This window comes from Bacillus cereus group sp. MYBK30-2, assembly GCF_051915945.1.
GTDB classification, from domain to species: domain Bacteria; phylum Bacillota; class Bacilli; order Bacillales; family Bacillaceae_G; genus Bacillus_A; species Bacillus_A paramycoides.
Genome location: NZ_JBQAFR010000012.1, coordinates 1 through 50,599 on the forward strand (window position 1 = coordinate 1; position 50,599 = coordinate 50,599).

Genomic DNA, 50,599 nt, shown 5'->3' on the forward strand with positions numbered 1-50,599 from the left:
TCTTGTGGCACACATCACGATAGAGATCGAAATGCAGCGCTCAATCTTAGAAACGAAGCAATTCGTCTCTTAACCGTAGGAACTACGGGGATAGCCTACTGAATTAGAAACCGTTAGGTTTCTGTACTTAGGAATCTCCCACTTCAAACAGTCCGTAAGGATGTTAAGTGGTGAGTAGTTCAAGAGATCAATTGTACAACAAGGAATTATTGTTAGTGCTTTACATAATCACTGGTTGTACATGAACCCATTAATTATGTATATTCATATCCAATCGGTGGAGCCCCCGTTACATTTTGCAAAAAAATTGGCAAATTCTTTTTTGTTCTTAAGTAGCTATCCTGTTGCTAATAACGAGGCTCAATAATCAGTGATTTGGATGTATTTATTTTTTGTTAATAGTTTGGAGAAAAGTTTTCTTTGCACATTTACCTTTTAGCAGTCATATTGTGAGTATTTTTAGAGGTACACCCATGCTACTTACTTCGTTTATACTTGAGAAAATCATAAACTTTAACAACTTGAAATCCTTTTTCCTGATTCTTAGGAAGAATGATTTTTAGAGCAGCTACAGTTTGTCTTCTGTTCCCTCCACCATCATGAAGAAGAACAATATCTCCGTTACGAGCATCTTTAATACGTGATTAGCAATGGCAGTTACTCCAGGATTCGACCAATCACGTGAATCTTGATGCCAAGACCAAAGTACAATTTGTTTCCCTTGTTGCTTGACTGTTGTAAATACAGTGTAATTTATATAACCACCAGGTGGTCTGAAAAGTAAGAGATCTTTATTTCATTTTTCTATATATTTCTGCCCTTCTATAATATCTTTTTGGATTATTTTTAATGGTGTATTTTGAGCGAAAACATGATTCATTGTATGATTGCCAATTTCATGCCCCTTATTTAAAACCGTTTTTACTAATTGAGGAGCCTGTTGTATACGAAAGCCAATTATCTTTTTGTTGGTAGGTACGTCCCGAGTGACTATCCCCGTTGGCTCTAGATCTTCTCTCATTAACATGCGAACAGCTACTTTATTTGAAGTCAATGTACCAATAGTACATAAGATACCGACTATAATTATAAACTTTAATTTATGAACCATTATTACCCACCTTTTATGACTATTAAGTGAAGTGGAATTTAGTTTCTTACAAATGGCGTAAGCATTTCATAGTATTGGTAGCAAATACATACATGTATTAGTGTGTTTATTTGGAAATTTTGGAGACATTAAATATGCATAACTTGGTAGTTTACATATGTTTTTTTGTATTTTGGGAACAAGTGTTAGGAGGGTATTTATGATGAAAAGCTGTACAGCACTTCTTATTATTGATGTACAAGTAGGTTCATTTGAAGAGAGAAAAGTTCTATATAATGAAATGGAATTATTAAGAGTTATTCGATTATTGATTTCTAAAGCCCGTTCTGCTTCAGCCCCTATTTTTTATATGAAATTTAATGGGAAGTCTGGTTCCACACTTAAACAAGGGACAGTAGGGTGGGAAATTCATAAATCTATTGCTCCAGCAACAGGAGATGTCGTTCTTGAGAAGAATCACCCGGATTCTTTTCATAAAACGGGTCTTCAACAAGCTCTGGAAATGAGGAATATAAAACGAATTGTTATAGCAGGAATTCAATCTGAAATTTGTGTAGATGCAACATGCAGGCGTGCGTACAGCTTAGGATATGACGTTACTCTTGTAGGGAATGGACATAGTACATATAATTCTACAGTATTATCAGCGTCTCAAATCATTAAGCATCATAACGAGATAATTGGTCAATGGTTTGCTTGTGTAAAAAATGCGGAAAATATAGAATTTTAATTACTTCCTTACAACTGATTTTGTTCTATAATAACATATGCTTCCCGACTATGCTTTTTAGTGATTAGTATATCGATTTATAATTGCTAAATAAATACTGGAATATCACCATCAAGCTAATATTTTAGAATATCTCCAGAACGGAAAAGTATCTCTTCATAAAAAATTCTTTTGGATGCAAGAGGATTTTTTTATTGGGAATAGTAAGGGGGAGGGGAGGTGCATTACATATGGGAAAAGGTAGAAGTAATAATGCTGGTAAAAAGCAACCGAATTTCGATGATTCATCTAATTTCGCTAAACAAAGCCAACCGACAGAAAAGAAGAAGAAATAAGAAAAGGAGCTCTCTTGATAAAGGGAGCTCCTTTTTAAGATATATTGATGTTTCAGAACAACATATCGATGGCTCAACCAAATAGTCATAATTGCAAGGCTTAATTTCCTGCGAATGGCAGCCGATTTAATATATAACCTTGATAAATTAATTGAAAATAAAAGACTATATACTATACACGAAAGAGCATAAAACAGGGGAATTATGTATAAGGAGTTGATGGGTTCTGGTGCGGAAATGTCAAAACACCAGAATCCATTGTTATTCAAAATGAAGCCTATTAATAAACTGTTGTGAACTACTCGCCACTTAGCGAAACTTGAAGTGGGAGCTTCTCAGTTCCACGACGAAAGTAACCTTTCGTCTCCCTGAGCGTTACTTCGGAGTGTTCCAACCCTAGATGTCCAACGCCTGGACGCTCTTTTGGTACGGTTGATATTTTACGCAGGAACCGAATGGCTTGGTTTTCGCACTCTATTTTCTTCCTGCAACCTCATATATCAAGTTATCAAGGAACTTCATATAGCTAGTTTATCAAAAGAGTTTGGCTATGCCAAACCGAAATTCATCTCCCACCTACCGTTGGGCTAGCGCCCTTCACACGCTCGAGGAAGGAGAATTCTTTCGGTAAATTCGTTAAAATTTGTGATGGATGCTTGTCCTTACTAAGTACCCATCCATACGAAAATGGGGGACTACAAGTTCAATAGAGATAATTTCTTTTTGGGCATCTACTCGGTTATTTACAAAAGAGTAATCTAGGCCAATCGCAATGGCTAACTCTTGATGTACCGCATTTTGTATAGCCTGTGTATTTATTTTAAGAAAGTTGATCGAAAATATAGTAAATAATACTTCCTTTGACCCTGTACTATGGTACAGGGTTTATACTTTATATGAGGTGAGATAGATGCAATATCGTATTGGAGAACTGGCTGAAAAGTGTGGCGTTAACAAGGAGACCATTCGATACTATGAACGATTAGGCTTAATTCCAGAGCCTAATCGTACCGAAAAAGCATACCGAATGTATTCCCTACAAATGGTCGATCGTTTGAATTTCATAAAACGGACGCAGGAATTGGGGTTTACCTTAAATGAAATTGACAAATTGCTAGGAGTTGTCGATCGCAATGAAGCAAAGTGCTGTGACATATATGATTTCACTGTTCTTAAATTAGAGGACATCCAACGTAAAATTCAAGACCTTAAAAAAATTAAACAAATGTTGATAGACCTTAAAGAAAGATGTCCCGAAAACAAAGATATTTACGAATGTCCTATTATCGAAACTTTAATGGACTCAGAAAAGAAAGCAGAAGAATATTTATAATAATAATAAATTGTAAAGGTGGAAGAATAATGGAAGATTGTTGTAGTAACCTTAAAGGAATAAAAATTGAAAATAATGGTCATTGTCCAACATGTAAAAATAAAGCTAAGAATGTAAAGTTGATTACACTAAAATCATTGCTTAAACCATCTGCATTAGAAACATTAAATGCTATAGAAAATCACTATTTTTGTTCAAACGAAGATTGTGATGTAGTCTATTTTGATACGAATAATAAAAAATACTTTGTATCTGACATAAAGGTAGCTGTACATCAAAAAGATGACTCAGCAACTACACCAATTTGTTATTGTTTTGATTGGACAAAAGAAAAAATTAAACAATATGTGGAAAATGGACTTACTCCTAATCCAGTAGAGCATATTCGCGAAAACATAAAAGAAAACCGATGTGGTTGTGAAGTAAACAATCCACAAGGTAGTTGTTGTTTAGGCAATATTACAACTTATATTAGAAAAATGTCATAAGGAACCTAAATGTTGCTTTTTTTCGCCAAAATAAATCAATATTCCTCCACAAAAGGGCGCTATTCTTTTATAGAGAAAGCGTCTTTTTCTTGTATTTCAAGTGTTCTCATGGTTAAGTAATTTTTTTGTTTTCTACGATTGTTGAATGACTAGCGTATAAAAGAGACTCTCCTTGAACATAATACTAGATTAATTGATTTATAGAATGGGAGCGTGAAGAATAATGTTATTATCTGAGTCCTGGGAACAGTATCAATTAGATAAAAAATTGAGGGATATTCACCTCTGACTTTAAAAACATATTACTTTCAATATAAATTTTTATTACGTTATTTCGGTGACATTAACATGAGTGAATTTACTACAGAAAAACTAAAGGTATACTTAATTGAAGCAGGAGAACACTTAAAGCCATCTAGTTTAGGACACCGAGTTCGTTGCATCAAATCACTTTTTAGATGGACACATGATGAAGGTTTTATTCTTAAAAACCCTGCTACTAAATTAAAAGAGCGAAAGTTAGGCAAAACATCGGCTCTTTTAATTTAGCAGAGCCGAAAACAAAAATAGCCACTTTCTGTTAAAGAGTGGCTTTGTATGAGTACGATTACTACATGTTACAGGGCTAGTATGTAAGTAATTACTTAAATGCATATAGCCTTATTTACCGGAAGGAGAACCCCTGTTCTATTATTTTCTAATCAGTCTCGTTAAAGCCATCCCAAGAAATCCAACACCCATTCCTATCAGCCATCCAATTTGGGAACTTCCTAACAAAGATCCCACTCCTCCACCAAGAAACATGCAGCCAACGAATACTAATGCTCCAATGCCCCATTTCGGCCGATCCATAACTCAATCACATCCTTTCAATAAAACATATGCTATTAGCTAACTAAACTTTCTTGAATATGATATGTTAATTATTTTGCTAGAGGTGGTATATTTGTTTGGCTTAGGTATAGCAATGGTCAGGGAATTTAAAAGACGGAGATTGACGGCTTTAAAGGGATTGTAGGAGGGAAATTTAATGTTTAAGTATCATCACTTAAGGGTTGTGGAACAAATTCTTTTTCAACTTACTAGCTAATAGAAGCTTGATGATTTTCCACAATCGGGCGCTTTCATAGAATAAAAGGAGAGCATATATTAGTCATGTATAATATGTGCTTTTCTTTATTTTTAGGGGTTTTTATCATTTAGGTCTTGATAAGAAGTACTGCAGGGACTTTTAAAGGTCTTTCGATATTTTGGTTTTATGTTAGCAAAAAGTGCTTTCATGTAAAGAAAACATTTTATCAGTCTACAACTATTTTTTAACAGTCTAATACTTTTTTCTATAGTCTAAAACATTTTTTTATGAAACACTTGATGGTAATAGGAAAAAGTATTTGCTTTTTGATGTAGGCAGAATATAAGATGATACAATTAGAGAAAAATGTGGAGGGGCTCATAGTGGAGATAAGAAAATATAATTCTGATGACATCAAACAATTAACAGATTTAATGCCAGATTTAGGTTATCCTAGTTCATTAGATGAAATGAAAGTAAGAATGGAACGTATCGAATCCAATCCAAATTACTACACCTTTGTTGCAATAAATGATAATAAGTTAGTAGGGATGATAGGAATAACAATTCATACAACGTACACAAACAACGATGAAAAGATTCAAATAACATCGCTAGTTACAAAGAAAGAATATCGCGGTCAAGGTATTGCGAAAGCATTGATTAAATATGTGGAAGAATGGTCTTTGAAAAGAGGATCTGATTTTATTTATCTTCTAAGTGGAAAAAGTGAAAAGAGGGTAAAGGCACACGAACTATATAAATTCCTTGGTTACGAAATAACTGGTTATAGGTTTGTAAAACGTTTGCGAAAAATGGATGTGCTTTAACAATTGGATGCAATTGTTGAATAATTAAATCCCAATTTCTCATTTATATCACTGAGAGATTGGAATTTTTAATAATGGAATAAGCTATGCTACACATATGATTAACAACGGTGCGCCACTTGAAGTAATACAAAGCTTATTTGGTCATGAGAAGAGTGAAACCACGAGATAACTCTTAGATTTAAACGACTTTATTGTTATATTTTTAAGTATAGTGAAGTTATCTACATCAAAAGTTAAACAATTTTATTTTAACCCCATCCTAAAATCAGCATGGGGTTATGCTTGTTTGAGGTTTTAAAATTAAATAACTTTATAGTCACTTTACACCTGTCCTTTAGTTTAAGTGCAATCCTTCACAAATCCCATAATGATTTTAACACAAATATTAAATTTTACTTGGGATTCTTATTTCATTAAATGACCCAATACAAAAGAAAGAGCACAATTCTTATTAGAGAATTGCGCCCAATTGTTGAAGATTAATTAATTCATTTTTTTAAAACTTTCCCCCAATTAAATTTCAATAAGTATAGGAACAATCATTGGCTTTTTCTTAGTATGTGTATATACATATTGTCGTATTGATTTTTTTATTTGTTTTTTCATTACAGTCCATTGGTTTCTATTTGCTTCTTGTAGCTCGTTAACAGTTTTTATAGTAAGTCGATTAACTTCACTTCGGAGTTCCGAGAAATCTCTATCCACAAATCCACGAGAAAGGGTATCGGGTTCAGAAATCAGTTTTCCTTCCGCTTTGCTCATAGTTAAAACAATCATGAGCATCCCATCCTCTGAAAGTTGTTTACGGTCTCGTAACACAAATTCCCCAATATTATCGATATCCCCCCCGTCTACGTAGGTATTCCCAACCGGTATTTTCCGGGTCTGGCGGGCAATGGTATGTTCAATATCGACGACATCGCCATTATTGATGATAAACGTGTTTCCTTGCTCTACTCCAACGGATTCACCTAACAAACGGTGATGGTGTAGCATTCTAAATTCACCGTGAATGGGAATAAAATATTTTGGTTTCATTAATGTAAGCATTAATTTTAAATCTTCTTGATAACCATGGCCAGAAACATGCATTCCGGATGTACTTCCTGATCCATAAATCACGTTGGCTCCAAGTGCGAATAAGTTGTCTACAATACTCGTGATATTTCGTTCATTCCCGGGTATTGGACCTGCTGCAAATATAACCGTATCTTCAGGTAAAATGTCGACATCGCGAAAGTTTCCAGTGGACAGGCGAGCAAGAGCAGCCATTGGTTCTCCTTGACTCCCCGTGCATAAAATGGCCACCCTTTCAGGAGGCATTTCATTTATTTCATGTGGGTCAATTAACATTCCATCTGGAACTGTTAAATAACCACGTTCCATAGCAACCGCTACGACATTAACCATACTTCGTCCAAGCAACGCAATTTTTCGATTTGTTTTTTGTGCTGCATTCACGACTTGCTGAACGCGACTAATATTTGAAGCAAAGGTAGAAACAATAACTTTGCGTTCGGCTTTCATGAAAGTTGTTTCCACATGTTCGCCTACCATTTGTTCCGATGGGGTCAAACCAGGACGTTCTGCATTGGTACTCTCAGACAATAGAAGTAAGACCCCTTCTTTGCCGATTGCAGCCATTTTATGAATATCCGAATTCTCATTATTCGCAGGGGTTAAATCGAACTTGAAGTCCCCCGTATGTACAATATTACCCTCTGGTGTGTGAAAGACTATTCCCAAGCAATCAGGAATACTATGGGTCACTTTGAAAAAGCTTACACTCATTTCTCCGATTGTCAAGTTTGAGTTTGAGTTGATTTCAATAAGTTCACTTTCTCTTAAAAGTTTATGTTCTTTTAATTTGATTTCAATTAATCCTAGTGTGAAGCGTGTGGCATAAACGGGTACATTCAATTTTTTTAAGAAGAACGGGATCCCCCCGATATGATCTTCATGTCCATGTGTGACAAGTAAAGCCCTGACTTTATCTTTATTTTCTACTAAGTAAGCTATATCAGGGATAATCAAATCAATTCCTAAAAAACTTTCATCTGGAAACTTATTGCCACAGTCGATAATCACGATATCGTTTGAATATTCGATTGCATACATATTTTTCCCGATTTCATTCAAGCCGCCTAAGGCGAAGATAGATAATGCATTCTCTATTGTACTCAAATTTATATCCTCCCATTTTAAATATAATCTTAGTATGCCCTTTGGGTTTCCATTTATCAGTGGGTTGAATGCCCGAGCTTCCTATAAAAAAGGGAACTCTAGACTTGTTTTTTCCTAAAAATAATGACTACAACATTGATGTCTTAGTTTCCCACATCGTTATCGAGGTCTATCCTCCCATGGAGACAGCTGCTATTGAAATCACTCATGGTTTTCGATTCTTAATAAAGACGTAATACTTTTTTAAGAAATGCGCCCGATAATGGAAGATCGTTATGCAGAGGTGATGCTGCACTTATATTGTAGAATAACCCCCTAAAACAGAAGAAGCTCTCCTCATACTAATTGCTTAGCTTAGAGTGAGAACAAATTCATCTAAATCTTATCTACGTGCATTGGAAAAAACGCTGTCTTCATCTGTAACACTGAATCCACATCTCATCAGAACCTTAAGGGATCCAAATAGATGTGATTTTTGTTAACACAAATCTTTTAAGGGATGAGATATTGATGTTTAATAGATTGGGTCCAAAAATTGGATATTCTTAAACTCGGCATCCGCAGTAGCAAAATCCATTAATTTAGCTCCCTCAATAGGGGGAGTGACACATACCCATCAACTTAAGAATTTTATAAAGCCCCAAAACAAAAAAATGTACATTTTCTCCTGGAGATGTCAATTTTTTCGTTTTGGGGTATTTGCTTTTCTTAGCTTGATGGTGATGGGGGGTACCCCTTAACGCACAGGTAATTGATTAAATGTGTCTAATGTTAAATGATAATATAGCTATTTAATTTCTAAGATATAAACGCAGTAAACACCGTCCGAATAATCGAAGGGTGTTTACAATAGTTATTTAATTTTTTTCTATCTCTACTAACTCCCTCAAAATCAGTCACAATAAAGATGTTTAAAAATAGCCCTTATGCAACTAGAGGTATCGGCTAGGTGCAAAACAATAGATAAAAGAAATAAATTTCAAATTCATTACTATTTGGTTAACAGTTTTTATTATGACTTTATCAGTTCCTTTAAAGCACTCGTATTATTGCTTGTTAAAACGGGAATGAATTCAGTTATTTTTTCAATATCCCAGTCCCACCACTTAATGATATTGAGAATATCAATTGTTTCCTCGTCAAATCTATAACGTATTAATTTAGCTGGATTTCCTCCTACAATTGAATAAGGCGGAATTTTTACGTTTACGTATATTCACTTTCTAGTCTAATACTTTATTTTATGGATAGCGGAACAATGCGCAATAGTGGGGTGGGGGCTATGTTAATGCATACTGTTCCTTTATTCAGTAGTTAAATAATAAAATTTCACGTACCTTATATAATGTTAAAATTACAAATTCAGAAATAGGGGAATTCCAACTTAGAAAGGCAATTAACTTTATTACCAGCTTTCGATGATAAGAAAGTACAAAAGGAAGTAATAAGCGTATTAAAGGAATATAGAGCACTCAAGATGCGATTCAGTAATGAAGTGGAGCAAGAAGGAATCAGTTTGTTTCCTGAGTTACGTAATTCAAGGAACACGAGTAAATGGAAGGTGCAGCAGGTAGAGAAGGCGCTTAATAACTTATTAATAGAAATTACACATTAAACCAGTGAACATTCTAAAAAGACAAACATATGATAAAATCGTGGGACAAGTTATCATATGAGGTGAGACTTGGAGCGCCATACTTATTCTTGAAGAGTACCTAATGGAGGGTACTCTTATTTACTTAATAAAATGGACATTTGACTTGACATAACCCTAAGTTGACCAGTGATTGTAACCCCTTTCATAAATTGGATTCCAGAGATATATTTAATATGGGCATATAAATTTTCATTTAAAGGGGTATAAGTGAAGATGCGAGAAAAAGAACGCTTAAAGCAATGGAGAACAGATCTACAACAAGTTATTTTGGAAAAGTCTAAAGAGAAAAGAGCGAGAAATAAAAAATATAGTATTCCTGGTAGCTCGTTTCAATTCATGACTAGCAAGGATATCCATCACAAAAAGAATGGGGTATGGAAACAAGGAAATAAGTAAAAATGCTTTTATTAAATTTATAACTACTATTATAGGCGCTGTCGTAATCTGGATGGCGTCTTGTTTGTTGTTAATGGATGATAAGGGTAAAAGGCTTTGAGAATCTTTTAAAAATAAAGACTATTAGTTAAATAAATGGTATAATTTTCTTGTTAATGGAATTAAAATGAAAATATAGATAAATGAAGGGGATAAGGTGATTTGAATGGAGGATTCTAATCATAGAGAAACAAAGGCTATATTAAAGATATGGTTTATCTATATACCACTCGCATTGGGGGATTTCATTTTTTCAAGCATTATAGGTTACTTCAAAAAAATAAAAATTAAGATTTTGCATAGAAAAAACAATTAATCTATTTAATTGTTTTTTTATTATTCTCTAACAAAACAAACGAACACAACGAATGAAAATAGAGATAGTTAACAATGTGAAGTTTATGCAGGAAATAACGGTGTCTTAAGGTGAAAATAGCGTAAAATCAACGATGTATAAAAGTTGTTGTAAGTGCAAGTTTTCGAAAGTGTCGCAAACGTTGATATGACGGCGTATTTCCCAAAATCCTTGTTTACATAAGAGATCTTATAAGTAGTTGTAATAAAAGAGTGAAGTCTGTCTCAAAATGAAAAGAATTCTTATCTTATTGAGACAGATGAAAGAATTTCAAAATTATATTTTCAAATATGTATTAGAATTAAATTTTGCTCAGCGTTCACCTAAAACAAGGATAATAAAAGATACCTTTGACCTAAAAGGACTAAAGGAAACACTCTCTTTCAATATTACAAACAATTAAGCTTTGAGTAAAACACAACCGATTTAGTCTTAAGAGGTTAAAGTTAGTTGTTTTGTATTAAAATTTTCTTAACGTGTTTTTATATACTGTCTGTACCCTATAAGTAACCGTATAATCAACATTAATATGTATAAGTGAATGTATCAGAAACTAAAAGATATTTTTACTGATGACAGGTGAATAATACATTTTATTGGATGAGCATAAAAGTATCGTAAAAAGGGGAAAAAACAAACACATTACAACTTCGCACGAAATACCAATTTTACGAACACTAAGTTGGTTATATAAAAATCTAATACGGTATCTAGGGATTTCCCGTTCATGTGCATAGATTCTAGTATTGGTATACATCTATGTAATTCATATTTTATATGAAAATAATCAAATTCTGAATTACTCACTAGCAATCTTTATAGTGAATTGCATTTTAATTTATAAGAGTTTTTCTTGTGTTGATCTAATTAACTCCTGATAATCATGATTAAATTAACCAATTCATATTTTATAACGACTTTTATGTTGTTTTCATGTATTCATTTTGTATAAATTTATATATAAAATTGCTTTATCTTACATACATTTAAATGTAATTTTTGTACTAGTTTTACTAGCCTAATACAAATTTATCACTTGGTTATCTATAATTTTTATTAGAATAACTACACTATTCCATTCAATTTCTAGTATATTTTAGCATCCCATAATTTAATTATGTAAATAAGTTTGTGTAAAAATTGAATTTAATGCGAACTTGTGTTCGTGTATTTTTTCTGTTATAGTATATATGAGGTGATTTTTATGGATTACAGCAAGCAACGTCAAAAATCCGTACATCGTAAGAAATTATACGAGAATTTAAATGAAATGCCCTTTTACATAGAAGAATTTGTGGAGTACAAAGAATTGCATGATGCCTCTCCCTCCACCCTACTGAATTATGTATATGATTTTAGAGTCTTCTTTAATTGGCTATTATCTGAACAAGTTATTGAATTTAAGCCCATTAAAGAGATATCCTTCTCTGATTTGGAGAATTTAAAGAAAAAAGATGTTGAGAACTTTATGAGGTTTCTAAAACTACAACAAAACATGCAGAATTCCTCTGTTAACAGAAAAATTTCAGCCTTAAAGTCTTTATTTAAGTATCTTACCTCCCTATCAGAGAATGATGATGGAGAATGTTATTTTTATAGAAATGTAATGGCTAAGATTGAAATACATAAAGATAAAGAAACATTAAATGCCCGTGCAAAACGTATGAGATCTAAGATATTTCATAATGATGACGATCAAGAGTTTTTGAATTACGTTAAGTACGAACATGAAAAATCTTTAACAAAACATCAGTTGTTCTATTTCCTAAGAGATAAAGAGCGTGATGTAGCTATTCTCTCCCTCTTTCTTGGTAGTGGTATTCGTGTAAGTGAATTGGCCGATCTTCGTATGGAAGATATAAACTTAAAAGAAAGACTAATTGATGTAATACGAAAAGGAAATAAAGAAGATTCAGTATGGATTACTCCAATTGCATTGAATGATCTTGAAAAGTATATGGAAATTAGAGATAACAAATATGCTCCAGGGAAAGAATTAAAAAATGTATTTTTATCGAAGTATAAACATACTGCGCAGCCTCTTTCGGTTAGGGCTATCCAAGATATAGTAGAAAAATATACTAAGGCCTTTGGTAAAAGAATGTCTCCTCACAAATTAAGACATACCTTGGCAAATAAATTATATATGGAAGAAAAAGACTCGTTACAAGTAATGCAGCAACTTGGACATACGAGTCAAGATACAGCTTTGTTATACACTCAACTTGGGGAAACAACTATTAAAGATAGTTTAGGAAGAATAGGAAAGAATAAAGAATAAAAGTTTGGCAATTTTGCATTGCTGAACTTTTATTCTTTTCCCTAACTAGATATTTAAATGCTATGTATTATTCGTTTCAATTTTGATTTTATTATGTAAAAAATACATAGTTTGAATTCTACTTTAATAGGTATTTAAAAACTCTCTCTTGATAGATATAAATAAAAATTTTAGATTCATACAAGTGTTGTTTACATTAAAATTGTATTTATTGTAAAGTTAGACAAAACAGTACATTGATTTTTTATCATCAATGTACTGTTTTGAAGTTTGAGGTGAAAAAAATTGAGTAATCGAGAAAAGCATCTTTTTTCTTTCTTCAATTGGGGTACTTGGTGCAGAAAAGGAAATATTAATGAAGATTATATCTTTCAATGATTAAGTTAATAGAACTTTATTCCAAACAAAAAAAGACTCTCAAATTTGAGAGTCTTTTTTATATGTTTAGAACTTCTTTTTCTAAAATTAGCGAGTATGTGTCCGTACGACGATCTCTTAAAAATTGCAGTAGATTACGAACTTCATTAATTTCCTTTGTATCAATTTTTTGGATGAGTATTCCTTCCTCCTCTCCCAAAGAACAAACAATTTCTCCCATTGGATTACTGATAAAACTTCCTCCATAGAAACACATGTCCTTTTCTTTTCCGACTCGATTTACAGCTGCAACAAATACACCGTTATGAATACTATGAGCTGATATAGCTTTTGTCCAAATTGGTTTTGTTGATAATTCTGGATAATCTGGTTCAGAGCCAATTGCGGAAGGGTAAAATAATATTTCTGCTCCTTTTAGTGTCAAAATTCGTGCTACTTCAGGGAACCATTCATCCCAACAGATCCCGATTCCTATTTTCCCATACTTTGTACTATATACTGGATACCCTGTATTTCCTGGTGTGAAATAATATTTTTCATGGTAACTCGGTCCATCTGGAATATGATTTTTACGTGTTGTTCCTAAATATTTACCGTCAGCATCAAACACTGCTGCACTGTTAAAATAAATCCCTTGTGCCACCCATTCATAAAAAGGAACAATTAAAACAACATGAAGTTCTTCCGCTAACCTTTGCATCGCTTTTAATGCTTCATGTTCAAAAGGAATTGCCAGTTCATAATTACGAACTGAAACGTTTTGAGCAAAGTATTCAGCATGATATAATTCCTGTAAACAAATAATCTTGGCTCCCTTTTTTGCTGATTCTCTTACCTTTGCTATTGTTCTTTCTATATTTCCCTTGATATTCTCATTACACGCTAATTGAACTAGCCCAATTGTCACTTCACTCATTCTCTTCTTCCCCCCCACATTAATTCTTAACGCTTTCTTTTTCATTCCGAAATACTATATTTCCATTTACCACTGTAAAAATAACCTTAGCATTTTGAATCTCTTCCACCGGTATAGTAAACAAATTCCGATCTAGCACAACTATGTCAGCTAGCTTCCCTTCTTCTATTATGCCTAGTTCATTTTCGCGAAATGAGGCATACGCAGGGGTATACGTGTATGCTCGTAACGCTTCTGCTAATGATATTTTCTCTTGCGAATTCCATTCCACACCTTCATCATCTAGCCTTGTTACAGCTCGGTAAATTTCTGGTAACGGGTTTACTGTAACAACAGGATAATCGCTGCCAAATACAAGCGTTGTTCCCGCATCCATTAATGTTTTCATCAAGTAATTGTATTGCATTCTTTCTGACCCAATTAACCTTCTATATACTTCTCGACTTGTAAGATTAATATGTTCAGGCTGAATAGACGCCAGCACCCCTAATTTTTGAAACCTCTCAATATCATTTGGATGAATCATTTCGACATGCTCAATTGCGTGCCTTGCATCCCTTTTTCCATTCTGTATTTCAGCCTCTTCAAAAGCATCTAATGCTAAACGTACAGCTCCATCTCCTATTGCATGAAACCTTACGCGAAAGCCCTCCTTATCAGCCGCTACTGTCCATTTTTTTATGATTTCTGGTGGGTATGTAGTATGCCCTCTCGTCGTTTCCTCATTATATGGTTCAAGTAAATATGCCGTATAACTAGTTGTTACTCCATCAATAAATTGTTTAAACCCGCAAAATTGAACCATACTAGATTTGTATTTTTCCTTTAAGGATTTTGCTAAGTTTAAATCTCCATTTAGCGGAGCAACAAAATGAATTCTCGTTGTTAACTTTCCTGTTTTTTCAAATTCATCATATAACTCAGCTTCTTCTACGCCCATTTCAGGTATCCTCAATAAATCATGCACAGAGGTTACTCCATATTTCGCAGCTTCTATTAAAAAATTCTGAAGCAATATCCTATTTCGTTTAGAGTTAAACTGCAATACGCTAGTTGCTAACCCCACTGCATTTTCCTTTAAGACTCCTGTTGGCTCACCATTTTGATCCCTAACGATTTCTCCATATGGTGGACTCTTAGTTTCTTTATTAATCCCTGCCATTTCGAGTGCTTTACTATTTAACCAAACACTATGAAATTCAGCATGGTATAAAAACACTGGTCGATCTGCAACATACTCATCCAATATGATCCGATGTGGCTCTTCATGAATTTCCCACAAATTCTGTTCCCAACTGCTTCCAATTACACAGTTTCTCTCTTTATTTCGTTCAGCAAATTCCTTTACAAGCTTTCCAACTTCTCTAGCTGAACGCGCATGAATTAACTGTACTCCCTCATTTACTAAACTTCCTAACATTAAATGAATATGGAAATCATGAAATCCAGGCATAATGAGCTGATTTCCAAAATCATGTACAATTGTGTCAGCATCTACATAACCATGAATATCTTCTTTCGGAACAAGAGCAGTAATCTTATCATCCTTAACAATAATTGATGCCGAGATAGGTGTTTCTCCTATACCTGTAAATACAGCATGACTACTTAAAATCATATCCGCTTTTTTTCTCATAACTCTCCCCCTAAATAGATAATTCTTGTCCATCTTCTTTTGGCAATTCATCAAAATTCATCTGTGGTGGTTGAACACGGAAGAATTTTGTTATATATAGAAGATATGCAATACCCATAATGGTCCATATCCCTCCCAGTATGAGAGACATCTTATCTAAATCACTCCACAATTTAATTGTTATACATGCACCAATTAGCGGTATTAACAAATAGAGAATCGTAGATTTTAATGACCTTTGTCCTCCCTTAATAAAATAATGTGCAATGACGGAAATATTCACAAATGTAAAAGCAATTAATGCACCGAAGTTAATAAAAGATGTAATTGTAACAAGGTCAGTAAATAGTGACACCAAAGCAAAAATACTCACTAAAATAATATTTTTGATAGGCGTTTGAAAACGCGGATGTATATAGGCAAAAAATGATTTTGGTAGTACAGAATCCCTCCCCATTGCATATAAAATACGCGAAACACTAGCATGAGAAGCTAACGCGGATGTGAATGAAGTTACAATCATTCCTGCAAGAAACAAAGCATTAAATAAATTTCCTCCTATCATTCTAGCGATTTCAGCAGCTGCCGTATCTAAACTTTTATATGCCAAATAGTCTGGATGTATTAAATGTGCTAGATATGAAACGATAATATAGCAAATACCAGAAAAGCAAATGACAAAGAAAATTGCTTTTGGAATGGTTCTTTTTGGTTGAATTGTTTCCTCTGCAAAAGTTGTTAAAGCATCAAACCCTAAAAAGGATAAACAAAGTACAGATGCCCCTGAAAATGCTGCAATTATTGAAGAATCTGGATTCATAAACGGTTTTAATGAAAATAATGTTCCCTCTCCTGTTCCATTAAGAAGTGAATTAATACATAGAGCGCAAAAAACCATCAATACGATATATTGGAATCCTAAAAAAATCATATTCATTGTAATCGTTACTTTTGTCCCTACAACATTAATTACTGTCACAATTATAATCATCGCAATAATCCATATACTAGAAGGAATAGAAGGAAGATATTCCGATAAATAGAGTGAAATAATGAGGAAGTTAATCATCGGGATAAACAAATAATCCATTAAAATTACCCAACCAACCATGAAACCTAATCCTGGACTTAATGACTTTTGTGTATACGTATAAGCTGATCCCGAAATTGGATACGCTTTTGTCATTTGTCCATAACTATATGCTGTAAATAACATCGCACATAGTGCAAGTATATAGGCTGTTGGTATCACTCCTTTTGATAAAGATTCCACTACGCCAAACGTAGTAAAGACCGTTAATGGTGCCATATAGGCCAGACCTAGCAATACAAGTTGAAAAAAATTCAAAGAACGCTTTAACTGAATGTCATCTTTCACTTTTCAACCCCCCTTCATCTTTGCAACTTATCTATGCAATTTTTGTTCCATTTTGTTACCCTATAGAAAAATCATTATTTTCTCATGTTATAAAGCGAAAACGGATAAATTCCCCACGGGAAAATATCCGTTTCTGCATAAAATATGAATACTTGCATACTTTCCGCACGCCAGAAATATTAAAAAAAGAAAGCATGTGGTGCTACCCCATGCCCATCAAGCTAAGATCTTGAAGTACCCCCTAAACAAAAGTTTTAATTTTTCTACGGTTATTTATGTGAATCATTTAACCCACTTATTTACTTTTTTGTTTTGAGTAAATTATCAATTTCTTTTTCATTAGGATATTAGATTTTGTGTGAATTAATACCAAGCCTTTTCAACTAATGGGGGCTTTTCTTGAATAAGCAACGAACATTATTCATTTCCCTAAGTCTATTAAAAATGAATAAATTCCTACTTTTTATGTAGAAAGTAGGAATTATTTTTCGTAAAAGATTTGTCTTTTTTCTCAAAGCACTACACTACATTTAAAAACCCAATCATTATGCAACAATCACGCGCGTTTGTTTAATTGTTAAAAACCTTCTACCAATACATTCATTTATCATAGAAGGTAAACGAACCAGATGCTTACAACAATAAACCAAATGTTGATTGACAACAGGAACACTCGCTCACAAATCCCAAAGATAAATCGCAACGGCTTGAACATCGTTACAACAACAGCCCCAAGCGAGATAGAAGAAATCATTGTTATGATGTGAAAAAATGGTTCTAGATTTTTAAAGCCTTCCAGTAATTTTAAATGACTTCCTCCACGATCAATGACCATATAGGAAAAAGTGAACGCAAGAATAGCAAATAAGTAATGGAGTTTTCCTCGAACCGTAAGTTTTTCTCCTTCTAGGTCAGTTGGAAAGAATAACATAAGGATACGGGAGATGACCATTAGAATGATTAAAATCGGAATGGACGCGGATATGGAGAAGCGTTCTTTTACATTCAACAACACGATAGAAAGTGACAATGCCCCTAAATTGCTGAGCCAAGCGTAAATTAAAAATAAATTTTTTGTAGCACCTACACCGTAATCACTTACAGCATGTCGAATAGGATGATAGCCTGTTTTCTTAAAGTGAAGTATGAGAAAAAAAATAAAATAACCCAAAAAGAACAATACGGCCACAATCGATAGGATTTTCTCGATGGACAATTTCAGACCTCCCAAAGTTCATCAGATTCAGTTCTCCAACAGTTCCTTCCCCGTTTGTTGAATAGCATCATCAACAATTTAATTTTAAATGACTTTATTATTTTTTAAACAATTATATTATGATTTAAACGACTTTATTATCACGAAACATATGCTGCCAGAGATTTAAGATTTACTTATCAAATTCTATATATATTGGCATATGATCACTGCTCTTAATCCATTTTTCAAAGGAACCTACCTCAACAAGGCTTAATTGATCAAGGATTATCTCAGAAGCAAACAAAAAATCAATATGAAAAGGGCTACTCTTATCTTTTCTAAAAAAATAGGTCGGTTTAGTTTCTTGCCCATGTTTTTCTTTAAAAAAACGATGGTAAGCACTTCTAATGCCTACACTTTTAAGACGTTCAACGACCATAGAGTGTGTTCCAACCCTTTTGATATGATCGAATTTCTTATTACTGTTCCAGTCACCCACAATGATACATGGTTCCTGTAGTAAATGTTTGTAGTGTTCTAATGCTTTATAGATTTGACCTATGTAACTATCATATCGGTTTTTAGTTTTTTGTGACCAAACTGCAAACAAAATAAAATCTTGTTTACCGCTGACTTTCAAAGGAATTATATAGCGAAAATCATCATCATAATCCGGATGAACTTCAATTTGATAAGTATTATTTAATGTAATTATTCCAATTCCTTTGTTTCGATTGTCTCCGAACCAAAGAAACGGTTCGATATCCTTTTGATACTTGCTTGCTCTCCATTTTTCATGAGCTTCACATTCAGGAATGACTAAAATATCTGCATTAAAAGGGAATATTTTTTCAATCTTATTTCTAAATCCCATCGCTGCATTCCATGTAACTAGTTTCATTTATTAAACCTCCTTATTTAGACACATAAAATACAATGAGATAGTAGTTTTCGCTATAAATTCGCTCTTTATATTTGTAGCTTTGAAATAAAGTTTGTTCAAAAATACCCCGCAATCCAGCATTTTACAATAAATTAAAAACATCCATTTTGAAAAAAGATTGATCAAAATGAATGCTTTTCTAATAGATTTAAGATTGGTTTTTATAAAAAAGATTGATCATTTTTCACTTATGTTGTTCAATAATAGCGCACTATAATGGAAGATCGTTTCTTAAAATTCTATATAAAAAGGTTGTTTGTTTTCATCCAAACTGTATTCAATTCTTTGTCTGAAATTCATAAATTTTACCATTTCTAAAGCTTGCTCAATAGGATAGAACCCTAATTCCAAACTTTCTGGTGTAGTCGTTAATTTGCCTCCAACTGGTTTAGCTAAGAACAACGTATTACATATTGAATGGTTCACATTCTGGAATACTCCACAAAATTTTAAAACCTCAATATCAATACCTGTTTCCTCTTTAGTTTCCCTTATTGCAGCATCTTTCAAGGACTCTCCTTCCTCAACTTGTCCACCTGGCATTTCCCAACCTCTTCTAGGTCCCTTGATCAATAGAATTTCTTTTTGTTCATTGATTACAATAGTCGCTGCTGAAACTATATGTTTTGGCGGTGAATAAATATTTTGTGTGATTTGTTCCAATTGACTTCCTCCATTTCTATAAATTTAGTATGTTTATCTTTATACAGTAACCTTGCTCTTTTCTGGAATAACTTACTATTTCAAAGTGAACAATCCAATTCCCTTCTTTATTCCAAAATATGGTTCAATTGCAGAACAAAAAAATCCTGCATCAATACAGGACTTTTAATTATTCTTTTTTATAAACGGTGCAACTTTATTACAAACGGTCAAACTTTATTATAAATTTACAATATTAATAGGTGAAAATCACCATGACTTTATTTTAATGCGACAATTATGAATAAAGATAAGCGATTTACTACTATACGATTATAAGAGATAAGTATTACAGATAGTATATATTATTCAACTACCAATAAACACATATTATGTTCATTAGACATCCCTTCAGTTCTTCTGAAGGAATATCTAATGTAGTTGCGATATTTCATTTTTCGATAACAAAAAATGATTGCACATTCAGAAAACAACTTTTCATTCTACAACTATTTTTGATAGATTAAATCTTTTTATTTATATAAAATTATAAAAAGATTTATATAGCTAACTACTATGATTAAGATTATATATGTTAAAATTTAGGTAAAGAGATTGATATATGATAAAGAGGTGAGAGGATGCGTTATTACAAAGATTATATTACAAACTTAAAAGAGTATGAGCATATGAACCTATATGATACGGCAGCAATATTATCAATCCGTATTCATGATTATACGTATGTTACTTACGGGAAGTCTATGATCCCAACAATGGTTTCAACTATATCAAAATTAAACAATGGAAAATTGATAAACCAAAAACTATTAGATATGTATCAAAAATACGGAGACAGTGAACTGAGTGTTACGATATTAGAGATAGGGGATTATAATGAATTACAGAAAAAAGCAAAAAGGTATATAAAAGAGTTAAAACCAGAACTTAACTACCAGCATAATGGTGTGAAAGATAGCGGTAAACTTTTCTCCGAGCAACATTGTGAGAATTTATCTAAGTCTAAAATAGGTGAAAGACATAATAGAGCGAAACTTACAGAAGAACAAGCGATAGAAATTAAAAAATTAGCATTATATACTAATATGTCATCAAGGGAGATTGCAGAAATGTTCCATATCAGTCCTGGACAGGTAAGAAAAATAAAATCAGGGACAGCCTGGGGACATATTCAAATCTTTGTTAGAGGCAACTTAGTTTAAACTGAATCCAGGCGCTTTTTCTTATTAAATTTCTCTTCGAATGGCTAGAAATGGGAGATGTGAAATCTTTACAGTTAGTTCAGGTTCAAATTCTTCATATATATGAAATAGAAAAAGTGTTGCTCTAGCTTTAGAATAAAGTTTGATTACAACCCTTTTCAAACATCGCCGCTTTATTTCAAATCTACACAAGTCGTTAATAAAAAAAATTGAAAGGTTGATTTCATTGGAAGAAAATACTTTTGGACAGAATCTTAGGAATTTAAGATCACAAAAAAAACTTAGCTTACACACATTGGGTAAAGAGTTAGACGTGACAGGAAGTGCAATATCTGCGTGGGAGCTTGGAAAAAAAGAGCCCAACTTCGATATGCTAAAAAAGATCGCAAGCTATTTTATGGTTAGTACCGACTATTTGTTAAATCACCAAGTTTTAGGTAATGAGGAACAAGAAATAGAATCTGTTGTACAATTGGCTCATAAATTGTATGAAAAAAGCAAGGATATTCAAGTATTCGAAGAGGAACTACTTTCTTATATTAGTTATTTAGATTTCAAAAATAAATCCAAACATGTAGAATTAAAAAACATTGAAAATAAGAATGAAGAATAAGATTCCAAAAACAATGCATAACACAATTAAGTTCCATATGTTGCTTTGGAATAAAGAATCGCATCTTTTTTAGAAACGTTACAACTTCCTTCAAAACTTCGCGTCTTTTTTTAAACATCGTGACTTTATTTTAAATCTACATCTGATTTGAAATAAAATTCGACTAAAAGTATTTGGTGAACTGTATTTTATGATATATAAAATTTAGAAGTAGTAAAAAAATGAATGAGAGTAATTTTTTGATTATGCAAAGAGCCTATATGAAAAACATATAAAAGCCCTCTTTATAATATCAAAGAGGGCTTACTATCATTATACTTCTATTAATCCATATGCTTTTGCTTGCGATAATAAATCTTCATACTCTTTATTACTCTTACCATGTAATTCTAATTCTTTTAACATGTTTTCTAGTGCCTCAAATAACTTTGCTGACGGAACTCTAAAATCAAATGGATCGTTTGTATTCATGTACTTTACCAGCTTTAGCACCTCTTTTTTTCATCATTTAATTTTTTATTTAATTCTTGTTCAACAAGCTCTACTGCTTTTGTTTTATTTATAGTATTCTTTGGGTCTTCATCACAAAAATACTTTTATCAGAACAGTTAATAAATGAATCCAATTTTATGATTTTGAAAATAAAGGTCTTATGTTTTATCCCTAAAACCGTTATATACATATTAGAAATGAATTTATTTTACTAATAATGAATATTCACCATTTTTATCATCAAATTTATACACATTCAAATAATATTTCCCTGGTTTCGCTGTGTATTTTCCCTTTATAGCATTTCCTTCATCTTCACCACAAGCTACGTAATTTTGCATATCTGATTCATGATAAAGTACCCATGTCATCCCAATATTTTGTTCATTTATCACAGAAATATCTACTTCTTTCGGAACTGTAACATCAAACGTATAAACATCTGTCTGATCAGGAGTAATCAAATTTCCTTTTACAAGCTTATTAAATGGGAGTACCTTCTCCTCTTCAAGGGATCCACCTGTTTGCGGATCTTGTTTTACAGTAACTTTTGTTTGTTCTTTACTTTCTTTTCCTTTACTATCTTTCACTGTTAGTTCCACAGTATATGTTCCTTTTTCTCCATATCTATGGGTAGGATTCGCTTCTGTACTTGTTGTACCATCTCCAAAATTCCATAGATAAGAAATAATTTTTCCGTTTTCACTTTCTGTACCATCGCTATGGAATTGAATTTCTTCATTTACTATCCCGCTGTATGGTCCATTCATATTTACTATAGTAGTTGTTTTTTCTTTTTCCTCTGTCGCAACACCATGGAAAACAATATCATATTCAAACTGATTGGCTGCATTCACACGATAGTTAACAAAATAGGCTGTAACTGTTTTATAGCCGCTCCACCCTTTTTGGGGTAACTGCTCCAAAGTTTGATTTACTTGTTTACTCATCGTTTTCCAATCTTCAGACTCACCTTTTGATGTACCACCTGTGTACGTGCCTTCCACGGTAAATGTGTTAAAGAATTGCGACTCATGTTTTGTAATTTTTGCATCTTTTATATTTGCTACATCTACAATTTCTTTCTTCAATTCAGCTACTGGCTTTGGTGCGTGTTGTATTAAATAATCATTTGTTACTTGCCGTACATTGTATTTATCCTGATTATCAATCAACTTCTGCATATACGTTTGATATTCTGTATTCAACTGTGCATCTTTACTTAATGATTCACGATACGCGTCATAATTTTTCACATCGTTTGCACGGATTAAATCCTGAATCTTATCAAAGGTTTCAAATTGATGATTATATAAATAAGACTGTAATGCAAAGGAATAATTATAAAAATCCCATGATCCATATTTTGCGAACAAAGTTTGCTTTGCTGTATAACGGCTTGCTGGATTAGATGATAAGCCACTTATAATACTTTTACGTGGCACAACATTATTTGTACGTGTAGATCCTGCAAAAAATTCTGCATTCCCTTCTTGGAACCAAGTTAATCGTTCATTTTGATACAGTTCTCCGCTCCCAAATAAACCAGGAACCTCGTACCTTCCTTGTAAATAATGTGTGAATTCGTGACGGAATAACTCTTCTAGACTATAAATACTCTGCTTTGGCGTACGCTCATATGTAAAGAAAGTCCCCTTCTCGTCAATATAAATCCCACCGTTGTTCGTTTCATATCCATATAACTGTCTATTTAATTGATAATCATCCGGATTATTATAAATTACAATTGTCAGTACATCATCTGCGTTACCTGGTTCTAGTGCTTTATCATTTCCAATTAAAAGGTTATATTGTGCTTTTACTTCTTTGGCTGCCCAATATAACCTTTTAATTTTTTTTTCTGTTACTTTATCACCTGTCTTAAAGACAATAGATCCATCATCAAATGTATATGTTTTAGGTAAGTATTGTTGTTTCCCTTCTTCACGGATTTTTTGTAAATCTATTGCATTTCCACTATAATCTTTTCCACCATAGTTTGTTTTAATTTGCTCTACCGCTACAAAATAAGGTCCACTTAGACGAGGATACATGTTCATCGCTTGTGTAATAACTTCCAACCCTTTGTTTGGATTACTATGAAATTTCCCTAAACGTCCTGCATAATAAATCCCATTATTAATTAGCCAACTATTTTCAGTTGTTATATTCCGTATGAGAGCAATTCTACTAACCTCATTTATAAAGTTATCAATCTTTCTATACCACATTGTTGCATTAGGCTTTTTATTCGTCTCCTGCAAATAAGACTGTATATCATAATCAATACCTTTTACGATTTCATATACAGCTTGTCCTTTCGCATAATCATTTGCATACGTAGAAAGGTTATCGTTATACTGTTTTAAAATATTTGCCGCATACTGTACTGTTTCAACATCACTAGAAGCATTACTAATTAATTTTCCATACGCAACTACTACTCTATCTTGCTCAGCTGTACCTAATGTAAAGTTTGGATTTTTTGCAATTGCTTTTAATGCTGGTAAACATTTATCATGGAAGCTTCTCTCTTTTAAGTAACTTAATTCATTATTATAATATCCCACATAAAACGCAGAACGTAATATCTCAACAAATGTCTCAATTCCCTTTGAGTCCTCTTTCGTAAAAGCTCTTCCTCGTTGTCCTAATTCATTAATGATAACGTTCATGCGTTCTTTATTTTGATAGAAAGCTTTCGTATCTTGATTAAATTGGAATAAATCAGTAATTTGATTCCAAGAAATTCTTGATAGCGTATCAATGAATTCGCTATCAGGTATTTTATTCAGTTCTGCCAGAGTGTAGTTTTACTTTACTTGACTTTCATCACGTTTCATAACTAGAGTAGGTCGTTGTGAAAAATCGCCTACTTTTAAACGCTTTTCAAAAGTCAATGTTTCATCCGCTTTTGTAGCATGTGCAATTTCATCTTTTAAAGTTTCAGCCCCAATTGGTTTCATCTGTAACATATTATAGGGTGCTTTTTCTTCTGCTGATACTTGCGTTTGAATACTTCCAAATGATAATGCCATCGTACTAATACCAATCATCATTTGAGTAAATTTTAAATTCTTGTTCATTACATTTCCTCCATTTATATATTCCACCCAAAAATATAACATTTTATCTTAATAAAGTATTATAAAATGTATTATTTCATATTATATTACACGAATTTATATATAAATAAATATCAAATAAGATACTATAGAAGATTCCTTCCTCAATTTGTGTGAAGGTGTGATAGCGCCAGAAAATAGGTGGGAGATAAATGTCGGAAAAAGGTGAAAATGATTCATTTATTTTTGTTGATTGAAAATAAACGTTATTATAAAATGTTTATGTATAACCAAACAAAATAAATTAATGTTTGTTTTTAAAAGCAATAAGGAATGTTAATAGCAATTAAAGCATAGAACCAGCACGAAAAAGATGCCTTCATAAGTGACAAACTAAAAAAATTGAAAACGAAGCATTATTAGCCCTTGAAGAAGAGTTACAACCATATGAGGAACAAGATTATAACCAAAAATAGTCTTAATTAGGAGGGAGAAATTATGGAACAAAGAAAGTATCCAGTAACACCTCAAGATCGAATGAATTATATACTAGGTCTTTATTCTGCAAATCAACAAATTAATGCCGTTCTTTATTTTCCTATAGGTATATCAAAGGAAATGCTTGAACAATCAGTAAGGATAACGTTACAATTACAGCCAGTTTTGAACAGCCGTTTTGTAGAAAGTGATATTCCTTACTGGGAGGAACATTCATCTAGTACTAAATCAATGACTTGTTTTTTTGCAGAAGGAAACGATCAAGAACTTGAAATGATGGCAATAGATTTTATTAAGGAACCTGGAGATTATATTCATGGGCCAATGGTTCAAACAAAATTATTACAAGGCACTACAACAAATATGTTAGTTGTTAAATTATCACATCTTTGTTCAGATGGTGCAGGAGTCAAGGAATATCTCAGTTTACTTGGAGCAATATATACTCAACTTTCCCAGGGGCATTCTAAGGATCAAATTATAAAGGAATTTGGCACGGGGAATGGGAGTTTTCGCGATCAATCACCTGTTTTCAACTATGCTGGAATATCAGACGTAAAAAGTGCGTATCGTCCTAGCCAAGAACAACAAGCATCGTTATGGTCTTTTCCATGTCAACCGAACGAAAATGCATACCCCAAAATGTCCGTACGGCGGTTGAGCCATGAGCAAACTCTACGTCTAACCCAATGGACAAAAGCACAACAGGCCACCTTGAATGATGTCATTATGGCTGCATACTTCCGATCTTTATCACATTTCACTGTGTATGCGGAACCTCGCACTGCAGAAAAAATGATTGGTTTAACAATTGATTTACGCCGATATCTTCCCAATCATACAACTGGTGCAATTTGCAATTTATCCGGTATGGAAATGCCAGTGATTAAAATGGAAGATAATGAATCATTTAATCAGACTCTAGTTCGAGTCAAACAATCAATGGATAAAATAAAATCTCAAAATCCAGGTCTCTCTTCAGCCGCAGGAATGGAGTTACTGGCAGGTCTAAAGCTATCTGAGGTGAAAGAAATGTATAAAAAGCAATACGAACAGGCTTTACAAATGGGGATGGCGTTGCCGTTACTTACAAATTTAGGGGTGATAGCAGATGAACCTATTAAGTTTGGTAAAGTTCTAGCCGATGACGGGTATATGACATCACCTATTATGTATGCCCCATTCTTTACAATGGGGGCAAGCTCTTATAATGGAAGACTTACATTTACGATTGGTTATCATACGCCTGATACATCAAAAGAAAAAGTAGAGCAATTTTTAGAAAATGTGGTCAATCAACTATCATACTTGTAATAGGAGTATCACCCCACACCCAACAGGTTAAGTTTATATAAGTTTAATTTTACGTGAGGCATTTCTTTTTTCTAAGGTTCCAGTGTAATCTCATTATAGATTTGCATACCAAATAAACCCTATCAGGTTTCAATTTTTAGATTACGCTACATGATTGTAGGACATGGAAAAGTTGTATTCAAAGTCTAAGATATCAAAGGCTGTTTTCTATGGTGTTTGCGTCCACCTTTCTGTAAGGGATTGTATAGACGAAACTAACCAATCTTTTTTTCAAAATGGAGTCTTTTGGCTTGTTGCTAAACCAAAGTAGGAGAAATAATTCTGATCAAACTGTAATTCAAACTTACAGAGATAGATATCGCTGTAAGTTTGAATTACACTCATCTTGCATCAATAGATTCATACAAAAATACCATCCTTTCTGTATATTTCTACAAAAAGAATAGCATTTTTTGTTTATGTGGATACAAATTTATCTTAGCTGGATAGAGATGGTTCTGTACCTCTATTATTTGATGTGTACAATATAAAAAGACCCACTTCTTCATTTCTAGTTTCTCCTTAATCTAACATACATATAGGATAGAGAAAAAACTAATTAAATAAAAAGTGGGGTGAAGATTAAATTTGTGAACTTTCTTTTTTTGGCAATCTCACTTCAAATATTGTTCTTGTTACATTACTTTCAACAGAAATCGTCCCATTATGCTGTTCGACGATGTTTTTGCAATAAATAAAGCAAGACCTGTACCGCCCTGTTGCTCCGTTCTTGCTTTATCACATGTATAAAGCATATCAAAAAGATAAGGTAAATCTTCTTCTGGAATACTATCTCCGTAATTAATAATTTATACGATAACCTGCCCATGATCAATGTACCCGTTCATATCAACAAATTGTCCGTTATTTCCGTATCGAACCGCATTTGTTAAAAGATTTTCAAATACTCGAGTCAACAAATTCCCGTCACCGTTAATATATAAGTGAGAATCAACATTCAATCTAGCTTCTAAATGATGCTTCTCCAATAGTGGATACAATTCCTCATCTAGCTGGACAAGCAATTCACTTATATTAATTGTTTTTTTATCTAACTTTAGCATGCCATAATTCATTCGAGTAATTTCAAATAACTCATCAATTAAACTTTCAAGTCGCTGCGATTTCGTAAATGCAATCGTAGAAAAACGTTTTACCTGTTCCCTCGTTAAATTCTCCTCTTTAAGAATTAAATCTAAATACCCTAAAACAGATGTTAATGGCGTTCTTAAATCATGTGCTAAGTTAACAACGAGCTGATCTTTACTACTTTCTGCAAAATATCACCAAACTCATCATTTGATGAAATATGTACCTTTTTTGTAAAATTACCATTAGCGAGATGATCAATCCCGTTTGAAATTTCATCAAAATACTTTAGGTATGGTTTTGTTAAAAAGAAAAAAATAAAAAGACCTCATCTTTGATAAGTATCTTTGAATGAGGTCTTTCTATTATAAAAAATGGTTAACTTCTACTGCCTTAAAAGTGTTGTACATTCATTGACTTTAAACAATTAGATCAAGTTAGTTCTGTTACATGAACCTCACATTTAAACCTTTTTAACAAATTCAGATTTTAATTTCATAGCTCCAAAACCATCAATTTTACAATCAATATCATGGTCTCCATCAACTAAACGGATACTCTTCACTTTTGTACCGATTTTTACCACTGATGAAGTTCCTTTTACTTTAAGATCTTTGATTACTGTTACAGAATCACCATCGTTTAAGATATTTCCATTCGCATCTTTAATTACCTTTGTATCTTCACTATTTTCAGTTTCTGATTCTAAAGTCCACTCATGGGCACATTCTGGGCAAACAAAAAAATTTCCATCTTCGTAAGTGTACTCTGAATTACATTTTGGACAATTAGGTAAATTAGACATATTTTATATTCCTCCACTTGTTATTATTCATTCTTTATATAGCCTTTTAAAAATTTCTTTTTATAATTTCATAAGAATAGCAATTTTAAAGTTAAAATTTATGAAGCTGCCCTTATATATGTTTTAAGAACCTATTTTTATCGCATATCTTTCAATTTCTTAATAATCATGTTCGGAGTTGCCCATTCATCACGGTCAAAGTCAGAAATAGACACTTCAATGTTTAAACGTTCTTGAAATTCTACTAATAAAGATACTGTAGCAAAAGAATCTAGAATTCCTTCTTCAAATAATTGCACATCTAGGTTCTCTTTTACGATATCATTTTCACATACTTCTTCTAGCACATTTAATACTTGATTTTTAAATTCAGACATTATTTATTCTCCTCTATATCCATGATTTATAATAAAATTCTTCATAGTCTTCTATTTTTTAGCACATCATTTAAAAGAATCTGCACCATCATTATTACTTAATTATTCCTAGTCTTTGTATAATAGTTATTAAGATATAACAGATAGTTTTTCCCCGGAACATATGTGATTACTGTGCATTAATTTTTTTAATAATCTAATACATTTGCTTTGTTCTTTATTGTATTCATTCCCTGAGATTGCTGAGCAAGCTCCGTACATTCATGAAAAGCGAAGTGCTTACATCCTATACATTTTTTCGTATTCAAATGTCTTAAAGCACAGTTGATCGCTTCCCCTGTATGATCAAAAAAGTTTTCTTCCCCAATCTCAGCGTATAATCCATTCTTATCTAGAGTTGTTTTTAGCTCTGATTGAATTCCTGAAACAAGAAGTACGCCACCTTGCCTTTTAAAATGCTGAACAATATTTCTAAAATAGGATTCTCCTGTTGTATCAATAAAAGGAACTTTTCCCATACGTAAAATTAAAACTTCGGGTTTATAATGAATGGTCGCTAGAATGTTTTGTTCGAATGTTTGAGCAGCCCCAAAGAATAATGGCCCTTCTATTGTGTAAATACTTATTTGTGGACAATCGTGAGCTTTATTTACCACATGTGGTAACAATTTTTCGTTCTTTCTTGTGTGATCTGGAAGCACTTTAGATATAACAAGCATGTTGCTCATACGTTTTGTAAATAAAATAACAGCTAAAATAAGTCCGATTTCCACAGCTGTTGTCAAACTTGTAAATACAGTCAGCAGGAATGTTACAAGTAATACAAGGGAATCCCCTGTCTTCATTTTAAGTATGTGAATAAAATGTTTTTGTTCGCTCATATTCCAAGCTACCACCATTAAAATAGGGGCCATACTAGCAAGCGGAATATGTGAAGCATATGGAGCTAACAGTAGAAGCGTGAATAACACAAATCCTCCATGAATAACACCCGACATCGGAGATACAGCTCCACTCTTAATATTGGTTGCTGTGCGGGCAATTGCTCCAGTTGCCGGAATACCTCCAAATAATGGTGTAACAATATTAGCAATTCCCTGACCAATAAGCTCTTTGTTACTGTTGTGTTTACTATTTGTCATACCGTCTGCCACGACAGCGGATAAAAGAGATTCAATACCACCCAACATGGCAATAACAAACGCAGGGCCAATTAACTGTTTTATACGCTCTACCGTGATTTCTGGTATATCAAACTGCGGAAGTGTATTGGGAATCGTGCCATATGCTGTACCTATAGTAGGTACATGACCTGAGAAAAATACAGTTGCAATTATAGTTGAAATCACAACACCTACTAATGAACCTGGTACTTTTGGCAAAATCTTTGGTGTTATGAGTATGACAAGAAAACAAATCAAAGCAGTTATAACACTGTAAAAATTGGTAATACTGATATGAGTAAAGATTTCCTGCAAATTTGCTATAAATTCCTCATGCTTTTTTATACCTGTTAGCCCTAAAAAACTAGCAATTTGTCCCGTAAAGATAATGACAGCAATTCCTGACGTAAAGCCAATTGTTACAGGACGTGGAATAAACTTAATTAAAGACCCTAGTTTAAAAATTCCCATAAGACATAAAATAATTCCAGCTAATAAACCAGCAAGTAGTAAATCTTCATATCCATAGGTAATGACAATTCCTAAAAGAATTGGAACAAAGGCACCTGTAGGTCCTCCAATTTGATACTTTGAACCACCAAATAGCGAAATGAGTATCCCGGCAATACATGTTGTATAAATTCCATACTCCGGTTTAACACCAGAGGCTATTGCAAAAGACATAGCAAGTGGAATCGCAACAACTCCAACAATCATTCCTGAAAGAAGATCCTTTTGAAAATGACCCAATGAATATCCTTCAAACCTTCCCGTAAATAACCCTCTCATTACAAACCCTTCTTTTCTATTTTTAATAAATCTGGATTACAAATGCATTTCTCGTTCCCTTGTACAGGAGATTTTCATTTTCACAAAAGAAAACACCATCCTAATATTTACTATACGTTTTGCTTAAATGACGCTCTAATTCACCTATATCTCCACCTTGTTGTAAGTAGGATTCCAATCTTTCCGCTAGAAGTTCCCCAGCTCGACTATCTAGCTTCTTCGTATCTATAAACGATGTAATCCTTACATTATCTGGAGTTATATCCCTACGAAACATCTTTCCTGGAATTTCAATCCAAAAACGATTCCATTCATCCAATAATCCTATTTGATCCAATAAAAAACCTTGAATTCCACATAACCAAGCTGTACAAGCTGTATTTCTTTTTTGACACCCAACTCCATCTTGTAAATGCTGGCATGAAAAACAACAAGAATTCCCACTGTTAATACAAATATTACAAACATGATGAGCTCCTATTGAGCGAAATATCTCAATCCCATGTTGGATGATATCTTCCTTCTTAACTTCAATGCTCAACCTACCCCTCCTTAACTATCGTTTCGCCTTCTGTTTCATCTAGCTCTTCTAGCATTGAAATCGTATCGATTAAATGATTGTTAAAAATTTTCCGTGCAACTACCAATAAATTCATAATCATAGGATCCCGAAGAGAATATAAAACTCGTTTTCCATCTTTGGTGCCAACAACAATATTTTTAGCACGTAGCACACTTAACTGTTGAGAAACAGCTGAACCTTCCTTATTAAGAATGCTTTGAATTTCATTTACACTTTTTTCACCTTCTGACAAAACTTCTAAAATACCTATTCGTAAAGGATGCGATAAGGCTTTAAAAAAATCAGCTTTAAATTGTTGCATTTCGGTTCCCATTAAAACACCTCTAGTATTTATTTTTAACTAAAACTCCAAAAGTATCATATACATCTTCAAATGTTTGAATATGTATATGATACTTCTAGAACTTACAATTTTCAATACAAATTTTGAAACGTTAAAAGAGAACCAGAAACAAAAAAAGAGCTGTTGTCACTATAGGACAACAGCTCCCTTATATTTATTGCTTTCGGACAGCTTCAAAAGTAACAATTTGACCTGCATTCGATGGCTGATTTTTGTAAACATAATTAGCAGAGCATTTGACACTCCCACGGCTAAAGCCGCAAGTCCTACACCTTACGGTGTAACGGATGGGATTCTTGAATGACTAACCGTTCGCAGTTCATTTCTGTTTTGAACAGCCTTCAAGATAAGGGTGTGCCATCACCCCTCCTAAGACAGACCATATAGGTTCTTAGGCTGATTGACTATTACCATCAATCACAGTTGCGTAGCGAATGTTCATCGCCCCAACGATATCACGATGCTTCTCAAATCCACATTGGCACTTATATTTTCTATCTTGTGCTTTGTTCTTTTCAGAACACTTCGGACATGTTTGACTTGTATAAGAAGGATTCACATATTCAGTCTTTATACCAACTAATGTCGCTTTGTACTCGATGAATTGCGCTAGACGAAAGAATGACCAAGTGTGTAGATTTTTTTCGTTTTTACGGCTTGTTCGTGCCGTCTGTCTAATGTTCGTTAGTTGCTCTAATCGAATGACAGAGATATTATTATTCGTTGCGAAATCAACGATTTCACGACTCACTTTGTGGTCTTGGTCTTGCATCCATCTTTGTTCTTTATCATCAAGTTGCCGAAGGGCATTCAATTTCTTAGCTTCTCCTAACTTCTTGCGAATACTACGAAACTTACGTTTCATATATTTGTTTTGTCTACCATTTCCGAAGAAACGAACCTTATCATCGTCTGTGATGGCCACCGCAGGAGCTTTGAGACCTAAGTCCACTCCTAAAATCTTTGTTCCCATTTTTTCGTTTGTAGGGATTGTGACAGATATTTGAGCGATCCATTTAGCAGATTTCTTTGTGATACGAAGTGTACCTAACTTGTGTTTCAACAATTCAAAATTGCGATTGTATTTGTCGGTTAATAAAGCACGAATCTTTAACCGAGTTGACCTTCCATTTACCATAAAGGGTATTAAAATGTGCGTGAAGTCAAATGAATAGTTTTGGTTATTCCACACGCAAACAGGTCTTTTTAGAATCGGAACAATTTTGTATTTACTCTTTTTCACTTTTGTAGAAAATACACTTTTCGCATCTTTAATCGCTTGATTTTTAACCGCACTTGGAAGGTTGGCTTCAATATCCTTTGTGCTTTTCTTCGTGCTTTTCTTCGCTTCAACCATTTCAGATACCAGTGTATTAATGAGTTTAATATAATCTGAACTACTTTGTTCCAATAGCCTAATTTGTTCTTTTGTCGGAAGCAATTTAACTTTGACCGTGATGGTTTGTGTCACAAGTTTCACCCCCTCGTTTTTTGACTTTCAACATAATGTTGTATTGTTTCACTTGATACATTCCCAGCAGTAGAAATAAAATAGGAACGTGTCCACAGACTTGGCAAATGCGTGAGATGAGAAAACTCTTCTCTTAAACGCTTCGACGTCACTCCTTTAATTTTCGCCATAATATCAGCAGGGCTAAGTGTTGGTAGTGCATTTAAGAACAAGTGAACATGGTCTTTGTCACATTCCATTGCAATAATAACAATATCTAGTTCGTTACATAGCTCTTGTACCAACGCTTTGAAACGTTCTTCTACTTTTGCGTTAAGAAAAATCTTTCTTCTGTATCGTGGGCAAAACACAAAATGGTAGTTAATCAATGAAACGGTTGTTTTGGTTTTTCTATAATCATTTATCATGCTTACAATGTATCAGTTCGATTGCAAAACTGCAACACGAAAGGTAAAAAAATAAAGGATACCCACACTTTTGATACCTAAAGTGCCACAAACCTTGCGGTTATTTAGTAGCACTCCGTATCCAACCTCACTTTCATCCCATGCCTAAAGGCAATGGGCTTTCTTGTTCGGGAAGGGCTGTAATTCTTCTTTCTTTATAAAAGGGAATTCCATACTTGTTTATACTCTCCATTAGGGTACGTCTTCAATAAACTTTCTCATATGTCCTTATTAACATAGCGCTCTAGGTACTTACTGTTTTTCCCTACACTGAATGAAAAATTGGTTTCTATGCCAATTTTCCATTCAAGCATTGTTAATAGCATTTCTCTTACACTATTTAAGTGTTCATAAGCGTAAAGTATTTCTTCTCTCCATAACCCTTTAGCTACATTAGTCGAAATCCACCAAAATTCATTTCAACAATCAGCCAAAAAGACAGCGGATGGTTTTTCAATCCAATATCCTTCATCTGTTGGCTCATCTAGTGTAGGCATTTTTTCATCTTTATCTAACAAAATAATTGTTAATCCATCTTCAGAACAATACTCATTTTTTTCCTCAATAGTAATAAGCATTAAATCAATTCTATTCCATCCTCAAATAACATTAAACAAAGTATCATACCAGAAATTAAATACCGCTTATGGAACCTTCTTAACGTACGGAAAAACTAAGTTTTTTTAATAAAAAATTCCTTATCGTACGAAATTCGTGTTTTGTTGGCGGGACCCTATCGCTATCAAGCCAACAAAGAGACTAATAATATCAAGGAAAGGCTTTCTTTTCAATAGGGTACATTCTATCAATAAGAGAAATATGTAATTATGCATATCCTTTTTCATTATTTCAATAGTATTAAAACTTGATATATAATTAAAAGGTTTTTTAATGGATTGATGAGGAGATGCGAGTATGAAGAAAGTCATAGGACTTATAGTATCATTATTTTCTACCTATGCACCAACGTTTACAGAAGCAGCCGAAGTTTTAAATAAAGTAGGCTGGGTGAGGGAAAAAAGAGAGCCTGCTCTTAATGAGTGAACCTTTTTTTATAACGTTTCTTTTTAGAAAACCTTTTACATATGCGTTATAGATCATATTCACAATGTCAGTCCTTGATACGTCTGTAAAAACTTATCAAAAGGTGTACTTTTTGATACACAGCATATAACTTTTTAATTAATTAAACATATTCCCCTTTTTCGGGGGGATGAGCAAAAACACCTGGTTTAAAAAATTTCACAACAGAACCAGATAACGTGATAAAGTATTAGTTACTGTGCATGTAATTATAAAAAATAGCCTTCCCAAATGATGTTTGTAATAGTTTATACGATTTTAGGAAATTAATAGCATTTTATATCGCTATTATTAACCTAATTTCCAAGAAATAGAGGTGATTGTAGGTGACTAAACCTTTTAAAAAAAATAGTCGTTATATGGTTGGATTGGACAGTCTAAGGGGGCTAGCTATATTAGGTGTTATTTTATATCATATTAACTTTAATTGGATGCCTGGAGGATTTTTAGGGGTTACTGTATTTTTTGTACTCTCAGGTTATTTAATTACAGATATTCTAGCGATGGAGTGGAAGAGAAATAAGAGAATTGATTTGAAGAAATTCTGGCTTAGTAGGGCAAGGAGATTGCTTCCCGGAATGGTTGTTATGCTCGTTATAACGTTTGCATGGATTACAATTTTTCATAGCTCTTTACTTGAAAAAATGTGTGGAGATTCATTAGCGGCGTTATTTTATGTTAGTAACTGGTGGTATATTTATCATAAATTATCGTACTTTGATAATTTTAACCAGCTTTCTCCATTGAATCATTTTTGGTCGTTAGCAGTTGAGGAACAATTCTATGCGGTCTGGCCACTTATCATTAGTTTAGGATTTTACTACATAAAAAAACAATCCCGTATGATTTTATTGATTTGTCTGGGAGCTGCTGCTTCAGCTTTAACGATGGCAATTTTGTATGAACCTGGAGCTGATCCGAGCAGAATTTATTATGGCACAGATACCAGGGCCTTTTCTTTACTTATTGGAGCGGCACTTGCCTTACTTTGGCCAAGCAATAGGCTTGCAAATAAAATTATTCCAAAGGCGCGTCTCATTCTTGATGTAGTGGGAGGAACCGCTCTTATTATTATTTTGGTTATGTTTTGGAAGACTAATCAATATGATCCGTTTCTATACAATGGAGGAATGGTTCTCTTATCAATTGCAACAGCATTGTTAGTGGCAAATCTTGCTCATCCAGCTAGCCGTATCGCTCAATTTTTACGATTTAGACCTTTACGTTGGCTAGGGGTAAGGTCGTATGGCATATACCTTTGGCATTATCCAATTCTTACATTGACGACTCCAAAAGTAAATGCTGGAGATTTTTCACTAATAAGAGCAATTCTTCAATTTCTTCTGATTATAATGATTGCGCAAATTTCATGGAAGTATATTGAAAAACCAATCCGACAAGGTACGCTCGGAAACATTCAGTTTAAGAATTTAAGACTTCAAAATGTCGCTTTAGGTGTCAAGTTAGCTTTAATTTGTACAGTATTCGTTTCGTCGATAGCCGTCTTTGGGTTATCAAAAGTTAGTAAGGCTAAGGAGAATCCTAAACTAGATAGGGTGAAAGCAGAACAAACACAACCGGCGCAACATCCAGTTGCAGTTCGGGAAGATCCAACTCAAGAGGCGCCCCAAAATCAAGAAGAATCAAAAGAAGTAAATTCTGAGCAAACTAAAAGTTCTCTCACCGTTACAGCGATAGGCGATTCCGTTATGATTGATATTACTCCGTATTTAAAAAATGCTTTTCCTGATATTAGGATTGATGCACAAATTGGTCGCCAGCTGTCAAAAGCGATTCCTGTAGTTGAACAGTTAAAGAATGAAGGGAATTTAGGAAACTATGTCATTATTGGATTAGGTACAAATGGAGCCTTTACTACGGAGCAACTTGTATCATTAATAAATTTAATTGGGAATGAACGTAAAATAATATTTATTAATACGAGGGTACCACGTCCGTGGGAATCAATCGTGAATGAGAGATTGAAAGTGACAACATCTAAATATCCTAATATAACTCTAGTTGATTGGTATGCAGCAAGTGCTGGAAAGAGAGACTACTTTGCACCTGATGGTGTGCATTTAACCAAAGTAGGTGCAGAAGCATATGCAGCACTTGTAGCCAAAGCGGTGAATGGTTCTGGTGCAAAAAAATGATAAATAAAAAAGAATCAAGGATTCCTAACGGAATCACCTGTTAAGCAGTTAATCCAAACAGCTGGTTGATAAAAATATTCTGATTTTGGACAGACTGGTCCTACAAATCAATTTGTTCTTTTTTGAGCATATGCATGGCTTCAACACCACTCAATATAGAAGCTGATGTTTTGTATGATTTAAATCCCAACATAGAGCGTATACGTTTTTTAATAAGGGTTTCTAGATACATTAAATACTAATAGGGATAGCATCTCATCGCTATCAAATTGAGATAAATTTGTATATACATAATAAGAACAACGCTATTCTTTCTGTAGAATCATAGGAAAGGATAGCGTTTTTTATGTCTACTTCTGTGTCTGACGAATTACAACTATTTGCTCAAGGGATTCAAAGTTTTTTATCTCCAAATACCTTACGGGATCTTGCTAGAGATGTTGGTTTTGTACAAAGAACCAGTAAGTACCAAGCAAAAGATTTAGCCGCTTTATGTATATGGGTGAGTCAAAATGTCGCTATGACTTCTTTAGCTCAGTTATTTAGCTGTTTAGAAGCATCAACAGCAGTACTCATCAGTCCTGAGGGACTGAATCAACGATAAAAAAGATTGATAAAAATAAGCTATTTTACCCCATGCAAATACAGGATTTTGCAAAAAAGTTTTCATTTTTTTACAAATAAAGAGTTTAACCCAAAATGATTGGTTCGATTAACTATCTTTCTTTAAATAATGGTTGGGTCTTTTCTAAAAATGATTTAGTACCTTCTCTGAAGTCCTCTGTGGACGCTATCAAACCAAAATAATCTGCTCCAAGACGTGCGGACTCTTCTAAAGTTAAATTACCTCCCCGATGAATTGCCTCCCAAGTCATTTTTACTGCAATAGGAGCCTGAGATAGAATTTCTTGGATAAGCGCTTCTGTCTCTGATAATAATTTATCAGGCTCAACAGTCCTATTAACCAGTCCTATTCTATAAGCTTCGTCTGCACTTATCGCGCTTCCAGTGAGCAACAGTTCTGTAGCACGCCCCTTACCTATAAGTCTTGGTAATCTCGTAGTCCCCCCAAATCCGGCAACAGCTCCAATACGGACTTCAGGATGTCCTAATCTAGCATGATTAGCGCAAATACGGATCGTACAGGATTCAGCTAACTCAAGTCCACCCCCTAGTGCAAATCCGTTGATGGCAGCAACAACCACTTTTCCTAATGACTCGATTTTATGAGTAACCATAACAGCCAACTGAGCTAAATCCCGTACTTCTAGTGGAGTGGCTTTATTGAGAAACTGAATGTCAGCACCTGCGGAAAATGCCTTTTCTCCGGCACCGATAATTATCAATGCTTTTACACTTGAATTAGTTTTAACCCTGTCCAAGACGGAAGAAAGTTGCTCAAGAACATCTCGGTTTAACGCATTTAGTGCTTCCGGTCTGTTTAATGTAATTCTTGCAATACCATTTTCCTCAGTGTAGAGGACGACACTTTTGTTTAACATTTTAATCCCTCCAATAGTTTAGTGTGCCGACACAAAAGGCTACTAATTTCTATCGCTTCTTTTTATAACATTAAGAGAGGATTTTTTACTGAGATGTCATCACCGACTGATTGCTCGTTCATAAGTGAGATTATATTTAGAATATACTGCACAACTCAAAAAAAGTTTTTTATTCATCAATTTAATCCCGTAGAATGTCCTTGTGGCGAAACACCTTGCATTTTTAACCACGACTAATATTCAGACACAGAACCTATCCCGCAGCCCTCCTTAAACCGCTTTTCAATATAAAATGTTCTTCTTTGGACATAAAAATCCTCTTTAGGAAAAAATACTTAAGGGGATAAAACTTCGTAAATTTCTTTTAAAATGTCGCGCCTTTCTTCTAAACATCACATCTTTTTTAAGGGTACAGACTCATACCCATCAAGTTAAAATTCATCTAACTTTTTATTCCACATAGTTTTTTAATATGATTATCTAATTAGATTAATAATTTGATAATCATATTAAAAAACTAACCTCCCTTTAAATTAGAAAGAAACCCCAAATGATAAATTTCATTTTTCCGTCATCCTTATTAGCCGACATAATTCAAAAATGCTATACATCTCCTGTATAGCACTGTTGATCTTATATGCTACAAAAACATAGCCGTTACTAAACTTATGACTGAACAAATGCACAACAGCGACCCGATATAGGGGTACCGCCACATCACCATCAAGTTAAAATTTTATAATACCCCAAAAACGAAAAATTGGATTCCTTTATAGCAATGAAGTTCATTTTTATCGTTTTTGGGGCAACCTGTTCTGTTAAGTTGATGGGCATGCGTTAGTTGCATAAGTAAGAGGTTTGAAAAAATAGCCTGTATATATTTGAACGATGAATAACTTACCTATTTTCCTGTGTTTGTTTGCACCATATACAGAAAATTTGGAAAAACGTAACATATTATTTATCTGTTTGTTTTTGCTTCTTTTTCAAATACTCCGCACGCAATTTTTCAAGTTGCTGCTTTTTATCAAATTTGGCAGGCGTCTGTTTTTCATGAAACTTTGTCACAGCTACCTGACCTTTGTAATCCAATTGATATTTCCCCACTTTGTTCACCTACTTTTCTTGTCTTTAAAGAGAATCTATTCAACAAATATAATATACCTTATTTTACTGAAGTAAACCTTATTACTTTATTAGTTGCAAAGTCTTTTTACTACTTGTTTAAAAAAATCTACATCCCCAATATTTTTCTCCAAAAAATCACCCCTTGTTGTTAATTTTTCTACTTATATCTATCTTAATCCAAATATTACTTTATTAAACTAACCTACCCCGTTAGTTTAAGTAGGAAACTTCACAATCTCAATAGAGTAAACCCTATTGATACAAGGATTTCTACCTTAACGTTGTAAATCCGCAAAATCCTGATGCTACCCCATCGCCATCAAGTTAAAAAACTAATTATCCCCCAAAACGCAAAACACGAGCTGAATTCACATAAATAACTGTAGAGAGATAAAAATTTCGTTATGGGGGTACTTTAAAATCTTAACTTGATGGGCATGGGGTGTATACGATATTGAAACTTTTTTAGAACGACAGAAATCCATTGTAATACGTTTAAAAACTATACAAAAGGAAATTAAGCAACTTAAGCACGAAATTAAGCATGTATTAGAAAAAGAAAAACATATATATGAATTTATTTAGCTGAAAGCGGTGCGAAACGGCTTGCTGAAAAAGATATTCGCGGTGTGGGCATTGATGCATTAGGTGTTGAACGTGCCCAAGAAGGTCACCCAACCCATAAAACACTATTTGCACACGATATTATTGTAATCGAAGGATTAACATTTAAAGAAGTAGAAACGGGTACATACTTTATAGTTGTAGCCCCATTAAAACTAATGGGTACAGATGCATCACCAGCGCGTGTGTTATTATTCCAATAAAATGAAACTTCCATCAGTGGGAGTCTTACCGCCTGCGAATTGCGGGATAAAAAATGGACCAAGAATTTAATCTTGGTCCATTTTTTTATTTTATATCCATTTTGTATGGAATGTACCTTCTTTATCCACTCGTTTATACGTATGTGCTCCAAAATAATCGCGCTGCGCTTGTAACAAGTTTGCAGGTAGTGTTGCAGTACGATAGCTGTCATAATAAGAAATTGCTGCTGAAAATGCAGGCACCGGAATGCCCTGTTGTACAGCCACTGAGATAATTTGACGTAATCCGCCTTGATATGACTCTACAATTTCTTTAAAGTATGGATCAAGTAAAAGGTTCGGTAGGTCAGTGTTTGTCTCATAAGCCTCTTTAATGTTCTGTAAAAAGGCTGCACGAATAATACATCCGCCTCTCCAAAGCATAGAAATGCTGCCAAAATCAAGGTTCCAATCATGTTCCTCAGAAGCTGCCTTCAATTGCGTGAATCCTTGTGCATAAGAACAAATTTTACTCATATATAACGCTTGGCGCACTGCTTCAATTAATTCGGCTTTTTCAACTCCAATTGCCGCTTTATCTTTAGGTCCAGATAAAACTTTGCTTGCGTTCACACGCTCTTCTTTTAAAGCAGAAATGCAACGTGCAAATACAGATTCTGTGATAATAGGGAGAGATATACCTAAATCAAGTGCGCTTTGGCTTGTCCATTTCCCTGTACCCTTTTGTCCCGCAGTATCAAGAATAACATCCACTAATGGCTTACCAGTTTCTTCATCTTTCTTCGTGAAGATGTCTGCTGTAATCTCGATTAGATAGCTGTTCAGTTCTCCCTTATTCCATTCAGCAAATATTTCATGAAACTCTTCTGCAGTCAAATCAAGTGTTTGTTTCAAGAAGAAATATGCTTCACAAATTAATTGCATATCTCCATATTCAATACCGTTGTGAACCATCTTTACATAGTGGCCTGCCCCATTAGGTCCGATGTAAGAACAGCAAGGATCCTCATTCACTTTTGCAGAGATATTTTCAAGCATATCCTTCACTTTTTCATATGCATCTTTCTGTCCGCCCGGCATAATAGACGGTCCCTTCAATGCACCCTCTTCTCCGCCTGACACACCTGCACCGATGAAATCGATTCCTTCTTCAGCAAGACGCTTGTTTCGGCGCATTGTATCGACAAAGTGTGTATTACCGCCGTCAATTAAAATATCACCTTTATCGAGGTGAGGAAGCAGAGAATCAATCGCCTTATCTGTAATTTCCCCTGCATTAACCATTAATAAAATCTTTCTAGGTGATTCAAGTGAGTTAACAAACTCTTCAACCATATGAGTACCAACTAAGTTTTTACCACGGTTCTCCTCAATGATTTCATTTACTTTTTCCTTTGAAATATCATATAGGGCAACAGAATACCCTTTGCTCTCAAAGTTAAGTGCGAGGCTTTTTCCCATAACGCCCACACCAACAACTCCAATTTGTAACTTTGCCATATTTCATCGTTCCTTTCTATGCATGTTACTCTATATTATAGTATATATACCTAAAGTAACACTTTAATCAAATAATCCATCTTATTCATTTCAAAATGCGTGCAAAAGATCATAGGGACACGGCACATCATCATCAAGTTAAAAAATAAAGAGAAGCTTCCGTATCCCACTTATGATCTTACTCTACAAACACAATACCTAATTCATTATATCCACCTGCATATAGCGCTGTTTGAGCAAGGCGAAGCTCACCTTTTGTATCAAGTGCTTCTAACTTACAAAATGCCCCTGTCGTCTTGGACTGCAGCGCGCCATAAAACTCCTCTGTACTTTTAGGAATCACGCCGTTTATTTTCGTAATAACCCCTCCGGGCTTCAGATTCAATTCTGCACCAACTGTATTCGGGATCGTGCCTAAAACACTACTAATCCATCATCGCGCGCTGCAAAATACGCTGGACGCGTTTCATCAGCAATTCGTTCTCTCATTGGCATACGGTACGGACATTGACCCGCCGCATCTATAAAAAATAGAATTTTTGTATATTTTTTACTTTTCCAAACCAGAAATACTCTATTTAAATTGTTTTTTAACGATATACATTTTAAATTCATCCCAGTAAAGTGTACTTAATTGGGACGCTAGACTATTTGCCAATTTTCCTAAAGAAAGAGTACCCCATATGACTTATCCCAAAAGTTTAATTGGAAAAAATTTCAGATGTGGCGGGTTATTCTTTGAATCGTTTCCGTACCCCTTTTACTGTCTAGAAAGATCTATACAAATAAGCTTAGTAATAAAGTAAATCCTAATCCGGCTACGGAAACGATAGTCTCAAGTAAGGTCCATGTTGCAAATGTTTCTTTCATGCTTAAACCAAAGTACTCTTTGAACATCCAGAAACCAGCATCGTTCACGTGTGAAGCAATTACACTACCAGCTCCTGTTGCAAGGACAACTAAAGCAAGGTTAACATCAGAGTGACCTAACATCGGGATCACTAAACCGACAGTTGTTAATGAAGCAACCGTAGCAGACCCTAATGAAATACGTAAGATGGCAGCGATAATCCACGCGAGCAAGATCGGTGATAATGAAGTTCCTTTGAATAATTCGGCTACATAGTTACCAACGCCGCCATCAATTAATACTTGTTTGAAGGCTCCACCTCCGCCAATAATTAAGAGCATCATCCCAATATTTGAGATCGCTGTTGTACAAGATTCCATCACGTTTTTGATTGGAATATTTCTTGCCAATCCCATTGTATAGATCGCAACTAATAAGGATATCAACATGGCAGTATCCGCATTCCCAATAAACTGGATCGCCGCTAGTAAACTATTATCTTTAAATCCCATTGTCTTTTGCAGCAAAGTAATAATTGTAGCGATTGCCATTAAAATAACAGGCAGTAAAGCGGTAAAAACACTGATTCCAAAGCCAGGAGTTTCTTCAAGTTTAAATACTTTCTGCTCGCCTAAAGATTTAATATTACCAGTTTTTGTGAATGCTTCAGGTACTAGTTTTTTTGCAATTTTAGTAAATACAGGTCCAGCTAAAATAACTGTTGGAACCGCTATCATAAAACCGTAAAGTAATACTTCACCGATGTTTGCATGCAATTCACCTGCGATAGCGGTTGGTCCTGGGTGTGGCGGTAAAAATCCGTGTGTTACTGATAAAGCTGCTGCCATCGGAATACCGAGATATAAGATAGAAACTTTTAATTCTCTTGAAATAGCAAATACAATCGGAATTAATAATACTAATCCTACTTCAAAAAATAATGCAATACCGATAATAAATGAGGCAGTCACAACAGCCCATTGAATGTTCTTTTCACCGAATTTTTTCACAAGGGTCATGGCAATGCGTTGTGCGCCCCCAGAATCTGAAAGCAACTTACCTAACATCGCACCAAGTCCAAAAACGAGTGCTAAATGACCAAGTGTTCCGCCTAATCCTGCTTCAATGGTTTTATAAATTTTTTCTGGCGGCATTCCAAGTGCTAAAGCAACGCCGAACGATACAATGATTAATGAAATAAAGGTATTTAATTTAAAGCGCATTATCAGTAAAAGTAATGCTAAAATCCCAATTGCTACAATGACTAATGGCATCGTAGTTCCCCCCTAATATTAGCTGTATTTGTATTTATCCCGCTATTCGTGGGCAGTAAGGCCCCCCACCTCAAGGTTTAGATAGAAGCGAGGAGTGAGGGATTACTGATGAAAGTTTTACTTTATTAAATTTCTTTGATAATTTGCAATCCGTGTATAATCGTCTTCTAGCGCCCTTGATAGGTTAATAAATATCGGCAGTAATTGTCTGTATTCTTTTGTTGCTTCTTCTTTCGGTGTATGTTTGTAGGTGCTGCCAACCATTTCGGAAACGATTTCAAAAGAATCAATTTTTCCTGTGGCATAGAGACCTAATATACATGCACCTAGACAGGAGCTTTCGTAGCTCTTTGGAACAACGACTTCAGATGCGAAAATATCGGACATCATTTGTCGCCAAACGTCAGACCTTGCGAAGCCGCCTGTTGCTTGAATACGGGTTACAGGACCGTCCATGCATTCGGTTAATGCTAAAAATACAGTGTATAAATTATATATAACGCCTTCTAAAGCTGCACGAATCATATGTTCCTTCTTATGTGACATCGTTAAACCGAAGAAGGAGCCACGTACATCTGGATTCCATAATGGTGCACGTTCACCTGCGAGGTATGGATGGAATAATAATCCGTCTGCACCAGGTCTCACGCGTTCAGCTATTTTAGTTAATACATCGTATGGATCAATTCCTAGTCTTTTCGCAGTTTCTACTTCTGATGAAGCAAGTTCATCACGAATCCAGCGAAGGACCATTCCACCATTGTTTACCGGTCCACCAATTACCCAATGCTTTTCAGTTAAGGCATAACAGAATATTCTTCCTTTTTTATCTGTTTGCGGCTTGTCAATGATGGTTCGAATAGCACCACTTGTCCCAATTGTGACCGCAATCTCGCCTTTTCGTATTGCATTCACACCTAGATTAGAAAGCACTCCATCACTGGCACCAATGACAAACGGTGTTTGTGGATCGATACCAATCTTTTGGGCTAAATCTGGATTGCAGTTGCTAAATATTTTGGTAGTTGGTACGAGTTCAGATAATTGATCAGGTGTTACACCGGCAATTTTTAAAGCTTCCTCATCCCAATCTAGTGTTTTTAAATCCATCATACCCATGCACGAAGCGATGGAATGATCGACAACATATTGATCAAAGAATTGTTTAAAGATATATTCTTTGATTCCGATATATTTCTTCGTTCTAACAGCGATTTCAGGATGGTCATTCACAATCCATGTAATTTTACTTAATGGTGACATCGGGTGAATAGGCGTTCCTGTTCGTCTATAAACTTCATGGCCATTCAGTTCATCTTTGATTTTATGTGCCCATGCCTCACTGCGATTATCTGCCCAAGTGATACAAGGTGTCAGCGGCTGATCATTTTCATCCATGGCAATGACACTATGCATAGCACTGCTAAATGAAATAAACGATGGTTTTTTATCTGAATGATGTTTCGTTATATTTGATATCGCTTGCAAAACAGCTTGGAAAATCTCTTCTGGATCTTGTTCCGCTGTGGATATATCCGGTGTGCGAAGTGGGTAACCAATATTCTCGGTTTGGATGACTTCGCCTTTTTCAGTGAATAAAACTGCTTTCGTACTTGTTGTACCGATATCTATACCTAACATATAGCTACTCATGTCCTTGCTCTACTCCTTTAGATAACATTTGTTGTGACATCCAGAGGTCTTCAACTTTCCCTTGAACATCATCAAAGTTTTGATGTAAGGCCTCGATCATGAGGGCTCGATCTTTTGATTCGATTGCTTTTATATAAAGCTCATGATTTTTAATAACCCGTTCAAAGTCTTCGTACTTTTCCTTGAAACGGGTACGCATTGATAAAAGGATTAAGCTTTCCATAACAGGCTTTAAATTATTCCAAATCATCAAGATGTAGGAGTGCTCAATGGTGCGAATAATCGTTTCATGGAATAAGAGATCTTGATAAGAAAACTCATCAGCATCATGATATTTAATGGCGATTTTCATCATTTCCATTATTTTATTTAGTTCTCTTACTAAATCATTTGTGTCCATCTTTACAAGTCGCTCAAAGATAAACGTTTCTATAAGTAAACGAACATCATATATTTCTTCGATTTCTTTTTCGGTTAAACCAATGACAACTGCGCCCATTCTTTCTAAGCGAATAATATTTTCAGAAGCTAGTACTTTTAATGCTTCACGAACGGGTGACCGACTTACAGAAAAATCGGCAGCTAATTTATTTTCTGATAGGATGGTACCGCTTTCAATTTCACCTACAATAATACGCATTCTCAGTTCGCTCGCAACACGATCACCTGCAGAAGCTTTTGAAAGCCATTTTTCAGGATAAAGAAATCCAATTGATTCCGTCATAACTTCACCTCATGTTAATCAAGTATACTTGTATACAAGTATTATAACTCAGATTTTTAATTATGCAAGCGCTTTTACTTTTTGTTTCGATTCTTTTAGGGGGGACAGCCCCATCACCATCAAGCTAAAAAAATCATTGTTCCCCAAAATAAAAAAATATGATAAATTTTCATAAATAACTGTAAAGGGATAAAATTTTCGTTTTAGGGATACTTCAAAATCTTAGCTTGATTGGTATGTAGTGCTATCCTAAAATACACAATATCACTTCACAACTCTTCCTAGTAATTTTTAAGAACCATAACTTCACCGCAAATAAAAAGAACCATAACCTTGCCGAAACGACAAAGTTATGGTTCAAATCACAGAAATTAGGGAAGCAATAGGTATTTCATCACCTTCTACTGTGCATATTATTACTGCCCCTTAAAAACCGAGATTTTATATCTTTCTTTTTTTAAAACACCCCAATTACCGAGGATGCTTATTTTTCTAAATTAACGTCCATAATAATAAACAAAGACAAACCCTTTATTCTTAAGATACAGGGGCTTTTTCAAAAGTATCAACCTCGGTGATTAGGGTGTTGTGGTATACTCTCACTTTGTCTTTACTATCTCTTTTGATAAATATTTAAAAGCCGTATCAAAATATTCTTTTTTCCCCCAAGTCTCTGAATTCCCAATTACTACGAAATAATTTTTTGCTCTGCTCGCTGCAACATTTAATAGATTTGGAGTACTGGATGCCCAATCTAATGGCCCTGTTCTCTGATCATCTACTCCCAAAACTAAAATAACTAATGGTGCTTCTTTTCCTTGGAAAGTATGAACAGTTCCGATCTCTATGTTTTCGTTTTCTACTGTATTTTTCTTTAATTGTTTTAACTTTTGAACAACACTTACAAAAGGTGAAATAATGTAACAATCTTTCCCAGGATTATCTTGCGTAAACTTTTTGGCAATCTCAATTGCTTTTTTTCCTTGTTCAGGAATAAAATGATTTCCTGAGCCAGTAGTTTTTCCCCCTATATTCAACCACTGACTTATGTACATAGGATCCTGTTTCATCTCTTTTTTTATAGTCTTGTGCAACATTTTGTCTTGATATGTTGTTTTATTACATATTTCAAACATAGGGCTCTCACATCGTCTATGGACACGAAGTGGTGATCCTAACCACTTTGTGTTATTTTTGGAGTCACTCATTGTTCCGCCAAATTTGTTATTAAGATCAGCAAATTCTTGTACACTTACTTCACTTCTAGTTAAATGATAGAAAAATGAGCTCTCATTCGTAATCCCAGCACTTTCATTTGCAATTAATTTAAGCTGATCATCACTCAATGTTACAACTGGAGGGATTTGTAATGGATCGCCTACCACCACAACATTTCTAGAACGCCAAATAGCTCCAATGGCAGATTGCGGAGTAGCTTGCCCTGATTCATCAATAAACAACCAACCTATATCTTCCGTTTTTAAATCCCTTAAAAATCTTGAAATAGAAGCAAATGTTGAAGAAATTATAGGTGTAAGTAAAAATACTGTATCAAACATTGCTTGAATGAAGTCTTCCTTTTGTTTTTCATTAATTTGAGTATCAAGATTTACTTTTTCTTTCCCCCCTAAAAAATAGGCCTTTGCTAAAGTTAAATTTTTTTCTATTTTGTCCTGATTTTTAATTAAGAAAGTACAATATTCATCCATCATTGTTTTGAATAGCTTACTCCGTACACAATTAATACGCTCTTCTTTATTATCACCATCAATATTAACGAATTGCTTTTCTGATGATTGCCATTTTTCATTATCAATATCATAAAAGTCATTGATTACTTGTGCGGTATTAATCATACTTGATATCTGTTTTTCTAAACTATCAAAAGAATAATCAGTATTTTTATGTACATTACACAAATCATTGAGTTCATCTGAAATATTTAGGAAATATTCTTTTATATTAGCTGATTTCCCCATCGCGGTTGATATTTTCCCCCAACAACTTTTTTCCTTACTAAATCCTAAAAACTTATAATTATTTTCCAATAACTCCTCATCATTAGGCAAATCCATACTTATATTTTCAACAGCAGCATTATTGTTAGATGTTACCAATATACGATATTCTTTAAGCTTTGAATGCATGGAATAATAATAATCTTCTTGCCCCTCAGAGAATTGTACTTTTGTAAATAAATTCTGTGTTTCTTTTAAAAACTTTACCTTTTCAAAAATAATATTTGCAAATACATCTTTTAACAATGTAGTCTTACCAGTACCCGGCGGTCCGTTTACAGAGAAAATAAAACCCTCTTTTTCTTTTGAATTTGCAATAATAAGGTTTAAGGCCACCTGTTGCATTAAACCTAGCGGAAAACTTGAAGGCCACCTCGTAATTGGGATATTTCGTAAAATACTTTTTATTTCACTAATACTCTCATTTTTAAAAAAATCTACTCTCTCTCCTGAATTTTTTAATGTTTCCCAGTTATCTAAGGATAAATATGCTTTTAATGCTTCACCAATCTTTTCATATTTAATGTTATATTTTACTTTCTCTAAATCTTCAATATAGAAACTATTTACTCCAACATATTCTTTATATGTAAGTCGAATATTCTTTTCGTAATCCTTATCATTAGAAAATCGAAAAACTCCTTCTTTATCGAAGTGGCTATGTTTTATGTAAGATTTCAATGTGCTTTGAATGTTTCGAGAAAGTTCTAACCAATTTTTATATCTAATATATATAAACTTTATACTCTTAGCCAAATCTACGTGTTCTTCAGACTCACCAAACTCTAAATTATTATTAATTTTACTATAATCTTCACTTTCAATTACTGACGTTATTGCACTTATTAAATCCATCTCTAAATCTTTTAAACTTTTTCCAGGACGAAGAAAATACTTAATTATAGGACTAACTACCACACTGGATTCTAATGTTGTATCCTTTATTGGCTTTAGCATATGATCTAATTGAATATGAATTAGAAAACTATTAGGGGATCCTTGAAAATCAGTAAAACTATTTTTCTTGTCAAATTCATTAGAAAAGTATCTTAGCACTTCTTCTTTTGAAACTGGTAAATAAAATAACGATGCTTTTGCATCCATTAAATACTTACCCTTTGCACTTTCTCCTTTTTTTTGTAGAAACATTTGCATATAATTTTGGGGTGAACCATTGAACCTTATAAAATCAAAGTAATCAATCTTAGGTTCTTTATGAAAATAATTTTTAAAACTAAAAAGGCTTATCGATTCTTTATCGCAATTCATAAAATTAAAATGTTCTAGTTCAATGAAATAATTCATTACTTTTGTTGCTACTTCTTTATGATCCTTATTTTTAATTTTTTTCTTCTTACTATTAAAAATTAAAGAAAATACTTTATTTAAACCACTCATTATTAATCTCCTTTGATAAAAATAATATATTACCTAAATTATACCAAATATTCTATTGAAATACAGTCTGATTAAATCAAATAATATTCTATAAGAAGCTAACTTTAGTTTTTTTTATCATGATTTCTTAGTTTGATAGCGATGTGGTGGTACCCCATTGCCATCAAGCTAAGCTTATACAAAGTCAATTTTAGGCTAGATTGTTTCTTTTTTCTAAAGGGTAAATTTAGTTGATTGAAAGATTTGCATACGAAATAAACCCTAACGGGTT

The 50,599-nt window shown here is 33.9% G+C and carries 35 protein-coding genes and 13 pseudogenes; 17 read left to right on the top strand and 31 right to left on the bottom strand.

From position 1 onward, the window contains the following. Positions 1–178 precede the first annotated feature (178 nt). Positions 179–367 (top strand): annotated as a pseudogene (locus tag ACTFQM_RS26085) (DUF1259 domain-containing protein); the annotation flags it as partial. A 109-nt stretch (positions 368–476) separates the two neighbouring features. On the opposite strand, the pseudogene ACTFQM_RS26090 reads toward ACTFQM_RS26085, so the two are convergent. Further along, positions 477–1,027: pseudogene (locus ACTFQM_RS26090) on the bottom strand (polysaccharide deacetylase family protein). Positions 1,028–1,310: 283 nt separating this feature from the next. Here ACTFQM_RS26090 and ACTFQM_RS26095 point away from each other — a divergent pair. The 4 genes from ACTFQM_RS26095 to ACTFQM_RS26110 all read left to right on the top strand — a co-directional run bounded on the left by ACTFQM_RS26095 (position 1,311) and on the right by ACTFQM_RS26110 (position 4,546). After that, a complete protein-coding gene (locus ACTFQM_RS26095; protein WP_440036850.1) occupies positions 1,311–1,841 on the top strand; it encodes a cysteine hydrolase family protein in 531 nt (176 codons plus the stop codon). Between the two features lie 1,245 nt (positions 1,842–3,086). Further along, on the top strand, positions 3,087–3,509 hold the full coding sequence (gene merR1, locus ACTFQM_RS26100; RefSeq protein ID WP_440036852.1) for a mercury resistance transcriptional regulator MerR1: 423 nt from the start codon (positions 3,087–3,089) through the stop codon (positions 3,507–3,509). 29 nt (positions 3,510–3,538) lie between these two features. Then, complete coding sequence (locus ACTFQM_RS26105) at positions 3,539–3,997, top strand: putative iron-sulfur cluster-binding metallochaperone (RefSeq protein ID WP_440036853.1); 459 nt, start codon at positions 3,539–3,541, stop codon at positions 3,995–3,997. Between the two features lie 348 nt (positions 3,998–4,345). Further along, positions 4,346–4,546 carry a hypothetical protein gene (locus ACTFQM_RS26110; protein WP_025149698.1) on the top strand — a complete coding sequence of 67 codons (201 nt, stop codon included), beginning with the start codon at positions 4,346–4,348 and terminating at the stop codon, positions 4,544–4,546. Between the two features lie 141 nt (positions 4,547–4,687). Here ACTFQM_RS26110 and ACTFQM_RS26115 read toward each other — a convergent pair whose 3' ends face one another. Next, on the bottom strand, positions 4,688–4,849 hold the full coding sequence (locus tag ACTFQM_RS26115; RefSeq protein ID WP_002175166.1) for a hypothetical protein: 162 nt from the start codon (positions 4,847–4,849) through the stop codon (positions 4,688–4,690). 603 nt (positions 4,850–5,452) lie between these two features. On the opposite strand from ACTFQM_RS26115, the gene ACTFQM_RS26120 reads away from it, so the two are divergent. Further along, positions 5,453–5,899, top strand: coding sequence for a GNAT family N-acetyltransferase (locus ACTFQM_RS26120; protein ID WP_002175167.1), 447 nt, complete (start codon positions 5,453–5,455; stop codon positions 5,897–5,899). 82 nt (positions 5,900–5,981) lie between these two features. Beyond that, positions 5,982–6,071: pseudogene (locus ACTFQM_RS26125) on the top strand (tyrosine-type recombinase/integrase); the annotation flags it as partial. A gap of 344 nt (positions 6,072–6,415) precedes the next feature. Here the strand turns inward: ACTFQM_RS26125 and ACTFQM_RS26130 are convergent. Both ACTFQM_RS26130 and ACTFQM_RS26135 read right to left on the bottom strand, forming a co-directional pair. Then, positions 6,416–8,086, bottom strand: coding sequence for a ribonuclease J (locus ACTFQM_RS26130; RefSeq protein ID WP_178941227.1), 1,671 nt, complete (start codon positions 8,084–8,086; stop codon positions 6,416–6,418). A gap of 1,012 nt (positions 8,087–9,098) precedes the next feature. Further along, positions 9,099–9,284 (bottom strand): annotated as a pseudogene (locus tag ACTFQM_RS26135) (chloramphenicol acetyltransferase); the annotation flags it as partial. A gap of 246 nt (positions 9,285–9,530) precedes the next feature. Here ACTFQM_RS26135 and ACTFQM_RS26140 point away from each other — a divergent pair. From ACTFQM_RS26140 to xerS, 3 genes and pseudogenes are all read left to right on the top strand, one after another. Further along, a pseudogene (locus ACTFQM_RS26140) lies at positions 9,531–9,689 on the top strand (ArpU family transcriptional regulator); the annotation flags it as partial. Between the two features lie 267 nt (positions 9,690–9,956). Continuing rightward, on the top strand, positions 9,957–10,139 hold the full coding sequence (locus tag ACTFQM_RS26145; protein WP_400560636.1) for a hypothetical protein: 183 nt from the start codon (positions 9,957–9,959) through the stop codon (positions 10,137–10,139). Positions 10,140–11,737: 1,598 nt separating this feature from the next. Beyond that, on the top strand, positions 11,738–12,814 hold the full coding sequence (gene xerS / locus ACTFQM_RS26150; RefSeq protein WP_440036856.1) for a tyrosine recombinase XerS: 1,077 nt from the start codon (positions 11,738–11,740) through the stop codon (positions 12,812–12,814). Between the two features lie 436 nt (positions 12,815–13,250). On the opposite strand, the gene ACTFQM_RS26155 is transcribed toward xerS, so the two are convergent. From ACTFQM_RS26155 to ACTFQM_RS26180, 6 genes are all read right to left on the bottom strand, one after another. Next, on the bottom strand, positions 13,251–14,108 hold the full coding sequence (locus tag ACTFQM_RS26155; RefSeq protein ID WP_440036858.1) for a carbon-nitrogen hydrolase: 858 nt from the start codon (positions 14,106–14,108) through the stop codon (positions 13,251–13,253). A gap of 19 nt (positions 14,109–14,127) precedes the next feature. Then, the gene (locus tag ACTFQM_RS26160) at positions 14,128–15,744 is read right to left on the bottom strand and encodes an amidohydrolase (protein WP_440036861.1); all 1,617 of its coding nucleotides are present in this window, start codon (positions 15,742–15,744) and stop codon (positions 14,128–14,130) included. A 10-nt stretch (positions 15,745–15,754) separates the two neighbouring features. Further along, on the bottom strand, positions 15,755–17,122 hold the full coding sequence (locus tag ACTFQM_RS26165; RefSeq protein ID WP_440036862.1) for an APC family permease: 1,368 nt from the start codon (positions 17,120–17,122) through the stop codon (positions 15,755–15,757). 607 nt (positions 17,123–17,729) lie between these two features. After that, positions 17,730–18,338 carry a DUF998 domain-containing protein gene (locus tag ACTFQM_RS26170; protein WP_440036864.1) on the bottom strand — a complete coding sequence of 203 codons (609 nt, stop codon included), beginning with the start codon at positions 18,336–18,338 and terminating at the stop codon, positions 17,730–17,732. A gap of 172 nt (positions 18,339–18,510) precedes the next feature. Further along, positions 18,511–19,221: an endonuclease/exonuclease/phosphatase family protein gene (locus ACTFQM_RS26175; RefSeq protein ID WP_440036867.1), complete on the bottom strand. Its 711-nt coding sequence runs from the start codon at positions 19,219–19,221 to the stop codon at positions 18,511–18,513. 273 nt (positions 19,222–19,494) lie between these two features. Further along, the gene (locus tag ACTFQM_RS26180; RefSeq protein WP_440036870.1) at positions 19,495–19,926 is read right to left on the bottom strand and encodes an NUDIX hydrolase; all 432 of its coding nucleotides are present in this window, start codon (positions 19,924–19,926) and stop codon (positions 19,495–19,497) included. A 620-nt stretch (positions 19,927–20,546) separates the two neighbouring features. Between ACTFQM_RS26180 and ACTFQM_RS26185 the strand changes: the two genes are divergently transcribed. Together ACTFQM_RS26185 and ACTFQM_RS26190 are read left to right on the top strand one after the other, a co-directional pair. Beyond that, positions 20,547–21,128 (top strand): hypothetical protein, encoded by a 582-nt coding sequence (locus tag ACTFQM_RS26185; RefSeq protein WP_440036872.1) that lies wholly within the window; start codon positions 20,547–20,549, stop codon positions 21,126–21,128. A gap of 226 nt (positions 21,129–21,354) precedes the next feature. Further along, positions 21,355–21,741 (top strand): helix-turn-helix domain-containing protein, encoded by a 387-nt coding sequence (locus ACTFQM_RS26190; RefSeq protein ID WP_440036874.1) that lies wholly within the window; start codon positions 21,355–21,357, stop codon positions 21,739–21,741. A gap of 312 nt (positions 21,742–22,053) precedes the next feature. Here the strand turns inward: ACTFQM_RS26190 and ACTFQM_RS26195 are convergent, their stop codons facing one another. Beyond that, complete coding sequence (locus ACTFQM_RS26195; RefSeq protein ID WP_440036877.1) at positions 22,054–22,212, bottom strand: hypothetical protein; 159 nt, start codon at positions 22,210–22,212, stop codon at positions 22,054–22,056. 224 nt (positions 22,213–22,436) lie between these two features. Continuing rightward, positions 22,437–25,319, bottom strand: a pseudogene (gene colA, locus ACTFQM_RS26200) (collagenase ColA). A gap of 477 nt (positions 25,320–25,796) precedes the next feature. Here colA and ACTFQM_RS26205 point away from each other — a divergent pair. Next, a complete protein-coding gene (locus ACTFQM_RS26205) occupies positions 25,797–27,110 on the top strand; it encodes a condensation domain-containing protein (protein WP_440036879.1) in 1,314 nt (437 codons plus the stop codon). 621 nt (positions 27,111–27,731) lie between these two features. Here ACTFQM_RS26205 and ACTFQM_RS26210 read toward each other — a convergent pair. From ACTFQM_RS26210 to ACTFQM_RS26255, 10 genes and pseudogenes are all read right to left on the bottom strand, one after another. Continuing rightward, positions 27,732–28,563 (bottom strand): annotated as a pseudogene (locus ACTFQM_RS26210) (HAMP domain-containing sensor histidine kinase); the annotation flags it as partial. A 138-nt stretch (positions 28,564–28,701) separates the two neighbouring features. After that, positions 28,702–29,043 carry a zinc ribbon domain-containing protein YjdM gene (locus ACTFQM_RS26215; RefSeq protein WP_025149717.1) on the bottom strand — a complete coding sequence of 114 codons (342 nt, stop codon included), beginning with the start codon at positions 29,041–29,043 and terminating at the stop codon, positions 28,702–28,704. A 137-nt stretch (positions 29,044–29,180) separates the two neighbouring features. Next, positions 29,181–29,420 (bottom strand): D-alanine--poly(phosphoribitol) ligase subunit DltC, encoded by a 240-nt coding sequence (gene dltC, locus ACTFQM_RS26220; RefSeq protein ID WP_002175210.1) that lies wholly within the window; start codon positions 29,418–29,420, stop codon positions 29,181–29,183. 188 nt (positions 29,421–29,608) lie between these two features. Beyond that, positions 29,609–31,372 (bottom strand): SulP family inorganic anion transporter, encoded by a 1,764-nt coding sequence (locus ACTFQM_RS26225; protein WP_440036881.1) that lies wholly within the window; start codon positions 31,370–31,372, stop codon positions 29,609–29,611. Positions 31,373–31,472: 100 nt separating this feature from the next. Then, the gene (locus ACTFQM_RS26230; protein WP_025149719.1) at positions 31,473–31,913 is read right to left on the bottom strand and encodes a hypothetical protein; all 441 of its coding nucleotides are present in this window, start codon (positions 31,911–31,913) and stop codon (positions 31,473–31,475) included. A gap of 1 nt (position 31,914) precedes the next feature. Then, positions 31,915–32,268 (bottom strand): ArsR/SmtB family transcription factor, encoded by a 354-nt coding sequence (locus ACTFQM_RS26235; protein ID WP_002175213.1) that lies wholly within the window; start codon positions 32,266–32,268, stop codon positions 31,915–31,917. Positions 32,269–32,452: 184 nt separating this feature from the next. Further along, a pseudogene (locus tag ACTFQM_RS26240) lies at positions 32,453–32,557 on the bottom strand (class I SAM-dependent methyltransferase); the annotation flags it as partial. A gap of 132 nt (positions 32,558–32,689) precedes the next feature. Then, complete coding sequence (locus ACTFQM_RS26245) at positions 32,690–33,769, bottom strand: RNA-guided endonuclease TnpB family protein (RefSeq protein WP_427350521.1); 1,080 nt, start codon at positions 33,767–33,769, stop codon at positions 32,690–32,692. Between the two features lie 5 nt (positions 33,770–33,774). Continuing rightward, positions 33,775–34,176 carry an IS200/IS605 family transposase gene (gene tnpA / locus ACTFQM_RS26250; RefSeq protein WP_025149721.1) on the bottom strand — a complete coding sequence of 134 codons (402 nt, stop codon included), beginning with the start codon at positions 34,174–34,176 and terminating at the stop codon, positions 33,775–33,777. A 260-nt stretch (positions 34,177–34,436) separates the two neighbouring features. Next, positions 34,437–34,828: pseudogene (locus ACTFQM_RS26255) on the bottom strand (aminoglycoside 6-adenylyltransferase); the annotation flags it as partial. A 302-nt stretch (positions 34,829–35,130) separates the two neighbouring features. Here ACTFQM_RS26255 and ACTFQM_RS26260 point away from each other — a divergent pair. Beyond that, positions 35,131–35,259: a hypothetical protein gene (locus ACTFQM_RS26260; protein WP_269431836.1), complete on the top strand. Its 129-nt coding sequence runs from the start codon at positions 35,131–35,133 to the stop codon at positions 35,257–35,259. 365 nt (positions 35,260–35,624) lie between these two features. After that, a complete protein-coding gene (locus tag ACTFQM_RS26265) occupies positions 35,625–37,454 on the top strand; it encodes an acyltransferase family protein (RefSeq protein WP_440036884.1) in 1,830 nt (609 codons plus the stop codon). A 100-nt stretch (positions 37,455–37,554) separates the two neighbouring features. Here ACTFQM_RS26265 and ACTFQM_RS26270 read toward each other — a convergent pair. Beyond that, positions 37,555–37,668 (bottom strand): annotated as a pseudogene (locus ACTFQM_RS26270) (IS6 family transposase); the annotation flags it as partial. 132 nt (positions 37,669–37,800) lie between these two features. On the opposite strand from ACTFQM_RS26270, the pseudogene ACTFQM_RS26275 reads away from it, so the two are divergent. Further along, a pseudogene (locus ACTFQM_RS26275) lies at positions 37,801–38,055 on the top strand (IS4 family transposase); the annotation flags it as partial. Between the two features lie 115 nt (positions 38,056–38,170). Here the strand turns inward: ACTFQM_RS26275 and ACTFQM_RS26280 are convergent. Both ACTFQM_RS26280 and ACTFQM_RS26285 read right to left on the bottom strand, forming a co-directional pair. Further along, positions 38,171–38,956 carry an enoyl-CoA hydratase/isomerase family protein gene (locus ACTFQM_RS26280; protein ID WP_440036886.1) on the bottom strand — a complete coding sequence of 262 codons (786 nt, stop codon included), beginning with the start codon at positions 38,954–38,956 and terminating at the stop codon, positions 38,171–38,173. A gap of 957 nt (positions 38,957–39,913) precedes the next feature. Beyond that, positions 39,914–40,063 (bottom strand): hypothetical protein, encoded by a 150-nt coding sequence (locus ACTFQM_RS26285; protein ID WP_002174157.1) that lies wholly within the window; start codon positions 40,061–40,063, stop codon positions 39,914–39,916. A 596-nt stretch (positions 40,064–40,659) separates the two neighbouring features. On the opposite strand from ACTFQM_RS26285, the pseudogene ACTFQM_RS26290 reads away from it, so the two are divergent. Continuing rightward, positions 40,660–40,911, top strand: a pseudogene (locus ACTFQM_RS26290) (cyclase family protein); the annotation flags it as partial. A 90-nt stretch (positions 40,912–41,001) separates the two neighbouring features. On the opposite strand, the gene gndA reads toward ACTFQM_RS26290, so the two are convergent. From gndA to ACTFQM_RS26320, 6 genes and pseudogenes are all read right to left on the bottom strand, one after another. Continuing rightward, positions 41,002–42,411: an NADP-dependent phosphogluconate dehydrogenase gene (gene gndA, locus ACTFQM_RS26295; RefSeq protein WP_440036888.1), complete on the bottom strand. Its 1,410-nt coding sequence runs from the start codon at positions 42,409–42,411 to the stop codon at positions 41,002–41,004. A gap of 178 nt (positions 42,412–42,589) precedes the next feature. Continuing rightward, a pseudogene (locus ACTFQM_RS26300) lies at positions 42,590–42,900 on the bottom strand (PDZ domain-containing protein); the annotation flags it as partial. Positions 42,901–43,188: 288 nt separating this feature from the next. Further along, the gene (gntP, locus tag ACTFQM_RS26305; protein WP_048376062.1) at positions 43,189–44,535 is read right to left on the bottom strand and encodes a gluconate permease GntP; all 1,347 of its coding nucleotides are present in this window, start codon (positions 44,533–44,535) and stop codon (positions 43,189–43,191) included. A gap of 117 nt (positions 44,536–44,652) precedes the next feature. Next, positions 44,653–46,188 carry a gluconokinase gene (gene gntK, locus ACTFQM_RS26310; protein ID WP_440036890.1) on the bottom strand — a complete coding sequence of 512 codons (1,536 nt, stop codon included), beginning with the start codon at positions 46,186–46,188 and terminating at the stop codon, positions 44,653–44,655. After that, positions 46,181–46,912: a gluconate operon transcriptional repressor GntR gene (gene gntR, locus ACTFQM_RS26315; protein WP_098791294.1), complete on the bottom strand. Its 732-nt coding sequence runs from the start codon at positions 46,910–46,912 to the stop codon at positions 46,181–46,183. Before gntR ends, gntK begins: the two co-directional genes overlap by 8 nt. Before the next feature lie 599 nt (positions 46,913–47,511). Next, on the bottom strand, positions 47,512–50,328 hold the full coding sequence (locus tag ACTFQM_RS26320; protein WP_440036891.1) for an AAA domain-containing protein: 2,817 nt from the start codon (positions 50,326–50,328) through the stop codon (positions 47,512–47,514). Positions 50,329–50,599: the final 271 nt, after the last annotated feature.

Excerpts from the sequence above, each read along its gene's own strand:
- ACTFQM_RS26095 (WP_440036850.1), top strand. The coding sequence starts at position 1,311 with ATGATGAAAAGCTGTACAGCACTTCTTATTATTGATGTACAAGTAGGT.
- merR1 (WP_440036852.1), top strand. The coding sequence starts at position 3,087 with ATGCAATATCGTATTGGAGAACTGGCTGAAAAGTGTGGCGTTAACAAG.
- ACTFQM_RS26105 (WP_440036853.1), top strand. The coding sequence starts at position 3,539 with ATGGAAGATTGTTGTAGTAACCTTAAAGGAATAAAAATTGAAAATAAT.
- ACTFQM_RS26110 (WP_025149698.1), top strand. The coding sequence starts at position 4,346 with ATGAGTGAATTTACTACAGAAAAACTAAAGGTATACTTAATTGAAGCA.
- ACTFQM_RS26115 (WP_002175166.1), bottom strand. The coding sequence starts at position 4,849 with ATGGATCGGCCGAAATGGGGCATTGGAGCATTAGTATTCGTTGGCTGC.
- ACTFQM_RS26145 (WP_400560636.1), top strand. The coding sequence starts at position 9,957 with ATGCGAGAAAAAGAACGCTTAAAGCAATGGAGAACAGATCTACAACAA.
- xerS (WP_440036856.1), top strand. The coding sequence starts at position 11,738 with ATGGATTACAGCAAGCAACGTCAAAAATCCGTACATCGTAAGAAATTA.
- ACTFQM_RS26155 (WP_440036858.1), bottom strand. The coding sequence starts at position 14,108 with ATGAGTGAAGTGACAATTGGGCTAGTTCAATTAGCGTGTAATGAGAAT.
- ACTFQM_RS26160 (WP_440036861.1), bottom strand. The coding sequence starts at position 15,744 with ATGAGAAAAAAAGCGGATATGATTTTAAGTAGTCATGCTGTATTTACA.
- ACTFQM_RS26175 (WP_440036867.1), bottom strand. The coding sequence starts at position 19,221 with ATGAAACTAGTTACATGGAATGCAGCGATGGGATTTAGAAATAAGATT.
- ACTFQM_RS26185 (WP_440036872.1), top strand. The coding sequence starts at position 20,547 with ATGCGTTATTACAAAGATTATATTACAAACTTAAAAGAGTATGAGCAT.
- ACTFQM_RS26195 (WP_440036877.1), bottom strand. The coding sequence starts at position 22,212 with ATGAATACAAACGATCCATTTGATTTTAGAGTTCCGTCAGCAAAGTTA.
- ACTFQM_RS26205 (WP_440036879.1), top strand. The coding sequence starts at position 25,797 with ATGGAACAAAGAAAGTATCCAGTAACACCTCAAGATCGAATGAATTAT.
- ACTFQM_RS26215 (WP_025149717.1), bottom strand. The coding sequence starts at position 29,043 with ATGTCTAATTTACCTAATTGTCCAAAATGTAATTCAGAGTACACTTAC.
- dltC (WP_002175210.1), bottom strand. The coding sequence starts at position 29,420 with ATGTCTGAATTTAAAAATCAAGTATTAAATGTGCTAGAAGAAGTATGT.
- ACTFQM_RS26225 (WP_440036881.1), bottom strand. The coding sequence starts at position 31,372 with ATGAGAGGGTTATTTACGGGAAGGTTTGAAGGATATTCATTGGGTCAT.
- ACTFQM_RS26235 (WP_002175213.1), bottom strand. The coding sequence starts at position 32,268 with ATGGGAACCGAAATGCAACAATTTAAAGCTGATTTTTTTAAAGCCTTA.
- tnpA (WP_025149721.1), bottom strand. The coding sequence starts at position 34,176 with ATGATAAATGATTATAGAAAAACCAAAACAACCGTTTCATTGATTAAC.
- ACTFQM_RS26260 (WP_269431836.1), top strand. The coding sequence starts at position 35,131 with ATGAAGAAAGTCATAGGACTTATAGTATCATTATTTTCTACCTATGCA.
- ACTFQM_RS26280 (WP_440036886.1), bottom strand. The coding sequence starts at position 38,956 with ATGTTAAACAAAAGTGTCGTCCTCTACACTGAGGAAAATGGTATTGCA.
- gndA (WP_440036888.1), bottom strand. The coding sequence starts at position 42,411 with ATGGCAAAGTTACAAATTGGAGTTGTTGGTGTGGGCGTTATGGGAAAA.
- gntP (WP_048376062.1), bottom strand. The coding sequence starts at position 44,535 with ATGCCATTAGTCATTGTAGCAATTGGGATTTTAGCATTACTTTTACTG.
- gntK (WP_440036890.1), bottom strand. The coding sequence starts at position 46,188 with ATGAGTAGCTATATGTTAGGTATAGATATCGGTACAACAAGTACGAAA.
- gntR (WP_098791294.1), bottom strand. The coding sequence starts at position 46,912 with ATGACGGAATCAATTGGATTTCTTTATCCTGAAAAATGGCTTTCAAAA.
- ACTFQM_RS26320 (WP_440036891.1), bottom strand. The coding sequence starts at position 50,328 with ATGAGTGGTTTAAATAAAGTATTTTCTTTAATTTTTAATAGTAAGAAG.